Below are 57671 nucleotides of genomic sequence, written 5' to 3' on the forward strand. Positions count from 1 at the left end.
TGAGTTACGCAAAAGTACAATTTAAAGTCATTTTACACAATTTATCACTAAATAAAACTAAAAAAATTTGTTTTACAACACAGAATCTTTTCTTTGGACGCCGGAGCGGAAAGAAAAGAAGCCCGCAACACAGTATAAGGGATAGGGAATCCCTTGTGAAAGCTTCATGCATCGCTTAGGGTAAAACGGCGCTCTGTGCCTTTTTGGCATCAGGGATGCACCGCCAAAACGCAAAAAGGCACCCGACCGGAGGAAGGGAGCCCTTTTTGCCGCCCGCATCTGCGGGTCATCACACCTTAAGTGGATTGGACTGGAAGTTCTTGAGGTTCAGGAAGAATCCCCTGTTTTCGGTCATCCCGAAACGGAACAGATTCCAAAGGAGAGAGCATCCCAACTGCGCAAGGGAGGAATTGATGAACAGATCCTGCTTTTCAAGGCTTTCGGCAAGCGAACAGCTTGGTGTGCCGTCAAGCGCTTCGGAGATTTTGAGCAGTTCCCCGAATTCGTCGGTCACAAAGGGCAGGACAGGGACGGTCTGATAGATTTGGGAATCGGGCTGTCTGATTTCCGAAATGGTGGAAAGCACTACCTGACCTGTATGCTGGCTGTTGCCGAAATCCAACCAGTATTTTGGAGTGTCCCTCTGCGGAATGTTTCGTTGAAGCGAGGCGAGGATTTCCGCAACCTTGAAGCGGGACTGCACGCTGTCCGTGCAGGTAATGTACAAATTTGCCCGCGCATTTTTTGGCAGCCTTCCAAGCGCATCCTTTTCAAATTTAACGCTTTCGGCTTTCCAGTCCGTACCCATGAAGCGGTTGGCACGGTTGATAAGGGCAGCGGATTTATACAGTCCTGTTTCGCAGGGTGCGAAGCGCTGTCTCCCGATATTGGCGTCGCTTATCAGGTCGTCATCCCAAAGACGGACACAAAGACCTGCATGACCGAGCGACACTAGGCTGTGGTTCATTTCCATAAGGGCGGTGAGCACTTTCGAGCCTGTACCACCTGCGCCTATAAGGTTTACGGTCAGCGGGTTTGTGGGGCTGATGAGATAGGGGTCGGCAAAATGCATTTTTGTTTTAACGGTTTTCATGACAATAGGCTTTTAAGTGTTCTGCTGTTTTTTTTCAGTACTTCGGTGGGGAAAGGTCTTCCTGATTCAATCAGGTCTTTCCACAGGCTTACGCAGCTGCCTTTTACGGGACTGCTGCTGCCTATAAGGTGGCTGAAGTAGCTGTTGAAGAAATAATCCTCCCAAGCGCCTGTAAATTCTTCAAGCGAGGCGGATGTTTTGATGCTGACGCTGACCGACCCCATGCACACCCTGCCGTCCTCGTAGATGTTCAGCAGAGGTGCATGGCATAGCGGTGTCTTCTCTGTAGGTCTTCTGTTTCCGACAACCGCAAAGACCCTGAGGCTGTTTCTTGTCGCCTTCCATATCATGGCGGGCAGGCAAGCCCTGCCGTCTGCAATGCCGAGGCTTTCTATGAAATGCAGGGTTCTTTGTTGGGGTTTGGTGTACCAAAGCACAGAGCCCCTGTCAAGGCTTGGAATGATGTGCAGTATGTTTGCGGGCAGGATGCCTTCGGATTTAAGAAAGGCGGTCTGATTCTGCTTTTCAGATACCAGTGCCTTGGCTAACGCCTGCGCCTCACGCTCGGTCAGCGGGTGTGCATTGACTGGCGTTCCGTCCCCGTCCATATCGTAATGCTCCACATATACCGCCCTTTCCGCAGATTGGCTCTGATAGAATACAAGTGCGGAGGTGGGATGGTAAAGCACGCCCAACTGGCTGGTAATGTCTTTTGTCTTATTCATCGTCGTCTGATTTATAGTCATACAGCAGTTCGCACAGGTCGTCCAAAAGGGAAAAGAACCTGCGTTCGAAATCCAGGCTTTGGTGCATGTCGGCATTATCGTCGAATCTTTTGAAGATGGTCGGCTCGTGCATCTGGCTGTATTCGTTGAACTCATTGTTGATGCTCTGTTCAAGGGTTTCATAGAGCCATCCTTTGGTGTGCGAAATAAAGGAAATGTATTTGTGCATCGGGATGCTTTCGCTTTCTTCGTCGTTCTGCCCGTCCTCAGAGCAGGCGGGTGCGTTTCGGAAAATTCGTTCGTTTGGATAGTCGCTGAACAGCCTGTGCGCTTTTTGTGCAGCCGAAAGGCATTCCTTGTCGAATGCATCACGGCATTTGAAGGCGAGCAGGCGGTGTTCAAAAAACGTCAGGTTGAGGGGATTGTATATCTTTTTTTCTATATAGTCCCCTATAAGCTCCGCCTTGTCAAATTCAGAAACTAGACGTTCGGTCTGCTCGCCTTCGTCGTCCTGCTCCGTCCATTCCCTATGCATTTCATACATCCAGTACAGGTAGCTGTCCTGCTGTCTGTAGTAGGGGACGTCGGTGATATGGTAGAGGTAGGAAAACACGCTATAAAGCAGTTTTGCATTTTTTGTGTACCACGCATCGTGGCTCATCCAATACAGCGGTTCGACGGGTATGTAATACAGGGTCGTGCCTGTATCGTGGGTCTCCTCACTGACAAGATAGGTTTTCGTACCGTCCTGCATCAGACTGATTTGGGGGCAATCCGCGTACTGCTTTTTCAGCATTCGCTCCGCATCCCACATGGACAGCGCTAAGTTGTAAGGGTATCCAAAGCAGTCGGCCTGCATGGGAGTGATGCCGTAGTGAGCCGTCAGAAGCGAAAGGGATTTGTAGAACTGCGGCTGCATTTTGCTGAGTTTCCTGCGGGGCTGTACAGTTTTGGTTTGCTCCAGTTTGGGCAGGAATGTAACTCTCAGAAAATTATCGGAAGCATTCCGACAGGGACTGATTTTGCTCTGTCTTTCTGAATTTCCCCTGCGTCTTTGGGTCTGTGCATCCAAGCCATGAAATTTCCCAGCTGGTCGTGCAGCTGTCTTTGTCTTTTCCGTGGAAGGCTTATTGTACCTGCTATCGTTTTTTTCTGCATGGTTCATTGCTTTTAAATTTGGTTATCCTTTTGTTCCCATTACGGTTTCGAATCTGTATTCCACCGCATCGTCCCTGATGACTGGCGCTGAAATTGTGGAGGTCGTCAGGATGGGGTAGGTCGGGGCGTAGAAATTCAGCACCGCCTCGACGCTCCATCTAGGTTCGGGGTCGCTCAGCCTTATCTGCTGACCCTTTTCAATGATTATGAAAACCCGTTGTAGGTGTGTTGCTAGTAACATATCGCTGTATTTTAATATTCATATTCCTCTTGGTCTTCTTCTTCCTCTTCATATTCCTGCTCCTCAAAGGACATTTCCTCATCGGGCTGAATCTCGGCATGTTCGGGATAGAGCGCCTCTTTGGGCGATTCGGGCTTTTCCTGCTCTGAACCGAAAAGGCTGGGAGCGGAGAACCTGTCCGACAGGGAGGTTCTCTTTCTGCGTATCTCGTCGGCTTTGTCGGGAAACTCCGCCACTTCGGGAACTTTCATCCATGCCTCACGGAATCTGCCCTGTTTTTCCAGTTCCTCCGCCTTTGCCATTGCGTCGCTGAATCTTTTGTCCTTGGCTTCATGCTGTTTCCTCTGCGTGTCGGCTTTTTCTTTTTCCTTTGCCGACTGCATTTTTGCTATCTCCAACTGCTTCATGAAAGTTTCCATGTCTGCCATCAGTCCCGATGCGCTCTGCATCGGGGCGGTAATGGTCTGAAAGAATCCGTTGTCGAGTTCCTCTGCAGTTCCCCTCAGGTTGAGCGGGGGTATGATGTTTTTGGCATTGTCCCCGCAGGCTTCATTTTTAAGCATGACCGATACGACAAGGATGCCCTCGGTCGATTTTGCGATGGTCAGGTGCAGATCCCCTGCAATGTCCATCTGTGTTATCTGATTGAAAAAATTGCTGTTCATAGCTGTAGATTTTAATGTCTGTCTTTTATCGGCTGGACATACTGAGAAGCTGTAAGTCGCCCGCTTTGCAGGCAGTCGCCCGTCTTTTTTTAATTCAGCATCAGCGCCTTATTGCCGTCCACGGCAAAAGAGGTGCATAGTTCGAAGGCTTTCTGCGATTTCAGCTGTGCCGTTCCTCCCATCACGATGGACTGAAGTTTGGCTTCATCGTCCTTGTAGGTGCGCACGTTCTGATAATATCCCGTCACGGCATTGTAAGCGCCGTAGAGCGTGCCTTTTGTGGTTTCCATCTGCTGGGTGTCGCTTGCCATGGCATAGGCAAAAGCATCTTCCACCGTGTTTCTGAAAATGGCAGACACGGCATCATGTGCGCCAGTTTTAAGCATTTCCAGAGTTTCCCTGTTTGGGCATAATGCCAACTGAATCAATTTCTTGACCTCGGCATCCGTAACTTTTACTTTAGCCCAATTGTTGAAGATGTCCTCCAACTGACTGCTCAGCGTGTTTGCCAGTCCCATGACCTTGTGCGCATCATCAAGGCGCTGTTTTGCTCCCGAAGTATGTCGGATGCGCACCACGTTGCTCATGTTGCGGAGCGAGGCGTTAAGGGTGTTTTGGCATACGATTCGGATGGGAGTGAAGGCTGCTGTAATGCTTCCGCTTCCATCGTGGGAGGTGGTCAGGAAAATATACTTTTCAGTCACATCATCTCCGCTGCCGACCCTGATGTAGTCGGGAAGCTTGGCTGTAATGAAGATACGTTCCCCGTTTCCCAAAGCCCCTGCGGTTTCATACAGGATGCCTTCGCTGCCGCCGACTATGGCGTCAAAAAAGCTGAACGCCTCACGGTTCTGTACTATATGGTAGTCTTTGCCGACTACACCCAAAACCGTATTGCTGTCGGTCCGGATGGTGGAGAAATAATCGGGAACATGCAGTTCTGCACCTGACACCGCAGTACCGTCCTGCATTTCGTCTTTTGGCAAGGCTTTGGCGTATAAAGGGGTTTTGGCGACCTCGTAATCCAATTGCGCATGCCTGATAGCTTCTGCACTTGTAGGATAGTCCTGCACCGTCTGCCCGAGATTGTGCCACGCTTTCTCCTTTACGCTGAAAAATGAATAATTTCCTGTGATGCTGTTGTAATTGATATTGTGTGCCATGATTAATATGTTTAAATGTTTATAGCTAAATAATAATGCCTTTGCAAGCCTTAAAACGGCAGGTCTTCCTCAGGCTCCTGCACAACAGGTATACTGCTTTTGGTTTTCGTTGCTGTAACTTCGCCCTGTGCCTTTTTTACGCCTCCGTGCAGTTTAATCTGCGAGGTATTGAAGTTCAGCCCTGCGTGCAGTTCTCCGTCGCTTCCTTTCCACGCTCTTGCGCTTACCCTGCCAGAGAGTTCCACAAGCGTGCCTTTGGTCAGGATGTCCGCAACCTTCGGGCTAATCCAGTAGGCACAGTCAAAGTAGGTGGTCTGTTCCACTCTTTCGCCCTCCTTGCTTCTGTAGCTCTCGTTGGTTGCTATTGAAAAATTCACGACCTGTCTGTTTCCTGACAAGGTGCGCACCTCTGCGTCTTTTGTTACTCTTCCGATGATGTTCATGATTTCTAATTTTTAAGGATTATTTTTTTTAAATTTTATTTATTCGGCAATGACGAGGTGGAGCTGTTTTGTTTCATTTTCCGCTTTCAATATTTTATTTCTCATTGCTGACATTTTTTTTATTCGTTTAAAGAGCCGGTGTATGCTATGTTTTGTTTCATGAGCAAAAAAAGGTTAGTGTTTAGCAGGAGCAAGGCTTTGATGGAAAATACTACCCGAATGGGTGGAGATTTTATAGCAAATCCGCAGGACTCGGCCTTGCTGCTGGGTTAAGAACACGTAGGTACCTTTGCTCCTGAAATAAGACAGAAGCATACGGGCTTTTTGATAAAACTTGATCGGGAAGCCATGAGGATTAATTGTTGCAGGGGGAACTTAAGGCGGTTTAATGTTATAATTAAATTATGTGCGGTATCGTTTTGTAAAACAGGTATTTATACTTGGTGTAAAAGGTCAATTATTTCTAAATTTATATCCATTAATAAAGGCAGGGAAAAAAGTTTTTGATGCGGCTTTTATTGGCCTGCTCCGTGATGAAAAACATGGTGATCTTTACGCAACGGTGATTCTGAAGGAACTAAGCATTGAACTGTTTTGTACTGATGGTTACCTTTTTTATGTACAGATTCGGTTTTTATTTGAAAGTATAGTTCTTTTTTAAACCATATTTATAATCTTCAGCTATGATCGTAAAAATACCTTGTAAGTTATGGACCTTGATTCTCTCCACGCTTATCTGCGCAGGAGTTTGTGCACAAGACAAGTTTGAAAAACTGTCTGATACGCAATTTAAAGCAATTGTCAACCAGGAATTTGGAACCTTGATGGCTTCACAGTCCAGAAGCGATATTGGGAATTTTGCAGGTCTGGATATAAAGGAGGCCGAAGCATCTTTTGCGGGAAGTATAGTTTTTAAAAATGCTGCTATTCTGGGGATTAAACTTGATGGAGGATCTGCCGATGGGATTCTTCCCATTTTTACAAGTACCGAACTCAATTCAAAAATCGGTCTGCAATTACAGTACAGCTTTCTGGTTAGGAGGAAAGAACTTAAATACGAAAGTTTATCCTTTGAAGATGTCGAAATGAAAAAGAAGGAACTTCTGAGGCAGTTTAAGTTGGATTCGCTTTTAGCGGAACGCAAAGTCGAACTGGTGGAACAGCAGGTTGCGGAGGCAAAGAAGAAAATATTAGCAGCTGATAGTTTGATAAATCTCTATCGTAGTGAACATTATATTAACCTTCAGAATGCACTACTGCGGCAAGCTACGGGAAAACGTGATTCATTAAGTGGCGAGTTGGAAAATGCCAGGTCTGAAAAAGAGAAAAATCAACTGATGCAAATGTTGTATAAACAGGATGCTGTAATAGCCGGCATAAAAACGGATATCAAAACAAAAAGTGAAATAATTAAAATGGAATATGACCGTGATAAAGTGAAAATGGAAATGTCATTTCTTTTAAGTGACTTGCAAGAACTAAAAAAAACGGATAATGATGTTTTTATAAGATTAGGGACCCTGAAAGAACGATATGACATAGAGGCACGACAGCTTGAGAATAATGAAGGAGATAAGAAAATAATTGTGGCAGGTTACAAACTGCAGTGGTTAAGTTTAGGGTACAATGTGAAAAATACGTCTTTCAAATTGTTTAATCCTTTGAATAGCTTTGATGATCAAATATTGAAGGATCATTTTGTTTCGCATGGGCTAGGTCTGACATATTCATTCTATAATCTTTCAGATAAGGAATGGAAGTCCCGTTTTATCTCATTCAGTATTGAGGGAGCTCTAGAGGATAATTTTTCTAGCCTTACTAAAGTAACTATAAATGAAAAAGATAGCTTTAATAACGCCGATGACACGCGATATGGAACTGAGCAGTATATAGCATATACTGGAAGTTATAGGGACAATCTTGAAACGGTGCGGTTGAATTTCGATTATTATCAATTTTTCTTAAAGAATAATTTTGGTGCTATTCACTTATTTCCACAATATGCCATTAAAGAAAAGCTTAAGCCACAGATGAATTTTGGACTCGGTATAGTCTTTAGTTTTAAAGATAAAGATAATACTTCGAGCACCGTCAATGCCGAACTCTATTATAAAAGTACCGATTTGGCAAATGTCTCTGGCTCCGATAAGGAATTCTTTAAGAGAGGAGATCTCGGCATAAGGCTTTCTTTTCCGATAAAGTTTAACACAAAATAATATAGATATGGCTGATCAAGAGGGGTATATTGCAGTTTGTAATGACTGTAGATTTAAGGGAGAAATTACAAGTAAATACAAGGCTTATAAAGACAGACAAGATCACATGAATAAAAAGCCATCGCACCTTGTTCGCGTGAAGATAGTTGAAAACAGGCCTTAAGTTTCCTGCAGATGAATCTGGCTTGAATTTTCTTCTGGTTTGCAATTCTGAATGCACAATGTTTTAAAGTCGATCGTATCTGATATGCAATACAAGCAGCACTAATGATTACTGAATTTTATCAAGGTCTGTTTCGTTTTAGTTTTTCTTCTAATAAAAAGTAAAATCGAATTGATAAGAGGTCTCTGTTCTTGTCAATTGTATTAGGCATTGTTTTTTTTCGGCTTGATCAATTATGTAAGCAAAATATGCAATAGGCAAGTTGGCTTTGTGTTTGTCAATTTCGATTTTTTTAGAATCTGGAGCTGTAACTAAATATTTGTCGAATTGAATCTGGTAATTCGAAAGTTCTGCCATTACATTTAAATTGTTGATAGTCGTTGCAGATAAATTTATATAAAAGTTATTTTTGTACTGGATGTCTACCAAAAAAAGCGTCCATAAGCCAAATTGTTTTTCCGTTAGAAATCCGTCCTGTTGTCCACTCATTTTTTTTCTGCAAAAATAGGAAATAGACGATTCATAAAAAAGTCAAGAAATGGGCGCTAATTTTCAATTGCACGATAAGGAGTGTAGTTTTAATCAGAATAAGTGAATAATTAGATGTAATATTAGGCTATATCCTACGTAGCATCGTTGTGGATTGAATTATTATTTAACTACCGTCAGAATACTTAATGTAAGCTTCAACTTCTTGATGTAGCCGAATTATGTCTGCAATGAATTTGGATGCTGTTGAATTCCGCTTTCCAATCAGGGATCTGGCTATTGAACCCTTCTCACCGCCTGATGCTCCTTGTCCGCTGTAAAGCAGATTCTGTTTTATCTTATTTTTCAAGGGCATTAGTTCATCAGGAACAGGAGCGCGCAATGCGGATCTTATCTCAAGTTCGGATTCAATCAATCTTTCCTTTGCGTTGCCTTTTCCGATGCATAGTTTATAGATTGCTGCGGAACTTTTACCGATAAAATAATGAAAACTTGAATTCATAATTATGTGAAATTATCATAAGACGAAGTTTGAATCCTTATTGAAAAAATCCTCGCACCTTTTTTTTACCATTTTATGGCTGCTGTCACCAAAATAGTATTTTTTTAAGCATTCTATCATAGTACGGTATCCGCTTTTGTCATAAGCAGCAATGGATCTGGCCACAGTTAGATCTATATTTTCGGTTCTGAAAGCAGGACTTCCTCCTCTGTGTAGGGGTGTAGTTTTAAGCACCAGTTCAAAATAACCGAATTTGCCAGTAGGCGCATGAATCAGGTATTCCACTTCGTATTCTTCAGAGTTTTGTTTTGGGATTTTTATGTTCTTTATCCTTTTAAATATGTACTGTGCTTCCTGCTTAAGCGGCGGATTTTTGAAAACATTATCCTCATATGCCCAAATGAAATAATCTAAATCTGAGAAGACAATCTGCGGCAGCGTCTTGCCTGAATGCTTTTTTAAGTTAACTGCTGTAAATACCATAGCTATTTCATTTTTTAAATTAAATTGCTGATTATTGGCGGAATTCTAATGTAAATATACTTTTTAAAAATAACTAAACAGCTATCTCTAATTGATAGACATGTGCTTCCACTTTATGCCAGTGAAAGCCGATTTATATATCATCACATTTAATTAAAATAAATTTCTATCTAGTTTAATTATAATCTAAAATGGATAAGGAGATGGAAAACGAGACAGGTTACAATGAGTCGAAGATTACAACTGAAAAAGCGCTGCAGATGCTTAAATCTGAAGGCTTGGAGGTGACTTTTGAACAGGCGGAGGAAATCTTGTATTTCTTGAGAAAAATTGCTAATATCGCGGTGTTGAAACATTTAAATAAAACAGAATGAGTAAGATAGCAGATTTGTATATCAGGGTAAGCACTGATGAGCAGGCTGAGAAAGGCTTTTCCCAGCGCAATCAGGAAGAGATGCTGAGAAAGTACTGTGGCATCAACAGAATTCAGATACGCAATGTGATTTACGAAGACCATTCCGCAAAAACTTTCAACAGGCCGCAATGGAAAAAATTTCTTGCCGACATCAAAAAGCACAAAAACAAAATAAGTCTGGTTCTTTTTATGAAGTGGGACAGGTTCAGCCGAAACGCGGGCGATGCCTATCAGATGATAAATCAATTAAGGGTTTTGGGAGTCGAACCGCAGGCAATTGAACAGCCGTTAGATTTAAGCGTTCCGGAGAACAAAATGATGCTCGCATTTTATCTCGCTGCGCCCGAGGTCGAAAATGACCGCAGGGCCCTAAATACGTTTCAGGGCCTCAGAAGGGGCAAAAAAGAGGGCAGGCATATGGGAATGGCTCCGTATGGCTATGCTAACAAAGTTACCGAAGATGGAAAAAAGTATATTGCAATTGTACCGGATAAGGCTGCAAACGTTGTTTGGGTATATGAACAGATTGCAAAAAATATTTTCAGTACCGAATCAATATATCAGACAGCCAAAGAAAAGGGCATGGGGATTTCCAAGAACAACATGTGGCTGATTATAAGAAATCCATTATACTGCGGAATGATAGTAGTTCCAAAGTATCGAGATGAGGAAGAAAGGCTTGTAAAGGGGCAGCATGATCCAATAATCAGCCAAGATCTTTTCTATAAAGTTCAGGATATACTGAACAGTAAAGCAAGGACCTACAGACCAAAAATCAAAACAATTGAGAATTTTCCCCTCAGGGGCTTTTTTGTCTGTCCTGAATGCGGACAGAAATTGGGAGGCAGCAAGTGCAGGGGCAGAAGCAGAGACTACTACTATTACCACTGCGATAAAGTATGCAAGTGGAGGGTAAATTCCGAAATGGCCAATAGCGTATTTAGAGGGCATTTAAATAAGTTCAAGCCTTTGGCTGAAGTAAGAAAATTATACAGTGCAGTTCTGCTTGAAGCATACAGGGAACATACAGGATTGGTTATAAATGAGAAAAAGAAATCCCTGGAACAGATTGGGGTTTACGAAAAAAAACTGGCTGTTGCCAGAAACCTCCTGGTTACCGAGAAGATAGATGCCGATGACTATCATTTAATGAAGACAGAATACAATGCTGAGATCAGCAGGCTTGAAAATGAGATTGGAAATGTGGATGAAGACCGAGCCAATATTGAATCTTTAATGAACACAGGACTGCAAAACCTAATAAAGCTCGGCGAGGCCTTTGGTGACGGGTCTTTAGTCGACTCCAGAGAGATAATCGGTTTAATTTTTCCCGAAAATTTCACATTTCAAAACAATAAAATCCAAACCGCTAGGGTCAACGAAATGTTCAAGTGCATCTATCTGGTAAACAATAGATTACGGGCAAAAAAAAACGGGACAAAAGATGATATTTTTCTTTTGTCCCGAGTAGTGACCTCGACAGGATTCAAACCTGTAACCTTCTGAGCCGTAATCAGATGCGCTATTCAGTTGCGCCACGAGGCCTTTTTGTTTCATTAAGCTAATTTTCGTAGCTTTGTTGAACGCTGTTTGCGGGTGCAAATATAGAGATAAATACGAGATAAACAAGCGAAAAATTACAGAAAAATAAAAAAAAATGAAGATTGAAAATTATATACGTGATATTCAGGGTTTTCCTAAAGAAGGAATTTTATTTAAAGATATCACGCCGCTCTTAAATAACGTTGAAGCAAGACAAGAATGCCTGTCTATTTTGGTAAATTCTTTAAAAGGGCAAAAAATTGACAAGGTGGTAGGAGCAGAAAGCCGCGGTTTTTTCTTCGGAATGTTATTGGCACAAGAATTAAAAGCAGGATTTATTCCGGTTAGAAAACCCAAAAAACTACCATACGAAACTATTTCAGCTTCATACGAATTAGAATATGGTACAGACAGGCTTGAAATGCATACAGATGCAATCCAAAAAGGAGACCGCATTTTAATTCATGACGATGTTCTTGCAACGGGTGGAACTGCAAAAGCCGTTTGCGAATTGGTCGAAAAACTAGGAGGCGAAATTGTACAATGCAATTTTTTAATGGAACTTTCTTTTTTAAACGGAAGAGAAAAAATCAAAGAATTTCCGGTTTTTGCTGCGCTGACTTATTAAACAAATACGATTTTATGTTTAACAGCGTACAAAACTAAACCTATTCTCGTTTTTATCTCTAATTTATCAAACAAACTTTCTCTGTAACCATCAATGGTTTTGGGACTTAGGCACATTTCTGATGCGATTTCCTTATAAGTCATTTCTGTACAGGCATGTTTTATAAAAACCAGTTCTTTTTCTTTTAAGTTTATTTTTTTATTGTCGCTGTTAACTTTATTTACAAGCATTCCGGATACTAATTCAGTAAAATAAAATCCTTTTTCCACTACTGATTCTATAGCATCTTTAAAAATCTCCGGAGAAGTATCTTTTAATAAATAACCTTTTGCTCCGTTTGTAATCATTTTAATAATTATTTCTTCGTCGTCATTTACAGAAAGAGCAATTACTTTCAAGTTAGGTCTGTTCTCATTAAGCCATTTCATAGTGCTTAAGCCATCTAAAACGGGCATATTAACATCCAGTAATACTAAATCAATATGGGTATCGGGATTTTCCTGAAGATATGATATAAATACTTTTCCGTTTTCAAATCGCTGGATCACTTCATAATCTCCAAAACTTTTAATTAGAAGTTCTAATGATTGAGAAAAAAGCTGGTGATCGTCGACAATAATAAGTTTACTTTTAATATTCGGTTTCATTGGTTGTTGTTAAAGGGTATTCTAAAGTTACAGTTGTTCCTGATGAATCTGATTCCATAATTAATTGTGCTCCAATTAATTTGGCACGCGATTTCATGTTGGTTAATCCTAATCCGGAATTTGCTTGTTGTGAATTATAGCCAATTCCAAAATCTTTTAATTTCAACTGAAAAAGATCTTCGGTTGTTACAATATCAACTTCATATAAATCGCTGTGTGAGTGTTTTAAACTATTGTGCAAAGCTTCCTGAAAAATGCGGTAAATGAACAAATCGTGCTCCATACTGATTTTTGGAATTTCTCCTTTCAAATTATAGCGATACTGAATTTTTTTAAGCTTTTTTACGCGTTCTAAATCTTGTTTTATAGCTTCTATAAAGTTGCTTTGCAGTAAATTATCTTTGTTAATGATACGCGATAAAATTCTGAGTTCGTCTAGTGCTTTTGCCAGCACATCTTTAAGATCTTTTAATTCTTTTACTTCAATACTTTTGCTGCTTATAGACATATTGAGCTGCATAATTCCAACCGAAATAATCTGACCAATATTATCGTGAAGTTCTTTACTGATTTCAGAAAGTGTCTGGTCTTTAATTTCGATTCGGGTTTTTACTAATTCGGATTGAAAATACATCTCAGATTCCATTTTTTCGACCAGATAATTATTCTTCTTTTTTAAAAAATAAAAGAAAAGAACAAGTACAATGACCAGTAAAGTAAAAAATACAATACCTAATGAAATAACTAATAATTGTATTTCTTTTCGCTCCATAAAAAACCAGTTATATAACAGCCATGTGCTAAAAAATTTAAGATAAACAATACTAAACTAAATACTGATTCGTCTTGTTTGATAAGAAACCAGTTGATAGCCAGCATAAATGGGGTAAAAGGAACATGAAAAACCAATATTCCTAAAACATACCAGAAAAAAACAGATCGTTTAAAATTTAAAATTTTGTCTGAATTAAAAATCTCTACCAAATATAAACAGGATAATATTAAAACCAACACAACTCCTATAGCGAAACTATACGTAAACGAACGATTTGTGTCTTCCTTAAAATAAATGCTGTTTAAAATAAAGGAAATCACAAATAATACTAAAAAGAAAACTGCAGTCATTCTATAATTAATTTTTAGCAGAAGACTTCGCAGCAGCAATATAAAGGCGGAGAAACTAACGAACATATAAAAATTATAGACATAATAATTTAATAAGCCCGTCCAATAAGTGAAATAATATCCGATAAATTCTATTAGAACAGAAAACCAGATTAAAATTACTAAAAATTTAGCTTTCTTACCAGGTAATTTATGCATTGAAATTAATCCGATGCTTCCTGATAATAAAGCTAAATAAATGATATACGATCTTAAAAATTCAAACATAATTTATTAGTATACTAAACTTGGCGGTCTACCGATATTTCCGTAATTCATTGGATCAAGGCTTTGAATATCAGCCGGCATTGATTCCTGAACTAATGCAAAACTTTGAACTTTCGCAGTATTATTTTCGATTTTTGTTCCGGTAGGCACCAAGAATAAAGTTGTTAATCCGGCTTTTTCACCATGTTTTTCGTCATCTGGATAGACACCAAAATAAAAACGTATGCCATCTACGTTGTATCCATCTTGTGCTCCATGGGTTTTAATATAGTGTATATAACTTTCTAATGCTTCTAGCGAATACCAAATAGCATTTGCATCTTCTTTTTTTGCTTTTTTTCCAGTTAATGAAGCAGCTTTTTTAGTATTGTAATTAATATTTAACTGCTTTGCAAACTCTTTAGTTATTAACTGACTTGGTTTTGCGGGTGGATTTTTCATGATTTTGTAAAATTTAATTGGTTAATGGTTTAGTTACATTTTGATTCTTGCAGATTCCAAAATTATTTGAAACATAAAATCGTGTCAAGGGGAAAAATACCCTTTTTTATACAGGTAAAATTATTTAAAAAAACGGGTTAAAGTACTGTTTCATAATAAATTATAATTAAATAATTTTACATCATCAATTTAAGCACTAAATCTGGAATCTGAATATGTTATATAAACTATGTGAAAATCAAGAGCTTGATAAATAATAAAACTTAAATTTTACAGCTCTTAATCTAAAAGCCTCAACGAATTTTAGCAAAAAATAATTCTAAATAGAAAGGCATGAGAACTATTAAATTAGGAGTTAAATCCAATGAAGTTTATTATTTAAACGAACTTCTGGTAAAATTAGGGTACAATGTAGTGGTTTCAGATAATTTTGGAACAGCGACAGACAAGGCAGTCAAAGATTTTCAGTTAAAAAACAATTTGGTTGTAGATGGTGTAGTAGGTTTAAAAAGCTGGACGACACTTTTAGAAAAAACAAAAAATATTGCGTCATCAAATTCAAAACTGCTTTCAGAGCAAAACCTTATAGATTTTGCAAAACAGTTTAATCTTGAACTTGCGGTGGTAAAAGCAGTAAACGAAGTCGAGAGTAACGGAAAAGGATTTTTGGTTGACGGAAGGCCAAAGATTTTATTTGAAGGCCATATTTTTTGGAAAGAATTAAAGAAAAGAAATATTGATCCGAAAAAATATGCGAATAGTTCCAATCAGAATGTTTTGTTTGAAAACTATAATAAAAAATATTATGTAGGTGGAGCAGAGGAATACAATCGTTTAGAAAAAGCGGCTAGTTTAAGTAATGATAAAAATTTTCGTGATGCTGCAAATTCATCGGCATCATGGGGGCTTTTTCAAATTATGGGTTTTAATGCCGTGTCAATTGGTTATACAAACATTGATGAATTTGTAACTAAAATGGGGGAGAATGAAGGCGAACACTTAAAAGCTTTTGGATTATTTCTTAAAAAGAACAATTTAATTCAAACGCTGCGCGACAAAAACTGGGTGAAATTTGCCTTAGGATATAACGGAACAGCTTATAAAACAAATAAATACGACGAAAAATTAAAACGTGCGTATCTAAAATATTCTAAATAATGATTACTACTTAAAATAATCATTATTTATCGGCTAGGTTTTGCGTTAGTATTTTTTGAAATTTTAATTAACCGCAAAATCCGCAAAGGATTACGTAAAGAAAAAAACTTTGATGATGTGGGTCTCAAAGTTTAGAAAGCTTTGTGAAATTCTTTGCGAGTTTTACGGGGAAAAATTAAGTTTTAAAAAAAAGAAACTTAAAAAAATAAACCCGACAGGTTTTAGACTTGTCGGGTTTGTTATTTAATGACTTTAATATTTATCTCAAGCTTGCGCCAAGTTCAGTTTCAAAAGTCTGCTGTAGTTTCGACATGATTTTATCGATTTGAGCATCAGTAAGTGTTTTTGTATTATCCTGGATTGTAAAGCTTAAAGCATAAGATTTTTTACCTGCAGGAAGTTTATCACCCTGATAAACATCAAATAAATTAATGTCTTTTAAAAGTGCTTTTTCAGTTTGTCTTGCCAGATTAAAAATACTTTCATAAGTAGTTTTCTCGTCAATTAGCAAAGCCAAATCTCTACGAACTTCCGGATATTTAGGTATTTCAGTATATTTAATTTTTCCGGTAATGATTTTTAAAATCAAATCCCAGTTAAAATCAGCATAATAAACATCTTGTTTAATTCCGAAATGTTTTAAAATAGATTTTTTTACTACTCCCATTTCTACTAATGTATCATTGTTGTAGCAAATAGAAGTCCCTTCTGAGAAAACATCAGACTGTACAGGAGCATTCGAAATTTTCTCAATTCCTAAACGTGCCAAAACACCTTTTGCATAACCTTTTAATAAAAAGAAATCAGTTCCTTTTTGTGGTGTTGTCCAGCTTTCTTTATTTCTGTTTCCTGAGATTGACAGAGTTAAATGTTTGTGCTCTTCGTAACCGTTAAGATATTTATGATATGATTTACCAAACTCAAATAATTTTAAATCTGAATTTTTTCTGTTAATGTTATACGAAATCGCTTCTAAAGCAGAAAACAACAATGATTGACGCATTGTCGCTAAATCACTGCTTAAAGGATTTAGCATTGTAACATTGTGTTCTTCTTTTAAAACAGTCGATAATTTTGCGTAAGCAGCTGTTGTCAAAGAATTTGCCATCATTTCATGAAAACCTTGCGAGTTTAATTGAGATGCGATAACATTTTGAACTTTATAATCTTCTGTTCTTGGAGAATTGGCTACCGTTGCATTGAATTTTTTAGAAAACTCAATATTGTTATAGCCGTAAACTCTTAGAATTTCTTCAATAACGTCGATTTCGCGCTGTACATCAACACGGTATGCAGGAATTGTTAATCCTAAACCTGTATCAGAAACACTGTTTACTTTAATGTCTAAAGAAACTAATATTTTTTTGATAGTATCTTTTGGGATTTCCTGTCCAATGATTTTCGAAACGTGGCTGAAATTTAATAAAACCGAAAAATCTTCTACTTTTTTAGGATATACTTCCACAACATCAGATGTGATTTTCCCGCCCGCAACTTCCTGAATCAAAATTGCAGCACGTTTTAAAGCATATTCTGTTATAGTTGGATCAATTCCTCTCTCAAATCTAAAAGATGCATCTGTATTTAATTGATGTCTTTTTGCGGTTTTACGAACGCTAACGGCATCAAAATAAGCGCTTTCTAAGAAAATAGAAGTTGTTCCGTCGGTAACTCCGGATTTTTTTCCTCCAAAAACACCTGCAATACATAGAGGTCCTTTTTCGTCGCAAATCATTAAATCCTCAGCATGTAATGTTCTTTCAACATCATCCAGCGTTGTAAATTTAGTACCTTCCGGTAAGGTTTTGACGATTACTTTTCCGGTAATTTTTGCAGCATCAAAGGCATGCAGCGGTTGTCCTAATTCGTGCAAAACGTAATTAGTAACATCGACAATATTATTTTTTGGAGTTAAACCAATTGCTTTCAAACGGTCTTGTAACCATTTTGGAGATTCGTGAACTGTAATTCCGGAAATCGTTACACCACAATATCTTGGTGCTAAAGCTGGTTCTTCAACATTAACATCAATTTTAAGCGTACGCATATCTACTCTAAAGTTGCTTACAGAAGGCGTAATCAATTCTACGTTAACACCTCTTTGAAGCATTCCCGCTCTTAAATCACGCGCAGTACCAAAGTGGCTCATTGCATCGGCACGATTTGGTGTTAAACCAATTTCAAAAACTTCATCATCAGCTATTTGAAAAACTTCCGAAGCTTTAGTTCCCGGAACCAGATTTTCATCCAGAACCATGATTCCGTCATGACTTGATCCAAGACCTAATTCATCTTCGGCGCAAATCATTCCGTGGCTTTCCTGTCCGCGAATTTTACCTTTTTTAATAGTAAACTCAGCGCCTTCTTTATCATATAAAACAGTTCCAATTGTAGCAACCGGAACTTTTTGCCCTGCAGCAACATTTGCAGCTCCGCATACAATTTGTACAGGAGCTTCTAAACCAATATTTACAGTTGTAACTTTTAATCTGTCAGCATCAGGATGTTTTTCGCAGGTAAGTACGTGTCCTACAACAACACCCTCTAATCCGCCTTTAATTGACTGGTATTTCTCAACAACTTCAACCTCAAGGCCTAAGTCTGTCAATAGTTCAGAAGTTTGCTCAGAAGTCCAATCAGTTTTAATGAATTGTTTTAACCAGTTGTAAGATATTTTCATGTTAGTTTTATTCTTTTATCAGGATACAAATATAAGGATTGAGAATTGTAGTAAGAAAGAAATTATTTTGTTTTTTCTCACTAGAAACGTTTCTACGGCTTAAAATACTACGGTTGTAGCTTTTGGGTTTAGTTTCTTAAATCAATTCTTCGATATGTTTTTTAATATTTTCAGAAATCTTTTTGGTAGGAAGATCATTTTCATCATCTCCAAACGGATCTTCGATTTCTTCGGCAATAAGTTCTAAACTGGCCAAAACGTAAAATATAAAAACAACAACTGGTGCAACCAAATATCCTAAACTTACAGAGTAACCAAAAGGAAGCGTCATTGTATAAAAGAAAATAAATTTCTTGATAAATGCACTGTAAGAGTAGGGAATAGGCGTGTTTTTAATGCGTTCGCAGGCACCACAAATATCTGTAAAAGCGGTTAGTTCTTCATTTATGGTAATGAGCTGTTCGCCGGATATTTTTTTAGCATCATATAAATCATTGATTTTATGATACATTATTCGTTTTAACTGATTGGGTTTGTGTTTATGATGATCGATTTCTAAATCAACATCTTCAAAAAGCTGTTTACTTGTATCGGCATCTTTTAAATGTTTGTGCAGAATATCAGCATAGAGCGGAATGTATTTTCTAAAAAAACTTCTGTCGTTTTCGTCTTTTAAAATAGCAGAAAGTTTTATTGCTAAATTTCGGCTGCTATTTACCAGACTTCCCCAAAGTTTACGGCCTTCCCACCATCTATCGTATGCCGTATTGGTTCTAAAAACAAGTAATAATGAAATTACAAAACCAAGCATCCCGTGCATAATTGGAATGTTGTGAATGTAATCATTTTTACTAATTTTAAAATATTCAACTTCAAGATAGCCTACAGTTGCTGAATAGATACCTATAGCAATCATTATAGGAAATAATTTTCTAACAGTATCTGATTTATGAAAATGGAATATAAATGTAAACCAGTCTTTGGTATTATACGAGATCATCTAGGTTTGTTTTAAAACAAATTTAGTTTAAAAATTAATATTTCCAGCTAATTCTTTTAAGGCAATTTCAGATAATTTTGCTTCGTACTGCGCATTGCTGTAACGAACTTTTGCATTTACATAATTCAACTGAGCTGTTCTAAAATCAAGAGTTGTAATAGTTCCAATTCTGAATTTATCTAAGGTAATATCTAAATTTTGTTTTGCAATTGCTTCGTTGTTTTCTTCTAAATCAATTAATTCTAAATTGGTTAAATAGGTTTGAAAAGCAGTGCTCAGCTGCGTATTTAAAATTGAGCTTTGCTGTTCAATCGCAATTTGAGAATTTTCGATTTGAAGTTTGGCTACTTTTTCATTTCTATGCTGATTAAAACCGTCAAAAATGTTCATAGAGGCATTAAAACCATAACTTAAACCTCTTGAAGATGTTTCGCTTGTAAAACCTAAACTTGACTGGCTTTCGGCAAAATTATATCCTGATGTTAATCGTAAAGTTGGGTAACGATCTGCTTTTACCTGTTTAAGTTGTAATTCGGCGATTCGTTTATTGATGATCTGCGATTCTAAAGCAGGATTTTGTTTTTGAGCCAATTCTAATAAATCTGCCAAAACTAATTTATCATCAACCGTAACGACATCGGTTACAGTAAAATCAATTTTAGGATCGCGTGCTAAATATTGATTCAATAAAATTTTAGCATTGGCATAGGATTCTTTTTGTCTTAATAAAGCAACCTGATCTGTATTTAGATCGACCTGTGCATTTAAAACTTCTAATTTGGAAGCTTTACCAATACTGAAACGGTTTTGTGCCAATTCTACTCTTTGTTTAGAAATTACAATTGTAGTATCTAAAGCTGCTAATTGATGCTGCTGTTGAACTAAATCATAATAAGCTGAATTTACCTGGCCAATTTTGACCAAAATAGTTCTTTTTAATTCAGAATCTCCTAATTTTTGAAGCTCTTTTAGCTGATCTAATCTGGCAAACATTTTCATTCCGTCAAAGACAGTCCAGCCTAAACTCACACCATAATTTAAACTGTTGTTTTTGGCATTATTTAATGTAGTAGAAGTTCCATCCTGACGCACCTGAGTTGAATTTGTAACACTGTTATTATCAGTGATAGAAGCTGTTGCAGTTGGCAGCATTCCCGCATTTCCTATAGTAACGTTGGTTTCGCTTATTGCAGAATTATTTTTAGCAATTTTAATCTCAAAATTATTTTCTAAAGCGATTTTCATTGCCTGTTCAATAGTCAAAACTTCCTGTGCATTTGTTTTGATAATGCAGAAGAACAAAACTATTAAAGTGAAGTATATATTTTTAATATTCATCTTATTTATCTTTTGCCGTGAATTCAAGAATTGTTTAATAAAATTCGTGAATTCGTGGCTAATATTATTTACTTTCTTTTTCGTATTCGTCGATACGGTCAAATTCCGGATAATGTTTTCTGGCTTTAGACCACATAAAATAAATTGCCGGAATAACAAAAAGTGTCAAAGCAAGTGAGAAAATAGTTCCTCCAACAATTACAACTCCCATACCAATTCTACTGGTTGACGCAGCACCAAGTGACAATGCAATAGGAAGTGCTCCTAAAGCAATCGCTAAACTGGTCATTAAAATTGGACGTAAACGTGCTTCTGATGCTTCAAGAATGGCTTCCATTTTTGGCTTGCCTTGTTCTCGTAACTGATTGGCAAATTCCACAATCAAGATACCATTTTTCGTAACCAGTCCAATAAGCATTACAGTTCCAATCTGGCTGAAAATGTTCCAGGTTTGATTGAACAGCCAAAGTGAAAATAAAGCTCCGGCAACCGCCATCGGAACAGTTAAAATAATAATAAACGGATCTATAAAACTTTCAAATTGCGCGGCAAGAATCAGGAAGATTAATAATAATGCCAATCCAAAAGCGAAAGAAGTATTAGAACTGCTTTCTACGAAATCTCGTGATTCTCCGCTTAAATCGGTTGTAAAACTTTCGTTTAAAACTTTTGCTTTAATCCTGTCCATTTCCTGAATACCGTCGCTGATACTTTTTCCCGGAGCTAAACCTGCAGAAACTGTAGCCGACATATAACGGTTGTTATGATACAATTGCGGCGGATTACTTTGCTCGGCAACATTTACAACGTTGTCCATTTGAATTAATTGCCCGCTTTTGTTTTTCACAAACATTGAAGTTAAATCTAAAGGTTTCGATCTGTCTTTTTGATCAAACTGACCAATTACCTGATATTGTTTTCCGTTTTTAATGAAATATCCAAAACGCTGTCCGCTTAACGAAAGCTGTAAAGTTTGTGCAATATCGATAATAGAGATTCCTAAACTTTCTGCTTTTGCACGGTCAATACTTACATTGATTTCAGGTTTATTGAATTTAAGGTTAACATCTGTAGTTGAGAAAACATCACTTTTTCCCACTTCATCCATAAAAAAAGGGATTTTTTCTTTTAATTTCTCAAAATTTGGAGCCTGAATAATATATTGAATCGGCAGACCTCCACGTCTGTTTACAGCAATTGTTGGCTGTTGTGTTACAGATGTTTTTGCATTCGGATATTGTTTTGTCCATTTGGTTAATTCGTCTGCAATATCTTTTTGGGATTTTTCTCTTTCATCTACTTCTTTTAATGTAAGTCTTACCAATCCGCTGTTTACAGAGTTTGAGCTGAATCCCGGCGAGGTAATAACCAAACTTACTTTTTTCTCCGGAATCGAATCATCAATTAATTTTGAGATTTCCTGCATAAAACGATCTGTATATTCGTATGAAGATCCTTCTGGAGTTGTCATACGCATGGTTACAGCACTTCTGTCATCATAAGGAGCAGTTTCTTTTGGCAGGATTGTAAAGAATAAATAAATCAATCCAAAACAAACAATCAAAATAGGGAAACTAATCCATTTTCTCTCCATGAATTTCGTTAAAGCTTCTGCATAACTGCTGTTCATTTTTTCGAAAAAAGGCTCGGTTTTAATGTAGAATTTAGATTTTTTCTGTTCGCCGCCTTTCATTAAATAAGCGTTTAGCATTGGCGTTAAAGTCAACGATACAAAAGCAGAAATTAATACGGCGGCACCAATTACAACTCCAAATTCTCTAAAGAGCCTACCTACGAAACCTTCTAAGAAAATTACCGGTAAAAATACCGCAGCCAATGTTACCGAAATCGAAATCACGGCATAGAAAATTTCGTTAGAACCTTTAATTGCAGCTTCAATTGGCGACATTCCTTCTTCGACTTTTTTGAAGATATTTTCGGTAACCACAATTCCGTCATCAACAACTAAACCTGTAGCCAAAACAATCGCCAATAAAGTCAATACGTTGATAGAGAATCCAAAAAGCCACATAATGAAGAAAGTGGCAATAAGCGAAACCGGAATATCAATTAAAGGTCTGAACGCAATTGCCCAGTCTCTAAAGAATAAATAAATAATAATGATTACCAGAATGATCGAAATCCCTAATGTTTCTGCAACTTCAAGAACTGATTTCTTTACGAAAACTGTATTATCAAGGGCAATATTCAGTTTAATATCTTTTGGAAGATCTTTTTTTAGGGCTTCGTATTTTTTGTAGAATTCTTTCGAAATATCTAAATAATTAGCTCCCGGCATTGGCACAATTGCTAAACCAATTAGTGGAAGTCCGGACTGACTTAATTTGGTTTCCAGATTTTCAGGGCCTAATTCTGCACCACCGACATCACTTAAACGAACGATTTTATCTCCATCGGTACGAATAATAATATTGTTAAATTCTTCTGGTTTAGATAAATTACCAATTGTTTTTACGGTCAATTCGGTATTATTTCCCGTTAATTTTCCCGATGGCAATTCGACATTTTGTGCGTTTAAAGCATCTCGAACTTCGGCAACTGTACAGCCATAAGCTGTTAATTTTACAGGGTCAATCCATAAACGCATTGCGTACCGTTTTTGCCCCCAAATCTGAACGGTACTTACGCCGGGAATTGTTTCTAATCGTTGTGAAATAACATTTTCGGCATAATCACTTAATTCTAAAGAACTTCTGGTGTCGCTTTGAACTGTCATCGAAATAATCGCGTCACTATCGGCATCAGCTTTTGAAACAACAGGAGCTGCATCGATATCCTGTGGTAAACTTCTAATAGCTTGCGAAACCTTGTCACGAACGTCGTTTGCGGCTTCTTCTAAATCTTTGTCAAGGTTAAACTCTATGGTAATATTACTGCTTCCCTGATTACTTGAAGAGGTAATGTTTCTAATTCCGTCAATAGCATTTACGGCTTTTTCAAGAGGTTCTGTAATCTGCGATTCAATAATGTCTGCATTGGCTCCGGTATAACTGGTTCTTATGGAAACCTGCGCCGGATCGATAGAAGGGAATTCTCGAACACCTAAAAATGTATAACCAATAAAACCGAATAATATGATTAATAAATTCAGTACAATGGTTAAAACAGGTCTTCTTATACTTGTGGTTGATAAACTCATTTGTGATTTTAGATTTTAGATTGTTGATTTTAGATTTCAGATTTATTACTAAATCTTACGGCTATCTTTAAATCTATATTAAAGCCATTTTAGATCTTAGATTGTTGATTTTAGATTTGTTGTAAATCTTACTGTTATCTTTAAATCTATATTCAAGTCTTTGTGACTTTAGACTTTCGGCTTTATGACTATTTTACTTTAACTTTTATAGGTGCTTCGTTTTTTAATGACATAACACCACTTGTTATTAAAGTATCTCCGGCTTTTAATCCTGATAAAATCAAAATCGAAGCATCTGTTCTTGTTGTTGCATCAACCATAACTTCTTTGGCTTTGCCCATATCTGCAATAAAAACTTTTTTACCATCTTGTACAGGTATGATAGCCTGAGAAGGTACAACTATGGCATCTTTAATTATATTTAAAGGTAGTTTTACATCGGCAAAAGTTCCCGGGAAAAGTTTTCCATCTGTATTATCTGCAATAGCACGAATTTGTAAAGTACGTGTTGCCACTGCTATTTCTGGCTCGATTGCATAAATTTTGGCATTATAAGTTTTGTCAGATCCTGAAACTGTAAAATCAATGGTAGATCCTGATTTTACCTGCGCTGCATATTTTTCAGGAATTGAAAATGTAATTTTTAGTTTTCCGGTATTAACTAATTTAGCGACTACAACTGTTGGTGTAATATATGTTCCCGGTGAAATAGAGCGTAAACCAACTTTTCCTGAAAATGGTGCTTTTACTGAAGTTTTAGAGATTTGTGCTCGAATTAACTGGCTTTGTGCCTGTGCCGAAGCGTAATCTGCTTTTGCAACATCAGCTTCTTCCTGACTTATAGCTTCTTTCTGGAGTAAAAGTTTCGCTCTTCTTTCGTTTTCTGCAGCTAAATTTTCTTTAGTAACAGCCTGCCTTAATTGTGCTTTTAATTCAATATCATTTACTTTAAAAAGTATCTGACCTTTATTCACATAACTTCCTTCATTAAAATAAATTCCTTCTACGATTCCGGAAACTTCACTATGTATTTCAATTTGTTCATTTGCTTCGATAGAACCAGATAAAGATAAATTATTATCAAAAGTCGAAGTTTTTACTACAAGTCCGGTTACTGTTGTTGGTTTGTCTTTGTCGCCAAATTTTTTAGAATCGTCGTTTTTGCTTTTATTGGATATTATTCTGTAGGTAATAAATCCGCCTAAAACGATGATTATTAAGGCGTAGATTAGATGTTTTAATTTCATAAAATTTAGGTGAATATGTTTTTTGGTGTATGTTTTTGCAACTAGCAAATTTAACTTTTTGTATCGAAACCAAAAGACGTTAGCTTTTATTTAACACTTGGTTTATGATAATTTCAAATCAAATTTTTGAAGCTGTAGCCGCAAAAAGTTTGCGGTTAGATATTGGTTTTGAAAAAAGGTTTAAAACGAAACACATTTTTTTTTTTAAACAACAAGTTTTAGTTTTATTTTATTGATAATCATTGCATTGTTGTTGTTGAATTGAATGAAAATAATTCTATATGCATTTTTGATATTTCTGTTTCAACCTCAATGATTGCTAAGTTTATGGATTTTTTTTTCTCTTTTGTCCGATTTTTTTTGCACTTTATCTAATTTATTTGTAACATTACTATGTTAAACAAAAAGTCAATTATACTAGTGTTTATTATGAAATACTGTAAGATTAATTGTTAAAAATATCGGGTTAGTTTTAATTTTTTAGGTTTTTTGCAGAAATTAATTAATAATTATATTAACAAGTGTTTATTTTTTTTGTTCTTAATTATTAAAAAAATATTATATGAAGAAAAAAATACTCTTATCCGTTTGGTTTACATTATTACTTTTTTCAATAGGATTTCTTTTTTGGCAGAATGAGTTCAAATATAGCCTGCCAACACCAATTCCGAAAAATTATCATGTTATAGCAATGGGGGCAAAAATTGATTTGTCTCAATGTTGTGCATATGATAATAAGCCTGTTTTTTTTCATTTTTTTAATCCGGATTGTCCGTGTTCAAGGTTCAACATTCCGCATGTGAGTAGTTTAATAAAACAATATGGAGACAGAGTCAATTTTAAGATTGTTGTATTAAACAAAAAAAAGACTTTTTCTATAGAGGAAATTCAGGAAAAATTTGGAGCAAAAGTTCCGGTTTATTTTGATGAAGGAATTGCTGAAAAATGCGGTGTAATTTCGACCCCGCAGGCTGTTCTTTTAGATGCTGATCATAATTTATATTATCGTGGTAATTATAATAAAACAAGATATTGTACAGATACTAAAAGTAATTACGCCCAAATGGCAATTGATTCGCTGTTGAAACAAAATTTTTCGCCCTCATTTAATGCTTTAGCTCTTCGAGCTTATGGATGTTCGTTACCAAATTGCACTAAATAAAATCTATCTCTAACTTAAATTTTATAACCTATGAAAACAAAAGCCAGTTTAAATGAGCAAGATTATCTGCATAGTTTTATGTCGACTATGACTCAAAAATCAGATACAATTATTAATTACGTTCTTGTGGTTTATTTTCTTCTCGGAATCGGATTATCGTTTAAATATGATACTTTCGAAATAGGAGTAGGAGTAGGAACCTTAAACCTTTTGGCCTATTATTCTGCTAAGTTTTTTATTAAAAATTCAAAATTTTATCAATACGTTTTATCTGTGATACTGGCTATATTTATGGCGCAGTATATTTACCAGATGCATGGTTTATTCGAAATGCATTTTACTGTTTTTATTGCCAGTACAATTTTAATTATTTACCAAAACTGGAAACTGCAGATTCCGCTAACGCTTTTAGTTATTCTGCATCACGCTGGGCTGGCTTATCTTCAAAATTTTGTTTATAATGATGCAAACGGACTTCAGGTTTATTTTTCTCAGGTAAATTTTGATTTAGAAACGCTTATTATCCACACGGTTTTGGCGGCAGTTGTATTCTTTATGAACGGCTATTGGGCGTATTATTTTAAAGAACACAGCCACAACCATATCTCTAAAATTTCTGATGAATATGAGCTGGAAAATATGAAACTGGCTTCTGCCAAATACAGCTCAATGTCGGCAACAAAAGAATACAATGACTTTGTACACAGAACGACTTTAGATTTAAAACTTCCGGTAAATTCTGTTTTAAAATTAATTGATGTTTCAAAAGGACATACGGATAATGATAAGCTTTTGACTTATCTGGACATGATGCGCGAAAGTGCTAAAAAAATAGACGATCTGGTGAATGATATTCATGTAAAATCTACTAACTCCAGACACTAAAAGAGAATACTGCCAACTTCCAAAAACAAATTTACCCGCACATTTACCATTGTTTAATTATTTGTAGAAATATATGGATACGAGATTTACCCGCCCAACACCTTCAGACCGCGAAGTCGATTGGAATAAAAATAAAGTATTACTCAGTAAAACAGATAAAAACGGAACAATTCTGTATGCCAATGAAGATTTTATAGATGTCTCAGGATATGATGAATTTGAACTTGTAGGCCAGCCTCACAATATTGTAAGGCATCCTGATATGCCAAAAGTGATTTTTAAATTCTTATGGGACAGTATTAAATCAAGTGAAAATATCCACGTGATTATAAAAAACATGGCAAAAACCGGCCGTTATTACTGGGTTGTAACCGATTTTAAAATTATTGCCGATGAAAATGGCGATATTGTGGGGTACTTTGGAACCAGGAAATCTGTTCCGGAGCCTATTATTACAAAATTCATAGAGCCGTTATACAGAAAACTTTTGCAGATAGAAGAAACCAGCGGCATAATTGCTTCTGAAGAATATTTAGTCGGATTTTTAGAAGAGCGAAAAAAATCATACATGGAATATGTAGATCATTTAATCGCAACGGGAAAAGACGATAAAAATAAAATAAGCAAAGGATTATTCAGCGGTTTATTTGATAAAAGCCCTCCAAAAAAATAATTAAGAAAAAAAATATGTACTTCATTGCATCACTATATTCGATAAAAACATTTGCCCCCCAACAAATCTAGTCACCTGAATATTCATAACTTTTTAAGAGTTAGATGCAGTGGAGTATATTTTTTTTAAAAGATTCTAAGGTTCTGAGGTTCTAAGATGCTAAGGTTTTATGCTATGTGAACCTTGGCTTCGCTCAGGATAATAGTTCAAACAAACTTTGCTCCTATGGGCTTGTCGATTTGAACCCAAAAGAAAAAAGCTTAGCATCTTAGAACCTTAGCATCTTAGCAACTTTTAAGAAATATAATTCCAAATATTCTTTTTCTTAGTCAGTTCGATAAAAACAGCTTTTAGAATTGCGTGTTCGGGTTTTTGAAGAGGAGCGTCTTCTTTAAGGACTTTCATAGCGTAGTTTCGTGCCAGAGACAAAATATCACGATCGCGAACAATATCAGCAATTTGAAGATTCAAAACACCGCTTTGCTGGGTTCCCATTAAATCTCCCGGACCACGGAGTTTTAGGTCGACTTCGGCGATTTCAAAACCATCGTTGGTCTGTACCATTGTTTCCATTCTCGTTTTACTGTCAGAACTCAATTTGTGTCCTGTCATTAAAATGCAATAACTCTGTTCGGCGCCTCGGCCTACACGTCCGCGTAACTGATGCAGTTGAGACAAACCAAAACGTTCGGCACTTTCGATAATCATAACGCTGGCATTGGGTACATTTACCCCAACTTCAATTACAGTTGTTGCTACCATGATATTGGTCTTTCCTTCAGAAAAGCGTTTCATTTCTGCATCTTTATCAGCCGGTTTCATTTTTCCGTGAACAATTGAAATTGAATATTGCGGAAGTGGAAAATCTCTCGAAATACTTTCGTAACCGTCCATCAAATCTTTATAATCCATTTTTTCAGATTCCTGAATTAACGGATATACGATATAAATTTGTCTTCCTTTAGCGATTTCATCACGCAGAAACTTCCAGACTTTTAAGCGGTTGGTGTCGAATCGATGTACGGTTTGAATAGGCTTTCGTCCCGGCGGCAATTCATCAATAACCGAAACATCCAAATCACCATACAAACTCATCGCCAGAGTTCGCGGAATTGGCGTTGCCGTCATAACCAAGACGTGCGGCGGAATATCATTTTTTTTCCACAATTTTGATCTTTGTTCAACTCCAAAACGATGCTGTTCATCAATAATTGCTAAGCCTAGATTTTGGAATTTTACTTTATCTTCGAGCAATGCATGTGTTCCTATTAAAATCTGCAGATTCCCGTTTTCAAGATCTTCATGAATAATTTTTCTTTCAGAAGTTTTAGTAGAACCGGTTAATATTTTTATACTTATATTTAAAGTCTTGGCAAATTCAGATAAACCAAGAAAATGCTGATTAGCCAAAATTTCCGTCGGCGCCATTAAACAAGCCTGAAAACCATTGTCTATGGCCAAAAGCATACTCATAAAACCCACAATGGTTTTTCCCGAACCTACATCTCCTTGTAATAATCGGTTCATTTGGGCATTGCTTCCCATATCTGAACGAATTTCTTTTATTACCCTTTTTTGGGCATTTGTCAAATCAAAAGGAAGATGATTTTGATAAAATTCATTAAAAAGTTTTCCAACTTTGGTAAAAGGATGACCTTTTATTTTATGTTTCCGAATTAAGTTTTTTGTAATTAACTGAAGCTGAATAAAGAATAATTCTTCAAATTTTAATCGGAATTGGGCTTTCGCCAAAGCGTCGCTGCTTTTCGGAAAATGTATGTTGAATAAAGCCGCTCTTTTAGAAATCAGTTTTAATTCTTCGATTAAATAAGGCGGAAAAGTTTCTGTAAACAAAGCCTGAGTTTCTATAAACAATTGTTCCATCATTTTGTTGATGGTTCTGTTTGAAATTCCGCGGTTTGTCAACGTTTCTGTAGAAGGATAAACAGGCTGCATCGCCGAACGAAGACTTCTTTCGTGCTCGCTCAATAATTCAATTTCGGGGTGCGCCATGCTAAACTGGCTTCCATACAGAGAACATTTTCCAAAAATAACCAACTGTTCATTAAGCTTTAAACTCTCCCGAATCCATTTATGACCCTGAAACCAGTTCAGTTCAATCATTCCGGTTTCATCAACAAAACTGGCGACTAAACGCTTTTTGTTCTTAGCAAATTCAACTGTTTTTATGTTGATGATTTTGCCGATAATCTGAACCTCGGTTCCGGTATTTTGTAATTCGTTGATTTTATAATAACGTGTCCTGTCAATATATCGATTTGGGTAAAAATTGACTAAATCTCCATATTTATGAATTCCTAATTCCTTACGAAGTAATTGACCACGACTCGGGCCAACACCTTTTAAGTATTCGATAGGAGTTTCAAGAAGATTATTAGACATGAAGGGAGTTGGGATTTTAGATTTTAGATTGTTGATTTTAGATTTTTAGAGAAAAGAGTAAAGAAGAAGAAAAATAGACTATGATTATCTCTATTCTCTTTATTCTTTAATCTATTTTCTTTCTTCTTTACTCTTTGTTCTATTAAAAAAGCGAAGATAAATTTTAATTGGGAAATTTGAAAGCGCGATAGTCCTGAAAATTTTTATTACTCAGATAAGCAACCTTTTAAGAAAAAACTTATCTATTTAATTAGATAAACCTTAAAATAAACCAAAATGAAAAAAATTACCGCAGTTTTTATATTAATGTTTAGTATTCTTTCCTGTTCAAACGATGATTCCGATTCCAGAAATTATTCTGCTTATTACGGAAAATGGAAATTAACGAGTATTACAGGTTCTTTTATTCAGGCTATTTATATCGTTGGCGAACCGCAATATCAAGAGTTTTATGATTTTAAAAGAGATAATACTTTTGTAAAAACCAGAACGCAAAATGGTGTAACGACTACAGCATCAGGAACTTTTTCGATTGTAGAAATTCAGAAGAAACCTCATTTTCAGTTAACGTATGCCAGTACAAGTACCATTATTGGCAGCTGTACCGGAAATTTGAGTGAAGAATTATTTATCAACGACGCCGGTGATCTAACCAGTACATGGCGAAACTGCGACGGTCCTGACTTGGTTTATGAAAAAACGAAATAATTTTTTGAATTCGCTAAACTATAAATACTTTAAAAACTCTGTTGAATTTTCGGCAGAGTTTTTTTAGTTATTTACAGTCAGAAATATTTTAATAAATAAACATAATTATTAGATTTGTTGAAATATATGCCACTAAAAAAATGAGTAAAATAGAAAAAGTTCCTTTTGAAACCCTTGAGTTTTCAGGTATTATCTTTAAAGTTATAAATCGTCACGCCGCTCACGAAATAATTGGTGAACTTACCAATTTTGACAATCAAAAAATCTACAATGTTTTTGAAGATACCTGGCGTTTTCCGGATTATGAAGAAAATCCAATTTTTCTTTTAGCAGAAGATGATGTTGAAATGGATTTATTTGAGATGGATTTCAGTACAGAAGAACATCAGGATATTTTCATTCTCGGATTTATTTTTAAAGGAAATCTTCATGTAAAAAAACTAATAAGTTCTTACGATACAGATAATTCTCCTGCTTTAATAGTTTTAGGAGAAACATCCGCAATCAACATACATTTGTTTGGAAGTGTACATTACTTAGGCGGCGGTTTAAAATGCGATACTATTGTTGGTGAATACAATCACGGAGAACTTTTCGTAAAAGGCGATGTTGTTTCGAGATTAATTTACAGCGATGATATGCCGATGCATTTTGAACGTTTTACAGATATTCAGGCGATCATTAATGTAAACAGACCAGATGTGATGATTTGCAGTAACGTTAGTGATGCCGACGGAAATCTTTTAACTTTTGAAAATTACTTTCCTTCAACCAATAATTTATCTGATATTGTTGATGATTCGTTTATTGAATATACAAAGTATGGCACTGAAATATTAGGAAATGATTATCTGGATGCTTTCAAAAAAGGACTTTCTATTCTTGATCACGATAAAAAAGATAAATATATGTATGCTGATTTTCGAAATCAGTTTATAAATATGATTGAAGAATTGTCTAAAAATGAAGAATTTTTAAGCGAAGGAAAAATCATCAGAAATATTGGAAATACATTATACCAATTTCTTCCTTTTGAATATGAAGGCAAAAAATACAGTCAGATTTCAGAAGAAATAGGAAATGGTTTCAATATCAGAATGCGTGCTTTATGGTGTCATGATGATGAAGAAATCACACTTGTTCTGGAATACCTTTATGATGACGGAAATCCAAAATTTCAGTGGGCAAATAATGAAACCGCACCAGGAATTGAGATGTTCTGCGTAAAATGTACAGCAGTAAATGCCTTTGAAATGCTTACGGCAGAAGTTGTTGAAGAAGACGAAGAAGAAGATGAAAGAGAGTATCAGGAATATAGCAACACTTTTTCTTTAGAAGAATATTCGGTTCAGTTTGGCGGTTATGCTTTACCGGAAGATTTGGTGAAATTATATGAATTTGATCAAAAATACGGATCAGATACATATTCAGAATGTTTTGGATTATTGGTGTGGAATGATAAAACAGGTATAAAAACCTGGTCTGAAAAAGAAGAGTTTTATAATAGTTTTATTGAATTTGCCGGAGCAAATGGTTCAGGAAGTTCGTATGCTTACTGGCTTATTGATAAAGATTTGAATAACTGCCCGATAGTTGTTTTTGGAGATGAAGGCGGAATTCATGTTGTGGCAGAAAATACCCGAAAACTAATTCATTTATTGACTTTTGATACAGAAATTTCAGTTGATTTCGATAAAGCATATTTCTATAAAGATGAAGAATATTATTCTGAAAGCGAAAATAAAGAAGAGTTTCAGGAATGGGTTAAAAATGAATTCAATTTAAACGCAATAGAATCTGATGAAGAAGCTGACGAAATTGTAGACGAAGCAAAAGCAAAGTATAAAAAACAGCTTAATGATTTCCTGACCAGGTTTGATATTGAAATTGGTGAAGATGATGAATAGTTTTTAAAACTATACTTAGCTATCTTTGAATAAAATTAAAAAAATGGCAACACATTTAGCACTTTTACGCGGAATTAACGTTTCCGGACACAACATGATTAAAATGGAAGCTTTGAAAGCAATGCTGGAAAATCTTGGTTTTAAAAATGTTCGAACCTATCTGCAATCAGGAAATGTTTTTGTAGACAGTGAAGATGATGCTGCTAAAGTTGGTTTTGTAATTAAACAGGAAATTTTTAAGGTTTTTGGACATGAAGTTCCTGCAATTGTTATTTCAAAAAAAGATTTAGAATTAAGCCTTTCCAACAATCCTTTTTTAAAAGAAAAAGATATTGACATTAAAAAACTATATGTAGTTTTTATGGCTATGGCTTTGAAAAAAGAAAGTATTCATGATCTCAAAATCAGTCAGTTTAAACCAGATGAAGCTGTTATAGACGAAAACAGGATTTTTATAAAATATGCTGTTGGTGCAGGAAAAACCAGACTTGAACTTAAATATATCGAGAAAAAACTCAATGCGATTGGAACAATGCGAAACCTGAATACGGTTACAAATTTGTTGAAAATGTATGAAGAATAACTAATCCCGAAGCCATTTTTGCATTGCTGGAAAAGCGGCTTTTCCTTCTTTTTCGGCACGTTCATTTCCAAGACATAAGCCCATCCATTCCAAAAGCGGCAATCCCAAATAATTTTGACTGCTAAAATTCGAAATCAACCATTCTGAATCGTTTTTATAACCATTAGGATGAAATACAAATTCTAGAGGCAGTTCTAAATGATTTGCAGCGGCAAATGACCATAAAATAGCTGCGATTTCTTCTCCCTGAGTAGGCCATTCAGGCGATATTTTATCAGTACCTACTAATTTTCTTTCTGCAGAAGTAGTAACAGCCAGATGCCCAGCTTCATGAAGTATATCACCAGGATAGAGTAATTTATCATAATCGATATAAATACAATTAGAACCCAAGTCTAATCCGGGTAAAAAAGTGTCGCCCAATTCTTTTTCAATAACTGTAATACCTATTTCATCTAAAAAGCGAAGAACTAGTTTTACATCTGTAGTTTCTTTTAATGACATGTTTTTATTTTATAATCAGTAAATTAAACAAGATCACAATACCAAAATCCATAATCAAAAGCATCAGAAGAATTTGTGTCACAAGCAGTATTTGACGAATTTTGATTTGTTGGTTTTTCATATTTGCGATACACAATTTCGCCAATTTCAAAATTTATTGGTTTAGAGAATATCGGCCCGTCAAAAGTAAAAGTATGAAATTCGCCGTTTTCACCGCAGACATCTACATTTTCAGGCAAATCATCTATAAAATTTTGATCGATAATTCGCCCTACAAAACTTTTATCCAAATATCTTTCGTTTACACAAACCACTATGGTTTTAAAACCAAGTGAAATAAATTCCTGAATTAAATCCAGAGATGGAATTTTCCAAATTGGAAAAACACCTTCAAAACCTATTTTTGCCAATTGTTCTTCGCGATATTTACGCAAATCTTCCAGAAAAATATCTCCAAAAACAGAATATTTAATTCCTTGTTCTTTCAGTTCAGTCAAGGTCTCCATCATTACATTTTCATAAACTTCCATGGTTGGCATTTCCGGAACCTGCATAATTTTTAAAGGAATTCCAATGTTTTCTGCTTGTGCCTTAAGTAATTCAACACGAACACCATGCATAGAAATTCTTTGATATTGCTGGTTTACGCTTGTAAGCAGGCATTCAATTTTATAATCTGGATTTTGTAGTATTTTGTATAAGGTTAAAGCAGAATCTTTTCCGCTGCTCCAGTTAAATAAGGCTTTTTTTGGTGTAGACACGTTTATTTATTTTTGTGTGGTAAACTTACAAATTTCATTCGATTTGTTGTTGAAACCTTTGTAACTTTGGATTCTTATACGCCAGATAATGACTTTATATAAAGATAAATTTAAAATAGATTCAAGCCGATTGAAAAATTGGGATTATTCCAGCGAAGGGGTTTATTTTATAACAATAGTTACAAAAAACAGAGAATGTATTTTTGGAACCATAGAAGACGAAAAAATGATTTTAAATGAAAATGGAAAGATTGTTGAGAATGAACTTTTAAAATCGATAAATATTCGGAAAAATTGGTTTTTTCATAATTGGATTGTTATGCCAAATCATATTCATTTATTAATTGAAATTCAAGAAGATAATATTAAAGAAGTTAACACAAAGCATATCGTAGAGACGCACCGCTGTGCGTCTACGTCTAGTATATCCACAACGAACAACAAATCGCAATGCATGTCGATAAACGTTGTGGAGACGCACAACAGTGCGCCTCTACAAAACCAATCGTTGTCGAGAAAACCAAATTCGATTTCATCATTTGTAGCAATATTTAAATCTATAACAACCAGACAAATAAATGGTTCCGAATCAATTTGGCAGCAAAATTATCACGACCATATTGTTAGAAATTACAAAAGATTTGAAACGATTTATAATTACATAAAAAATAATCCGCTAACTTGGGAGACAGATTCTATAAACTCTAATTTTCAATGAAATATATTCTTCTTTTTGCATCAACTTTTATTTTTGCTCAGCAAACTCAATATGTTGATTTTAAATCTGTTTCAGGACAATTAAACATCGTTGATTCTCAAAAAATAGTTTACGGAAAGGTGGATTACGATTTTGAAGTTTTGCAGCCTATTGATACCATAAAAATTGACGCAAAAAACATGCAGTTTTCAGACGTTAGAATAGACGGAAAAGAGGCTGTTTTTGTGAATACAGGAAAAGAACTTCAAATAATCAATCACTTTCAAAAAGGGAATAATCATTTGACATTCAGCTACAATGCAAAACCCAAACAAGCGTTGTATTTTGTAAACATAGAAAATGATGATATTCAAATCTGGACACAGGGGCAGGGAAGATATACAAGTAACTGGTTTCCGAGTTTTGATGATGTTAATGAAAAAGTAATTTTTAATCTCGGAGTCACTTATAAAAAAGAGTATCAGGTTGTTTCAAATGGAATTTTGAAAAAGAAAACCGAAAATGGAGATCAGGTTCATTGGCAATATGAAATGGAAAACCCAATGAGTTCTTATTTATTAGTTCTTTCGATAGGAAAATTTGATAAAAAAGACTTTAAATCGAAATCAAAAATTCCGCTGGAGTATTATATTGAAAATAAAGATTTAGCCAGTTTTGAACCAACTTATCGTTATTCAAAGCGAATATTTGATTTTCTTGAAAAAGAAATTGGAGTTAAATATCCGTGGAAAATTTTCAGACAAATTCCAGTTCGTGATTTTTTATACGGCGGAATGGAAAATACTACAACAACACTTTTTACAACCCGTTATGTTGTTGATAATATTGGTTTTCCCGATCGAAATTATACCAACGTAGATGCTCACGAATTGGCGCATCATTGGTTTGGAGATTTAATTACTGCCGAAAGCAGTACACATCATTGGCTTCAGGAAGGTTTTGCAACATATTATGCATTACTAGCCGAAAGAGAAATTTTTGGTGATGATTATTTTTATGCCAAATTATACAATACAGCACAGCAGATAAAATTTGCTTCAAGAACCGACACAATTCCGGTTTTAAATGCAAAAGCAAGTTCGCTTACATTTTATGAAAAAGGGGCTTGGGCACTTTTTGTTTTACATGAATCCATTGGCGATAAAGCTTTTAAAAAGGCAATTAAAAGTTATTTAAATAAATATGCTTTTAAAAACGTAAACACACAGAATTTTTTTGATGAAATAAAAAAAGTTTCTGATTTTGATTTGGTTCAGTTTCAAAAAACCTGGCTTGAGTCAACCGCTTTTGATACACCTGCTGCAAATGCTATTTTAAGTAAAAATAAAGCAATCAAAGTGCGTTTAGAAATTGATAAATTAAAAAAAACACCTTTAAACGAAAAGCTGGATTTTTTTACCAAAACTATGGATTCAGATATTCATTATTCCGTAAAAGAGGCTATTGTTTCTCAATTGGAAACAGAAAAATATGAAAATAAAAAAGAATTACTTCTGAAAGCGATGCATCAAAATAATGTGCAGCTTCGTCAGACTTTAGCCGAAACATTATCCAAAATTCCGGAAGATTTTAGAACTGAATATGAAACTTTATTAGACGATAGATCTTATCAAACGCAGGAAATTGCTTTGTTTTATTTATGGAAAAATTTCCCTGAGCACAGGACAGAATATCTGGATAAATCAAAATCATGGATAGGTTTTAACGATTATAACCTGAGAACTTTATGGCTGTCTTTGGCATTATCAACCCCCAATTACAGCAGTAATCCCGAAGAACTTGTTAATGAATTGGTTTCTTTTTCTACAACAAAATACGAAGCAACAACACGTCAGAATGCTTTAGAAAAACTTATTGTATTTAAATTTATAAATGATGATGTTTTAACCAGTTTGGTTAACGCTACAACGCACCATATGTGGCAGTTTTCAAAATTTGGAAGAGACTCTATTAGAAGTTTACTGAAAAATTCAGAAATACGTGCCTCATTTAATAGAATTTTACCTAATTTGAACCCCGATGAACAATTTCAATTGAATCGTTTGTTGAAAGAGTAGAATATAGAAAATAGAGTAAAGAAAATAGAGTAAAGAAAATAGAGTAAAGAAAATAGAGTAAAGAAAATAGAGTAAAGAAAATAGAGTAAAGAAAATAGAGTAAAGAAAATAGAGTAAAGAAAATAGAGTAAAGAAAATAGAGTAAAGAAAATAGAGTAAAGATAATAGAGTAAAGAAAATAGAGTGATAGAAGTCTTTATTCTATTTTCTATATTCTTTTATCTCAAATTGAAATCCAAAAAAAACAAAACCTACTATACTATTTATGAGAGCATTAGTTATTTCTGGCGGCGGAAGTAAAGGCGCATTTGCCGGTGGTGTGGCGCAGTATTTAATAGAAGAAAAAAAGCATGAATATGATTTATTTCTAGGAACTTCGACAGGAAGTTTACTTATTCCGCATTTAGCTCTCGGACATATCAAAAAAATACATTCAGTTTATACAAATGTTACAATGTCAAGTATTTTTAATATTTGCCCGTTTGTGGTAAAAGTTAAAGAAGGAATTGATATTGTAACCATTAATCACTTTAATGTTATGCGCCAGTTTTTTAAAGGAAAAAGAACTTTTGGCGAAAGTAAAGGGTTAAAGAAATACATTCAGAATAACTTCTCTCTTTCTGATTTCAATAAACTGAAAAAAATGAATAATGATGTAATTATTACAGTTACAAATTTCACTAAGAATGAATCAGAATATAAATCTGTAAAAGATTGTACTTACGAAGAGTTTTGCGAATGGTCATGGATTTCCAGTAATTATGTTCCGTTTATGAGTTTGGTAACCAAAAATAATTATGAATATGGCGATGGCGGATTTTCGAGTTTGGTTCCAATTCGCGAAGCCATCACTCGCGGTGCAACAGAAATCGATGTTATTATTCTGGAAACAGAAGTCAATACAAGCAAAATGGTAATTGGTAAAAATCCGTTTTCATTAATGATAGATTTGTTCCGAATCGCATTAGATCAAGTTGAAAAACACGATATTGCCATAGGAAAACTTATGGCAAACAGTAAAAATGTAAAACTTAATTTATATTACACTCCAACAAAATTAACAGATAACGCCTTGATTTTTAATAAAGAAATTATGAAAGAATGGTGGAAACAAGGTTATGAATACGCTCAGAATAAATCTGAAGTTATGAGTGATAACAGGATTATTTAATAAAGAAATTTATAAGAATGAATCAATTTAGATACAGTATTTGTGAACCTGCAAATCCAGACATTATTGAAAAAGGAAAAATAGACTCTTCAGAAATAATTAAAAATATTTGAAAATTTTCCATGGAAATCTTATTTACAGGAAATGGAAAATTTAAAGGATGTTTTTTATTCACCTTCATTGGAGTTTGAAAATTTAGATAATAAAACTGGATTGTCAGTTTCAGCTGTGGGAAATCCTGATAAATATGAGTTTTATGTTTTTTTCAAAAGACCAAAAATGCAGAAAAGATGGTTTGGTTTAAGTGAAAAACTCAATAATAATTTTACTACCGATTTGTTAGATCAAAATAAAGATAAAACAATCGAATTACTAAAAGCTTTTGTAGATAATAATTTAAACTTTTTAGAGCTTAAATTTTAAGAATATAGATTTTAGATTGTTTGTTCATAATCTGAACTCAACAATCTAAAATCTAAAATTTTCATTTTACCAAAGCTCAGCAACTTCGTTTTTAATATAACTTAAAGCAACACTGCTAGGAGATTGTTTCTCTAATAAATCATTTAAAATAACTTCTCGAAGTTTATCTGCACTATCAACACGATCGCTCATTGCAGTTTTACGAATCATCTGAATTGTTGAATTTTTTGCAGTTGTAATTATAGTCCAGCATTCTTCAGACATATAAATCTGCTGCGTTAAATTATGCTCAAATTCCTGTTCGATTTGGTCAATTAAGAAATTTTCGTAATCGTGTTTATGGTTAGAAATAGGAGCAATTCTAATCAGCAATTTTGTCAAATTGATACGCTCTAAAAACAAAGTCATACGTTCGTAAGCTTGTAAACGAATTGGAAGCGATTCCTTATGTGCTTGTCTGTTTAACAAAAAAGCACGTTTTTTATCATTATTTTTAATGTGCAGTTCAAAAAAACTGTAAGCTACAAATCCGGTAACAATTGCAGGTAAAGTATAACTGGCTAATTCTATAATTCTTGTAAAATCCATTTGGGTAATTTTTTTAGCAAAAATATACTTTTTGATGAGAAATCCATTTTAAATTTATTCGAATAACCAAATTAGAAACTTTAATTTTACAATTTGTTTTTATAACTACCAGTAATATTCTTTTAATGGATTCATACATTATACTTTTTCTTTGTCTTGCTGCCTTTGCAGCAGGATTTATTGATGCAATTGTTGGCGGCGGCGGATTAATACAAACACCAATGGGATTAATTTTATTACCAAATCTTCCAGTTTCAACAGTGATTGGAACTTTAAAAATTCCAGCTTTCAGCGGAACTGCTTTTGCCGCTTTTCAATATCTTAAAAAAGTGGTAATTCAATGGAAACTGCTTTTAATAATGATGTGCCTGGCGGTTCCGTCGGCATTTTTAGGATCTACTATTTTGACTTTGGTAAGCAACGATTTTATGAAACCGCTGTTGCTTGTCATTTTATCATTATTGTTTATATATACATACGCAAAGAAAAACTTCGGACAGCATGCTGCTAAAGATCATTCAGAAGCAACTCAAATTATTTATGCTGTTATAATTAGTGTAATTGTTGGTTTTTATGACGGATTTATTGGTCCGGGAACTGGAAGCTTTTTTGTTGTTGCTTTTATTGCTCTTTTGGGCTTTGATTTTTTGCACGCTTCCGCAAATGCTAAAATGGTAAATCTGGCCACTAATTTTGGTTCGATTTGTCTGTTTATGATAAAAGGAAAAATTATCTGGACAATTGCAATTCCTATGGCCATAAGTAACGGACTTGGCGGCTGGCTTGGTGCAAAACTGGCCATTAATAAAGGAAATGGTTTTATTCGAATTTTCTTTTTGGTTGTGGTAGTTGGTACCTTGATTAGATTTGCATACGACGTATTTTACAAATAACCTTTTAATGCTATCATAAATAAAAATGTAAAATTTGTGCCGTTAGGCACTAAATATCGGTAGCTAAATAGATTTAATTTCATTGGCATGCCAGCAGGCACGTAATAACAATGATATTGCGTACCTACGGCACGCTAAATCTATTCTCAATATATTAATTTCTACCGATATTAAGTGCCTAACGGCACAAAATATTTATAGAAGTGCAATTGCCTGAATTTAGCCCCGATAGAAGTGGAGACATAAAGCTAAAAGCAGGAAGCCATGTCTGAAATATTGCCTTTTGCCTGGCTCAAAAAAAGAAAAAACTTAGCCGCTTAGAACCTCAGAATCTTAGTAGCTATTTAGAGTATTAATTCTTATTTTTGCATAAAAGGAGAAAATTTACATGCAGAAATATATTGACCAGCTCAACGAAGCACAAAGACAACCTGTTTTGCAAAAAGACGGGCCAATGATTATTATTGCTGGTGCAGGTTCGGGAAAAACACGTGTTTTAACTATTAGAATTGCTTATTTGATGGCTCAGGGTGTTGATGCATTCAACATTTTGTCGCTGACTTTTACCAATAAAGCTGCCCGTGAAATGAAGCATAGAATCTCAGATATTGTGGGAGCATCTGAAGCAAAAAATCTTTGGATGGGAACTTTTCACTCTATTTTTGCTCGTATACTTCGTTCTGAAGCAGATCATTTAGGATATCCTTCAAATTTTACGATCTATGATTCTCAGGATTCTGCCAGATTAATTTCTGCCATTATTAAGGAAATGCAGCTAGATCGGGATATTTACAAACCAAAACAAATTTTAGGTCGTATATCTAGTTATAAAAACAGTTTGATTACTGTAAAAGCATATTTTAATAATCCCGAATTAATCGAAGCTGATGCTATGGCAAAAAGGCCAAGACTGGGCGAGATTTACCAGCAGTATGTTGAGCGCTGTTTTAAAGCGGGAGCAATGGATTTTGATGATTTGTTATTGAAAACCAACGAATTATTAACTCGTTTTCCGGAAGTTTTGGCAAAGTATCAGGATCGTTTTCGTTATATTCTAGTTGATGAGTACCAAGATACAAATCATTCTCAATATCTGATTGTTAGGGCTTTATCAGACAGATTCCAGAATATTTGCGTAGTGGGAGATGATGCGCAGAGTATTTATGCATTTAGAGGAGCAAACATTAATAATATTTTGAATTTTCAAAAAGATTATGAAGGTGTAAAAATGTTTCGTTTAGAGCAGAATTACCGTTCGACCAGAAACATAGTTGAGGCGGCCAATACTGTTATGGAGCATAACAAAACCAAACTTGATAAAGTAGTCTGGACAGCGAATGAATTTGGGCCAAAAATTAAAGTCCACAGAAGTTTGACAGATGCTGAAGAAGGACGTTTTGTAGCCAGTACCATTTTTGAACAGAAAATGCAGAATCAGCTTCACAACGGTGCTTTTGCAATTTTATATCGTACGAATGCCCAGTCGCGTGCAATGGAAGATGCGTTGAGAAAAAGAGATATTCCCTATAGAATTTATGGAGGGCTGTCATTTTATCAACGTAAAGAAATTAAAGATGTTTTGTGTTATTTACGTTTAGTAATTAATCCAAAAGACGAAGAGGCCTTGATTCGCGTAATTAATTATCCGGCGCGTGGAATTGGAGATACAACGGTAGAAAAACTAACTATTGCAGCAAATCATTATAAGCGTTCGATTTGGGAAGTAATGGTTAACATTGATAAAATCGATTTAAAATTAACCTCTGGTACAAAAAATAAACTGAAAGATTTTGTTACCATGATTCAGAGTTTTCAGGTTATTGATCAAAATCAGGATGCTTTTTATGTAACAGATCATGTGGCCAAAAAAACAGGTTTAGTTCAGGAATTGAAAAAAGATGCAACTCCGGAAGGAATGGCAAAAATTCAAAACATTGAAGAACTTTTAAACGGGATTAAAGATTTTACAGAAGGACAAAAAGAAATTGACGGTGCAAGAGGTGCATTATCTGAATTTATGGAAGATGTAGCCCTGGCAACGGATTTAGATAAAGATACAACAGATGAAGATCGTGTGGCCTTGATGACCATTCACTTGGCAAAAGGATTAGAGTTTCCTCATGTTTTTGTGGTTGGTATGGAAGAAGATTTGTTTCCGAGTGCTATGAGTATGAGTACCCGAAGTGAATTGGAAGAAGAACGTCGTTTATTTTATGTAGCATTAACCCGTGCAGAACATCAGGCTTATTTGACCTATGCACAATCCCGTTACCGCTGGGGAAAATTAACGGATAGTGAGCCTTCGCGTTTTATTGAAGAAATTGACGGACAATATTTAGAATATCTAACTCCGGCTGAAAGTAATTATCGTTATAAATCACCAATTGACGGCGATATTTTTGGAGATATTGATAAATCTAAACTGCGTTTATCAAAACCCGTAGGAGGAACACCTCCAAAACATATTACAGATAACAGTCCGAAACCGGATTTAAATATTCGTAAATTAAAACCAGTTTCAGGAAATGCTCCGGCAAGTTCAAACACAAATTTGTTCGATAATAAATTAACTGTCGGAAATGTTGTCATGCACGAACGTTTTGGAAAAGGAGAAGTGATTAATTTAGAAGGAGTTGGAGCTGATAAAAAAGCCGAAATTAAATTTGAAGTAGGAGGAATTAAAAAACTTCTCTTAAGATTTGCTAAATTAGATGTTGTAGGATAGAAAAATGTTTCAAGTTTTAAGTTTCAGGTTTCAAGTTACTGTACAACGACTTGAAACTTGAAACCTGAAACAAATAAAAACTTTAAACAAAAAACAAAATGGCCGAATTCATAAAAATATACCCGGACAAACCTAGTGAAGCTGCTATTGCAAAAGTTGTAAAAGTGCTTCAGAATGGTGGTTTAGTAATTTATCCAACTGATACCGTTTATGGCTTGGGCTGTGATATTACCAATTCTAGAGCTTTAGAAAAAATAGCTAAAATTAAAGGAGTGAAATTAGAGAAAGCAAATTTCTCATTTATCTGCCACGATTTAAGTAATTTATCAGATTACGTTCGCCAGATTGATACATCGACTTTTAAAATTTTAAAAAGAGCATTACCAGGACCTTATACTTTTATTTTACCTGGAAATAACAATTTACCAAAGGAGTTTAAAAAGAAAACCACAGTTGGTATTCGTGTTCCTGATAATAATATAATTTTAGAAATTGTACGTCAGTTAGGAAATCCTGTGGTTTCGACTTCAATTCGCGACGAAGATGATGTTATTGAATATACAACAGATCCGGAATTAATTTTTGAAAAATGGCAAAACCTTGTTGATGTAGTGATTGACGGTGGTTATGGAGATAATATAGGATCAACCATAATCGATTTATCCGAACATGAACCAATAGTCGTAAGAGAAGGAAAAGGGGATATTGATATTTTGTAAATAAATACTTAAATTGTATAAAAGTTCAAAAAATTATAACTAACTTTAGTATAGTTAAAATTTAGTTAGTTAATAAAAATAATGTTATTCTTGATTAATTGGTCATTTAAGAATTAAGAATACAAAAAAAGCAGGTCAACCGACCTGCTTTTTCTTTATAATAAAGTAACTACTTTAAATTATTTAGCCTGTTTTTTCATTTCTTTTTCGATCATATCGTAGAATTGATCAATTTTAGGCATAACAACGATACGAGTTCTTCTGTTACGTGCTTTATTTTCTGGAGAATCATTTGCAACTAAAGGCACATATGAACTTCTACCAGCAGCAATTAATTTTGCAGGGTTAACACTTAAGTCATTTGTTAAGACACGTACGATAGAAGTAGAACGTTTAACACTTAAATCCCAGTTGTCTAACAAAACTCCGTTGCTTTTGTATGGAACATCATCAGTATGACCTTCAACCATACATTCAAAATCAGGTTTGTCATTTACAACTTTAGCAACTTTTGCTAACACAGATTTAGCTTTGTCGCTAACTTCGTAGCTTCCGCTTTTAAATAATAATTTATCAGCGATAGAAATAAATACAACTCCTTTTTCAACATTCACTTCGATATCCGGATCGTTGATTCCAACAGCTCCTTTTAAACTTGTAACTAATGCTAAAGTTACACTGTCTTTTTTAGTAAGAGCGTCTTGAAGTCTAGAAATTTTCAAATCTTTTTCTTTTAAACTTTCCAGAGATTTTTCAAGATTTTCAGCTCCTTTAGTAGTTAAAACTGTTAAATCTTTAGAGCTGTTAATTAAGTCTTGATTGTGTTGTTTATAGCTTTCAGCTGTTGCTGCTAATCCTGCTTTTTCTTCCAGACAAGAATTTAATTTAACTGTGCAAGAGTTTAATAAATCTTGTGTCTCTTTTTGCTTAGCTTCTAATGCAGCATATTGCTTTTTCGATACACACGAAGTTAAGGCCATTAATACTGATAGTGCGATAACTATTTTTCTCATAGGTATTATATTTAATTAAACGTTGATTACAAATTTAGTTTTTAATATTTTGATTACTGTTAAAGATTTCTTTAAAAACCAGTAATTTCTTTATGTAATACAGGAAAACGATACTTTTTACAGTATAGTATTGCTGTATTTGAAAATCTTTTCTTTTTTTATGATACTTTAAAGATAGAGAATAAAATGAAAAATGTGCTTTTAAAATGGCAAAAGTATGTCCAAATTTTCCCTGCGTAAGAAAACGTATACCTGCAATTCCATCCAAAATCATTCTGAAGAAAATCACAAAAAACAATCCTTTTTCAGGAAGATTTTTAACAAGCATCAATAATGAATTTCTAAAGTTTAAATACGTCTTTTTAGGATTTCCTTGCTGCAAAGTTGCACCTCCAACATGATAAACAATTGATTGTGAATTGTATTTTATTACGTGTCCTTCATTTTTAGCTCGCCAGCATAAATCAATTTCTTCCTGATGTGCAAAGAAACCTTCATCAAAACCCTTTAATTGATGATAGACTTCTTTTCTGATAAAGAAACAAGCTCCTGAAGCCCAGAATAATTCGCAGTTATCATTATATTGTCCGTTATCTTTTTCAATGGTATCAAATATTCGGCCTCTGCAAAACGGAAAACCGTATTTATCAATAAAACCTCCGGCACCTCCCGCATATTCGAAAAATTCTTTGTTTTTAAAATCAAGAATTTTTGGCTGAATAATAGCAGTTTGTTTTTCTTTATCAAAAGTTTCGATTATTGGTTTAAGCCAGTTTTCTGTTACTTCAATATCAGAATTAACCAAGGCGTAAATTTCTGCATTTACATGTGAAAGTGCATCATTATAGCCTTTTGCAAAACCATGATTTCCGGTATTTTGAATGATTTTTACAGAAGGAAAATTTTCTTTTACGAAATTTACAGAATTATCAGTTGATGCATTGTCTGCAACGTAAATCACAGCTTCTTCTGAATATTGTAAAACAGACGGCAAAAATTGCTCTAATAATTTAACTCCGTTCCAATTTAAAATGACAACTGCTATTTTATCCAAAAGTGCTTAATTTATTTAATATTATTATAATCGGGTAAGTTTTGTAAAAACTGATATTTTTCATTTTCAAAATCCATTTGGCAATAAAAATGATTTAGCCCGTTTGTGACATTCAAAAACCGTGCCTGCATTGTCATATTGTAACGGGCAATTTGGTCAAAAGTTGCCTGGGAAATTTTTACATCAGGCGCTTTGCATTCTACTAATATATGTATAGAACCATCAGAATTAAAAACCACAACGTCGTACCTTTTTCGTAATCCATTGACAGTTAAAACTTTCTCTACATTGATTAACGATTTGGGATATTTTTTTTCATGAATTAAATAATGAACTACATGCTGGCGAACCCATTCTTCTGGAGTAAGAATGATAAATTTTTTCCTGATTTCATCAAAAATAGACACTTTATTTTCGCTATTTTTGAATCGGAAAGTATAAGTAGGGAAATTTAGTTTTAACATATAACAAAAATATAAAATAGTTTGAGGTTTCAGGTTTAAAGTTTCAAGTTTTGGAACTCAAACCTGAAACCTCAAACTTGAAACAAAATATTTGAATGGACGAAGTTGTAAAGATTGTTAACGATATCAAAGCAGGAAATATAAAACCTATCTATTTTTTAATGGGAGAAGAACCTTATTATATAGATAAACTTTCTGAATATATAGAACAAAATGTACTGGCTGAAGAAGAGAAAGGATTTAACCAAACTGTTCTTTATGGAAGAGATGTTTCTATTGATGATATTGTCTCAACTGCGAAGCGTTATCCAATGATGGCTGATCGCCAGGTCGTTATTGTAAAAGAAGCACAGGATTTATCCAGAACCATTGATAAAATTGAATCTTATGTCGAAAATCCGCTTGATACAACTGTTTTAGTTTTTTGCTATAAATATAAAACGCTGGATAAGCGTAAAAAAGTAACAAAACTTCTGGCACAAAAAGGGGTTGTATATGAAAGTAAAAAATTATACGAAAATCAGGTTGGAGACTGGATTAAACGTGTATTGTCAGGAAAAAAATATACAATCGATCCCAAAGCAAATGCGATGCTTGTGGAATTTCTTGGGACAGATTTGAGTAAAATTAATAATGAATTAGAAAAACTGCAAATTATTTTACCTCAGGGAACTATGATTACAGCAGAACATATTGAAGAAAATATTGGTTTTAGTAAAGATTACAATGTATTCGAACTTAGAAAAGCAATTGGAGAACGTAATCAATTGAAAGCCTATAAAATAGCTGAGAATTTTGCTCATAATCCAAAAGAATATCCACTGGTAATGACAACCGGTTTGGTTTTCGGTTTTTTTGTTCAGCTTTTAAAATACCACGGATTAAAAGATAAAAACCCGAAAAATGTGGCTTCAGCAATTGGAGTAAATCCCTATTTTTTAAAGGAATATGATTTAGCAGTAAAAAATTATCCAATGCGAAAAGTAAGTCAGATTGTGGCAGCTTTGCGCGATATTGATATAAAAAGTAAAGGTGTAGGTGCCAATGCTTTATCACAATCAGATTTACTAAAAGAAATGCTGTATAAAATATTTAATTAAGCCATTAAAATTCACGATATTTGCCTTTCTAAAAAAATTACTACTTAAAAAATAATAATTACACAATTATGGGAATGAATAAAAATACCGTTTTAGGATGGGCTACTTTTATAATGGTACTTATGGGATTGTTGCTTATAGGTCTTGGTGCTTTTAGATACAGAGATGTTTCGGGCTGGGGATTTGCTGCGGCAGGTGTTGGTTTTTTTGCTAATGCCTGGGTTTTTAATGCTTTAAAAGGTAGAGTTTAAGTTTTATAATTTGTGGTTTGTTGTTTGTTGTTATGGCGAGGATAGATAAATTTGAAGATTTAGAAATTTGGAAAAAAGCAAGAGAATTATGTCAATATGTAGAGTTATTAATTCAAACAACAACTTTAAAAACAAATTATTCATTAAAAGACCAAATTGACAGAAGTTCAGGCTCTGTGATGGATAATATTGCAGAAGGTTTTGAAAGAAATGGAAATAGAGAATTTATACAATTTTTGAGTGTTGCAAAAGGTTCAGTAGGAGAAGTAAAATCACAATCTTACAGAGCTTTTGATAAAAAACTAATTTCAGAAGAACAGCATTTAAAATTAAATGAAATGGCTGAAATTGAAAAAAATAGAATAGGAGCAATGATGAATTATTTAAGGAATTGCGAAATCAAAGGACTTAAATTTAAGTAATTCAACAATATTACAATAAGAATAAACAATAAACTAAAAACAATAAACATAATATGTCAGACGATAAGAAAGTAATTTTCTCAATGCAAAAATTGAGTAAAACCTATCAGGGAGCAGACAAGCCGGTTCTTAAAAATATTTATTTAAGTTTCTTTTACGGAGCAAAAATTGGTATTTTAGGTCTTAACGGTTCTGGAAAATCTTCACTTTTAAAAATTATTGCAGGAGTTGATAAAAATTATCAGGGAGATGTTGTTTTTCAGCCAGGTTATACTGTAGGATATTTAGAGCAGGAGCCAATTCTTGATGATTCTAAAACTGTAATCGAAGTTGTTCGTGAAGGTGCTGCAGAAACGATGGCAGTTCTTGAAGAATATAATCAAATCAATGATTTGTTTGGTCTTCCGGAATATTACGAAGATCAGGATAAAATGGATAAATTGATGGATCGTCAGGCGGCATTACAAGATAAAATTGATGCACTTGGAGCTTGGGAAATTGATACCAAATTAGAAATCGCAATGGATGCGCTTCGTACTCCGGATGGAGATACACCTATCAAAAACCTTTCAGGAGGAGAGCGTCGTCGTGTAGCTTTATGTCGTTTATTATTACAACAGCCAGATGTATTACTTCTGGATGAGCCTACCAACCACCTTGATGCTGAGTCAGTTCTTTGGTTAGAGCAGCACTTGGCACAATATGCAGGAACAGTTATTGCTGTAACGCACGACCGTTATTTCCTTGATAATGTGGCTGGCTGGATTCTGGAGTTGGATAGAGGAGAAGGTATTCCATGGAAAGGAAACTATTCTTCTTGGTTAGATCAAAAATCAAACCGTATGGCTCAGGAAGAAAAAGTGGCTTCTAAACGTAGAAAAACTTTAGAGCGTGAGTTAGAATGGGTTCGTCAGGGAGCAAAAGGTCGTCAGACAAAACAAAAAGCTCGTTTACAGAATTACGACAAATTATTAAATGAAGACCAAAAACAACTAGATGAAAATCTGGAAATTTATATTCCGAATGGTCCGCGTTTAGGAACAAATGTTATCGAAGCAAAAAATGTTGCCAAAGCTTTTGGAGACAAATTATTATATGATAATTTAAACTTTACGCTGCCACAAGCCGGTATTGTTGGAATTATCGGGCCAAATGGTGCCGGTAAATCTACTATTTTCAAAATGATTATGGGAGAACAGGCTACTGACAGCGGGGAATTTACTGTTGGAGAAACTGTAAAAATCGCTTACGTAGATCAGTCGCATTCAAATATCGACCCAAATAAATCTATCTGGGAAAACTTTGCTGATGGTCAGGAATTGATTATGATGGGAGGAAAGCAGGTGAACTCAAGAGCTTATTTATCTCGTTTCAACTTTGGTGGTGGTGAGCAAAATAAAAAAGTATCCATGTTGTCTGGTGGTGAGCGTAACCGTTTGCACTTAGCAATGACTTTAAAAGAAGAAGGAAACGTACTTTTACTGGATGAGCCTACGAACGACCTGGATGTTAATACACTTCGTGCACTTGAAGAAGGTTTGGAGAATTTTGCTGGTTGTGCCGTAATTATTTCTCACGACAGATGGTTCTTAGACAGAATTTGTACACACATCTTAGCTTTTGAAGGAGACTCTGAAGTTTATTTCTTCGAAGGAAGTTTCTCTGATTATGAAGAAAACAAAAAGAAACGTCTTGGTGGTGATTTAACTCCAAAACGTATTAAGTATAGAAAATTGATTAGATAATAAGATCTGATAATTTTCAATAAAAAAATCCCAAATTCCAATTTATGTGAATTTGGGATTTTTGTTTTATTGGATTTTCTCTTTGTTTGTCATTTCGGCGAAGGAGAATCTCCGTGAAAAGCTCGACAAAGATTGGGTTTTCGTTATGGAGTTACTTGCAAAGATTTCTCCTTCGTCTAAATGACAATATTGTCGAAAAAATTGGAATTTAAAGAAATTTAGCCTTTAATTCTGGAGTAGGAATCATGCAGCTTTCCTTTTTGCCATACCATTTGTAACGGTTTTTGGCGATATAATCGTAAACGTAATTTCGAAGTTTTTCAGGAAAAATTTTAAAAATAGAAAGTAAACTGTAAATTCCTCCAAGGTCACTGGCAATTTCAATTACTGCAGAAGATTTGTAATAATAGGCAACTCCCGAATTAAACAAAATTATACTGTCAATTTTTGTTTGATCAACTCCTATGTAATTACAAATCTCTTTTCCTAAATCCGACTGCAAAGCCACAAAACGAAAAACATCTTTTTTATCATGTTTGATAATAAAATGGACAGCACCGTTGCATAAATTGCAGGCACCATCAAAGAGAATTATTTTTTTATTATTTGGAAGATGTTGCATGTCAGTTATTTACGAGGTAAAACTATGTCAAAGTTTTAAACTTTGACATAGTTGAGTGATACTATTAATAGTTTTGTTATTATTAATAACTATTATAAAACAAAAATCAATAATTTTTACAAATCAAAATTGGCTTTAATAAATTGTTTTTAAACGATTTTTGATTTTTTTACATCTTTGCAGTTGTAATTTTAAAAATTACCTCTTAAATCGCTTTATTTTAATTTAAGCTAAAAAACACTGTTTTTTAAGACTGAAAACTGCGACTGAGACTGAAAACTTATTTCTTAACTGCTTCTACCAATTCCAATTCGTCCAAACTTACTTTCGAAGTAAAAATTCCGTAATTAACAGTTGCTTTATTTTTTTCAATTAAATCAATACTACCAACAGATCTTCCGTCGAGCATTCTTACGCGGTCTCCAACTTTTAAGATTGGTTTCGGTTTTTCAACAACAGGTTTGAGTTTTTTTTCTTTTTTCTCTTTTCGTATTTCTTCTACTTTTACCTTTACTTCAGCAATAATCTCTTTTTGTTTTTCAACTTTTGCTTTTACTTCTTTTGGAGTTGCTTTTTTGCGTTTGGAATTTTCAATTTCAACAATTTTCAAAAATTCGCCAATAAGCTCTTTTTTGTTTTTGTTGTTAAAATATTTCTCGGCAATATCATCGATTTTTTGACCTATATATATGATTTTCTGGTTGCTATCGTATAATTCCTGATAACTTTCCAGTTTTTGCTGAATCTTAGTATTGATGGTTTCCATCTTTTTGCTTTCTTCACGCGCACGAGTTTCTTCTTCTTTTAAATTCAAAGAAGTTTTTTCAAGTTTAGATCTTTCTTTTTGAAGATTAGCAATAGTTTTATCAAAGCGTACTTTTCCAACTTCAATTTTCTTTTTTGCACGATTAATTAAACCAAAAGGAATTCCATTTTTTTGGGCAACTTCAAATGTAAACGAACTTCCTGCCTGACCCAATGCTAATTTATACATAGGTTCAAGGGTTTTTTCGTCAAACATCATATTGGCATTTGTTGCGTAAGGCAGCTCATTTGCCAGGATTTTTAAGTTAGCATAATGCGTTGTTATAATTCCAAAAGCTTCACGATGGTAAAATTCTTCTAAGAAAATTTCTGCCAAAGCTCCGCCCAATTCAGGATCAGAACCAGTACCAAACTCATCAATTAAAAACATAGTTTTCTTGTTGCATTTCTTCAGGAAATAATTCATGTTTTTTAATCGATAACTATATGTACTCAAATGATTTTCAATAGATTGATTGTCTCCAATATCTGTTAAAATTCTATCAAACAAAAAAGTTTCACTTCGCTCATGAACAGGAATTAAAATTCCGGACTGCAGCATTAATTGTAATAAACCAACTGTTTTTAACGAAATGGTTTTACCTCCGGCATTTGGTCCGGAAATTACAATAATTCTGTTTTCTTGTTTTAACTCAATGGTCTGAGGATGTGTAACTTCTTGTTTCTGTTTATTATTCAAATACAAAATTGGATGATACGCTTCTCTGAAAAATAATCTTCTTTCTTCGGTAATTGCCGGTAAAATTCCGTTTATGCGATTTGCGTATTTTGCTTTTCCGGCTACGACATCAATATCACTTAAAAAATCCTGATATTCAATTAACAAAGGCAGAAATGGCCGGATTGCATTTGATAATTGCTTTAAAATTCTCATGATTTCTTCCTTTTCTTCGTATTCAAGATTTGCTAATTCTCTCGAATATTTTAAAGTTGCCTCAGGTTCGATGTAAGCAATACTTCCGGTTTTTGAGCTTCCTAAAATAGAGCCTTTTACTTTACGACGGTACATTGCCAGAACTGCCAGAACACGGCGGTTTTGAACGAAGCTTTCTTTAATATCATCTAAATAGCCTAGGCTATTGTACTGTGTAAGAGCAACTCCAAAACTTTGATTAACTTTTCCGCGCACCAAATTCATGTTTTGGCGAATGCTCAAAAGAGCTGGTGAGGCATTGTCTTTAATCTCACCATATTTGTCTACGATGGCATCAATTAATGTCACAATTTCTTTTGTGTATTCTACTCTTGAAGCTCTTGCATTTAGATTAGGATAATAATCATCAAATTTTTTAAGGAAGGTCAATAAGACATTTGTTGTAGAAGAAAGTGTTGCTATTTTTCTAAAACTTCCTACTTCAAGAAAACTGTCTTCAATCGCCAAAAACTTGATTTCATGCGAAATAGCATCAAATCCGTGATTGGGAATTGCGTTATTATTTTGGAAAGACGAAACATATTCTGATGTCTGCATCAAAGCGGACATTAATTCTTCTTTTTCTCTAAATGGTTTTATTTGTAAAGCCTTTTCTTTTCCAATATCGGTGTTGCATCCATCTGAGATGGTTTCTAGAACGGTTGGAAATTGTAAGTCTTGTAATGTTTTTTCTGTAATACTAATCATTTAATTTCGTTAAGAAAGTACAGGCAAAAATACGAAAATTGTAGTATTGAATACTGTAAACTTTTTGTGTTATTTTATTGTTTGTTTAAATATGATTTTACTTAAAAAATCCTGAAATTCGCATAAAAAAATTATGGACGTAAAAATGCATTCTTCTTGGAAACCAGTTTTGAACGAAGAATTTGAAAAACCATATTTCAACGAGTTAATTAATTTCGTAAAATCTGAATACGCAACAAAAGTCTGTTATCCAAAAGGAAGCCAGATTTTTTCTGCTTTTGATCATTGTCATTTCGATCAGGTAAAAGTTGTTATCATTGGACAGGATCCCTACCACGGGCCAAATCAGGCAAATGGCTTGTGTTTTTCTGTAAATGACGGAATTCCGTTTCCTCCATCTTTATATAATATTTTTAGAGAAATTGAAACTGATCTTGGTAAACCAATGCCAAAAACAGGAAATCTGGAACGCTGGGCAGATCAGGGAGTTTTTCTTTTAAACGCAACTTTAACGGTTAGACAATCAGAAGCTGGAAGCCACCAAGGTAAAGGCTGGGAAAAATTTACCGATGCTGTTATCAAGCAAATATCTGCCGAAAAAGAAAACGTTGTGTTTTTACTTTGGGGCGGTTTTGCTCAAAAGAAAGCTGCTTTGATCGACGCTTCAAAACATCATATTCTAAAATCAGGTCATCCTTCTCCTTTAAGTGCCAATAGAGGTTTTTGGTTTGGAAATAGACATTTTAGCCAAACGAATGCTTTTTTTAAAACAAAAGAACTTCAGGAAATTGAATGGTAAAATAAAGTTGGGGTTCTGATTTTTAATAATTTAGAACCTCAAATTTTTCACCAGATACTTTAAAGATAGTTGTATCTACTGTACAATCTTGCAGGATTTTCCAGTTTTCTTCTTCACTAAGGCCATAACAAAAATGTATTCCGTCAAACTTTACTTTGCTGATGCTGGCTTCAAAAGAATGTTTGAATTCGTAATCACCATAACACGTTCGGGCAATTTTGCCAGTCCAGGAAATTTCAAAAGTATTATCAGCATTTCTGGTTAAAACAATTTTATGATCACAGCAGCTGTCATGTCCTAATAAATAGATATAAAAAGATAAATCCTCAAAATCAAAATTATCTTCTAAAGGTAATTTATCGGCAGTAAAGATTTCATGACTGAATTTAGAAAAATCAAATTTACTTTCAGGAGTTCAAACTACAATTCCCCCAGAATGCCATTCAGTTGAAGATAAGATACAATTATGATAATTTTCCCAACCTGTTTTAGATTTCCAGTCAGATTCTACATCTTCGTCCTCAGAGTTATCTTCTTAATAATAAAAATCTGTAACTAAGTGAAAGTCAAATAGTAATCCTCTTTCTGGATCGACTCTTGCACTCCAAACAAATTCTGCTAAAGTATGACCCAAAGGATATGGATTATCATAGAAGAAAATCCTATTGGTTTTGTTCATGAATCAAAAAAAATAAATAGCAGCTATTTTTTAATAATTTCTTCTAAAACGGCTCTGTTTTCGTAATTAACTATTTTTAGTATAATTTCTTGATTTTTAACTGTTTTTCCTTCTATTATATACAGCTTTCCTTTTTTATAAGGAACGTTGCTTTGATCAAAATCAACATCGCCATACGTTAGTGTATTGATTATGTCTTGTTTATTTACCCAGTTTTCAGTTAATGTTTTTTTTACCTTATCAGAATATTCAAAGGAAGCTTTTGTTTTAATATTGTTTAGAACTCTTGCATTTGGAAAATAGTTGCAGCGTGTATCTTTACCACTAAATACAAGGGCTACAAAAAAGCATCCCATAACTAATCCAATCAAATAATATGCAAAACGGTGTACGAACTTCATGAAATAAAATTTTTGCAAAGGTACATTAAAGTTCCTTTAAAATACAAGTAAATTAATATCGTTGTCTGGCAGGTCGAACCAGTCGCCAATAGCTTTATTTGTTAGAATTCCATGATATAAATAAATTCCGTTTTTAAGTCCTTTATTGCAGCGAATTGCACTTTCTAAACCACCATCTTCGGCTATCTGATGCAGATAAGGTGTTAAGATGTTACTTATTGATAATGAGGCAGTTTTAGAGTATCTTGATGGGATATTGGGTACACAATAGTGTAAAACATTGTTTTTAATGAAAGTCGGTTTTTCATGAGTAGTAACTTCAGAACTTTCAAAACATCCGCCTGTATCAATACTTACGTCAACAATTACAGCCCCTTTTTTCATGTGTTCAACCATAGTTTCAGTAACTACAATTGGGCAGCGTTCTTTTCCGCGCATTGCACCAATCGCGACATCGCAACGACGCAAAGCTTTTAATAAGGCTTTTTGCTGAATGGTTGAAGTAAAAATTCTTTGGCTTAAATTATTCTGCAAACGACGTAATTTGGTAATCGAATTATCAAAAACTTTTACGTTTGCACCCAGACCAATTGCAGTTTTAGCGGCAAATTCGCCAACTGTTCCGGCTCCAAGAATTACAACTTCTGTTGGGGGAACTCCGGTAATGTTTCCAAATAAAAGTCCTTTTCCAAATTCATCAGTGATCATTAATTCTGCTGCAATAAGTATAGAAGCTGTTCCGGCAATTTCGCTTAAAGATTTTACGGCAGGGTAAGAACCGTCTTCATCTTTTATATATTCAAAAGCTAAAGCTGTAATTTTTTTTTGCGCCAAAGCTTCGAAGTATTCTTTCTTTTTGGTTTTTAGCTGAATAGCAGAAATAATAACCGTTTCTGGATTTATCATTTCAATTTCGGCTAATGTCGGCGGTTCTACTTTCAATAAAAACGGACAGCCAAAAACTCTTTTTGTGTCTTTTGTAATTTCTGCACCTGCATCTGCATATTCCTTATCTGTATAACTCGAACTTTCTCCGGCTCCAGATTCGATCATTACACGATGACCTTCATATGTTAAAGAATTTACAGCATCGGGAGTTAGACAGATACGACGTTCCTGGTAGCTTGTTTCTTTAGGAATCCCTATGAAAAGTTCGCTTTTAAAACGACCAACCTCAAGTTTTTCTTCCTGCGGTATTAATTGTTGTTTTGTAAATGGAGTTAAGGTAATTGACATGGATTGTGCAAAAAATTAAGAGTACAAATTACGTAAAAAGTTTTAAAATTAGTGCAAAAATTCTGCTAATACTAATCTCTATGGTAAAGTTATTTTTTGCCGAAAGGCTGGCCAAGTTTTACGTTAACGTTAATTCTCTTTTTCCGTCTGCTAATAATACGATTGTAATGTTTGAAGTTTCTTCTGGAAGCAGACTTGCAATTTTTTCAGACCATTCGATAAAACACCAGTTTCCAGAATACAAATAATCGTCAACACCCATATCGAGAGCTTCGGTTTCTTTGTTTAACCTGTAAAAATCAAAATGATAAACAGTTTGATTGTTTGAAGTATGATATTCATTTACCAAAGAAAAAGTCGGGCTGCTTGTTGCATCTTCGACCCCTAAACTTTTGCATAACTGCTTGATTAAAGTAGTTTTTCCAACGCCCATTTCGCCGTTAAAAAGAATAATTTTTTTAGGATTTGAATCTAAAATCTGCTGGGCAGTTTGCTGAATTTGATCTAATGAAAAAACGATATTCATTTTATGTTTATTTATGTATAAGTTTCAGTCTCAGTTTACAGTCTCAGTCTGAAAACTGTAAACTGAAACTGTAAACTTTATTTAGGGTTAAATACCAAGAACGGAATAATCATTTCTTCTAACGAGATTCCGCCATGCTGATATGTGTTTTTGTAATAACTTACATAATGATTATAGTTGTTTACGTAAGCCAGAAAAAAATCATTTTTGGCAAAAATAAACGAACTGCTCATATTTATTGCCGGCAAACCTATTGTTTTAGGTTCTTTAACTACATAAACATCTTTTTGTTCGTATGTTAAACTACGTCCGGTTTTATAACGCAAATTTAGACTTGTATTTTTATCTCCCACAACTTTCGACGGATTTTTTACATTAATTGTTCCGTGATCTGTGGTTAAAATCAATTTGAACCCCAATAGCTGTGCTTGTTGAATGATTTCTAATAAAGGTGAATTTTTAAACCAGCTTAAAGTAAGCGAACGATATGCTTTATCATCAGAAGCTAGTTCTTTTACGACTTCCATTTCGGTTTTGGCGTGCGAAAGCATGTCAACAAAATTGTAAACTACTGTTACTAAATCATTGCCTTTTAATGCTTTAAAATTTTCTGCAAGTTTTTTACCACCGGCATAATTGGTGATTTTAAAATAGTCTTCTTTAATATTAAGTCCCAATCTTTTGATTTGTGCCGATAGAAATTCTGCTTCATAAAGATTTTTTCCTCCATCTTCAACATCGTTTTTCCAGTATTGCGGAAACTGTTTTTCCATTTCTAAAGGCATTAAGCCTGAGAATATTGAGTTTCTCGCATATTGTGTAGCCGTTGGAAGGATTGAGAAGTATGGAACTTCTTTTTCAAGTTTATAATAATTCGCGATTACGGTTTCAAAAGATTTCCATTGGTCGTAACGAAGATTGTCAATTACAACAAATAAAATGGGTTTGTCTTTCTTTTTAATTTCCGGAACCACTAATTCTTTAAAAAGTGTGTTAGACTGAATTGGTTTATCTGCTTTAGGAGCAAACCAGTCTTCGTAATTT

General features: G+C 34.6%; 56 protein-coding genes and 1 tRNA gene (1 of these 57 running past the window's edge). 23 read left to right on the top strand and 34 right to left on the bottom strand.

Annotated features, from left to right (window positions below):
* Positions 1 to 289: 289 nt before the first annotated feature.
* From BUC29_RS16220 to BUC29_RS16255, 7 genes are all read right to left on the bottom strand, one after another.
* Positions 290 to 1093, bottom strand: coding sequence for a PRTRC system ThiF family protein (locus BUC29_RS16220; RefSeq protein ID WP_073417231.1), 804 nt, complete (start codon positions 1091 to 1093; stop codon positions 290 to 292).
* Positions 1090 to 1818: a PRTRC system protein B gene (locus tag BUC29_RS16225; protein WP_073417454.1), complete on the bottom strand. Its 729-nt coding sequence runs from the start codon at positions 1816 to 1818 to the stop codon at positions 1090 to 1092. The genes BUC29_RS16220 and BUC29_RS16225 overlap by 4 nt, the downstream gene beginning before the upstream one ends.
* Complete coding sequence (locus tag BUC29_RS16230; protein ID WP_073417232.1) at positions 1811 to 2983, bottom strand: hypothetical protein; 1173 nt, start codon at positions 2981 to 2983, stop codon at positions 1811 to 1813. The genes BUC29_RS16225 and BUC29_RS16230 overlap by 8 nt, the downstream gene beginning before the upstream one ends.
* A 15-nt stretch (positions 2984 to 2998) precedes the next feature.
* Complete coding sequence (locus BUC29_RS16235) at positions 2999 to 3217, bottom strand: PRTRC system protein C (RefSeq protein ID WP_073417233.1); 219 nt, start codon at positions 3215 to 3217, stop codon at positions 2999 to 3001.
* An 11-nt stretch (positions 3218 to 3228) separates the two neighbouring features.
* Positions 3229 to 3882: a PRTRC system protein E gene (locus BUC29_RS21190; protein WP_084538666.1), complete on the bottom strand. Its 654-nt coding sequence runs from the start codon at positions 3880 to 3882 to the stop codon at positions 3229 to 3231.
* Positions 3883 to 3971: 89 nt separating this feature from the next.
* Complete coding sequence (locus BUC29_RS16250; protein ID WP_073417235.1) at positions 3972 to 5045, bottom strand: DUF932 domain-containing protein; 1074 nt, start codon at positions 5043 to 5045, stop codon at positions 3972 to 3974.
* Positions 5046 to 5095: 50 nt separating this feature from the next.
* On the bottom strand, positions 5096 to 5488 hold the full coding sequence (locus tag BUC29_RS16255) for a single-stranded DNA-binding protein (protein ID WP_073417236.1): 393 nt from the start codon (positions 5486 to 5488) through the stop codon (positions 5096 to 5098).
* 683 nt (positions 5489 to 6171) lie between these two features.
* Here BUC29_RS16255 and BUC29_RS16265 point away from each other — a divergent pair.
* Positions 6172 to 7704 (top strand): synaptonemal complex protein 1, encoded by a 1533-nt coding sequence (locus BUC29_RS16265; RefSeq protein ID WP_073417238.1) that lies wholly within the window; start codon positions 6172 to 6174, stop codon positions 7702 to 7704.
* Positions 7705 to 8017: 313 nt separating this feature from the next.
* Here BUC29_RS16265 and BUC29_RS16270 read toward each other — a convergent pair whose 3' ends face one another.
* The 3 genes from BUC29_RS16270 to BUC29_RS16280 all read right to left on the bottom strand — a co-directional run bounded on the left by BUC29_RS16270 (position 8018) and on the right by BUC29_RS16280 (position 9341).
* The gene (locus BUC29_RS16270; RefSeq protein ID WP_073417239.1) at positions 8018 to 8356 is read right to left on the bottom strand and encodes a hypothetical protein; all 339 of its coding nucleotides are present in this window, start codon (positions 8354 to 8356) and stop codon (positions 8018 to 8020) included.
* A gap of 166 nt (positions 8357 to 8522) precedes the next feature.
* Positions 8523 to 8858, bottom strand: a complete 336-nt coding sequence (locus tag BUC29_RS16275; protein ID WP_073417240.1) for a hypothetical protein — start codon at positions 8856 to 8858, stop codon at positions 8523 to 8525.
* 15 nt (positions 8859 to 8873) lie between these two features.
* Complete coding sequence (locus BUC29_RS16280) at positions 8874 to 9341, bottom strand: hypothetical protein (RefSeq protein WP_073417241.1); 468 nt, start codon at positions 9339 to 9341, stop codon at positions 8874 to 8876.
* A gap of 203 nt (positions 9342 to 9544) precedes the next feature.
* Between BUC29_RS16280 and BUC29_RS21570 the strand changes: the two genes are divergently transcribed.
* A complete protein-coding gene (locus BUC29_RS21570; protein WP_165765108.1) occupies positions 9545 to 9715 on the top strand; it encodes a hypothetical protein in 171 nt (56 codons plus the stop codon).
* Complete coding sequence (locus tag BUC29_RS16290; RefSeq protein WP_073417243.1) at positions 9712 to 11262, top strand: recombinase family protein; 1551 nt, start codon at positions 9712 to 9714, stop codon at positions 11260 to 11262. The genes BUC29_RS21570 and BUC29_RS16290 overlap by 4 nt, the downstream gene beginning before the upstream one ends.
* On the opposite strand, the gene BUC29_RS16295 is transcribed toward BUC29_RS16290, so the two are convergent.
* Positions 11228 to 11301: transfer RNA gene (locus tag BUC29_RS16295), tRNA-Arg, on the bottom strand. The genes BUC29_RS16290 and BUC29_RS16295 overlap by 35 nt on opposite strands.
* Positions 11302 to 11413: 112 nt before the next feature.
* Here BUC29_RS16295 and BUC29_RS16300 point away from each other — a divergent pair.
* Entirely contained in the window at positions 11414 to 11926 is a 513-nt protein-coding gene (locus BUC29_RS16300) for an adenine phosphoribosyltransferase (RefSeq protein WP_073417244.1), read from the top strand.
* On the opposite strand, the gene BUC29_RS16305 is transcribed toward BUC29_RS16300, so the two are convergent.
* The 4 genes from BUC29_RS16305 to BUC29_RS16320 all read right to left on the bottom strand — a co-directional run bounded on the left by BUC29_RS16305 (position 11923) and on the right by BUC29_RS16320 (position 14406).
* On the bottom strand, positions 11923 to 12573 hold the full coding sequence (locus tag BUC29_RS16305; RefSeq protein ID WP_073417245.1) for a response regulator transcription factor: 651 nt from the start codon (positions 12571 to 12573) through the stop codon (positions 11923 to 11925). The two genes, BUC29_RS16300 and BUC29_RS16305, sit on opposite strands and share 4 nt — an antisense overlap.
* On the bottom strand, positions 12557 to 13345 hold the full coding sequence (locus BUC29_RS16310; protein ID WP_073417246.1) for a sensor histidine kinase: 789 nt from the start codon (positions 13343 to 13345) through the stop codon (positions 12557 to 12559). The genes BUC29_RS16305 and BUC29_RS16310 overlap by 17 nt, the downstream gene beginning before the upstream one ends.
* Positions 13318 to 13698, bottom strand: a complete 381-nt coding sequence (locus BUC29_RS21725) for a hypothetical protein (protein ID WP_244160839.1) — start codon at positions 13696 to 13698, stop codon at positions 13318 to 13320. Before BUC29_RS21725 ends, BUC29_RS16310 begins: the two co-directional genes overlap by 28 nt.
* Positions 13699 to 13971: 273 nt before the next feature.
* The gene (locus BUC29_RS16320) at positions 13972 to 14406 is read right to left on the bottom strand and encodes a hypothetical protein (protein ID WP_073417248.1); all 435 of its coding nucleotides are present in this window, start codon (positions 14404 to 14406) and stop codon (positions 13972 to 13974) included.
* A 333-nt stretch (positions 14407 to 14739) separates the two neighbouring features.
* Between BUC29_RS16320 and BUC29_RS16325 the strand changes: the two genes are divergently transcribed.
* Positions 14740 to 15564 carry an N-acetylmuramidase domain-containing protein gene (locus BUC29_RS16325; RefSeq protein ID WP_073417249.1) on the top strand — a complete coding sequence of 275 codons (825 nt, stop codon included), beginning with the start codon at positions 14740 to 14742 and terminating at the stop codon, positions 15562 to 15564.
* Positions 15565 to 15823: 259 nt separating this feature from the next.
* On the opposite strand, the gene pheT is transcribed toward BUC29_RS16325, so the two are convergent.
* From pheT to BUC29_RS16350, 5 genes are all read right to left on the bottom strand, one after another.
* Positions 15824 to 18244 carry a phenylalanine--tRNA ligase subunit beta gene (gene pheT, locus BUC29_RS16330; protein ID WP_073417250.1) on the bottom strand — a complete coding sequence of 807 codons (2421 nt, stop codon included), beginning with the start codon at positions 18242 to 18244 and terminating at the stop codon, positions 15824 to 15826.
* Between the two features lie 136 nt (positions 18245 to 18380).
* The gene (locus BUC29_RS16335) at positions 18381 to 19244 is read right to left on the bottom strand and encodes a bestrophin family protein (protein ID WP_073417251.1); all 864 of its coding nucleotides are present in this window, start codon (positions 19242 to 19244) and stop codon (positions 18381 to 18383) included.
* A gap of 27 nt (positions 19245 to 19271) precedes the next feature.
* On the bottom strand, positions 19272 to 20582 hold the full coding sequence (locus BUC29_RS16340) for a TolC family protein (protein WP_073417252.1): 1311 nt from the start codon (positions 20580 to 20582) through the stop codon (positions 19272 to 19274).
* Between the two features lie 64 nt (positions 20583 to 20646).
* Complete coding sequence (locus BUC29_RS16345; RefSeq protein WP_073417253.1) at positions 20647 to 23742, bottom strand: efflux RND transporter permease subunit; 3096 nt, start codon at positions 23740 to 23742, stop codon at positions 20647 to 20649.
* 188 nt (positions 23743 to 23930) lie between these two features.
* Positions 23931 to 24989: an efflux RND transporter periplasmic adaptor subunit gene (locus tag BUC29_RS16350; protein ID WP_073417455.1), complete on the bottom strand. Its 1059-nt coding sequence runs from the start codon at positions 24987 to 24989 to the stop codon at positions 23931 to 23933.
* A 562-nt stretch (positions 24990 to 25551) separates the two neighbouring features.
* On the opposite strand from BUC29_RS16350, the gene BUC29_RS16355 reads away from it, so the two are divergent.
* From BUC29_RS16355 to BUC29_RS16365, 3 genes are all read left to right on the top strand, one after another.
* The gene (locus BUC29_RS16355; protein WP_073417254.1) at positions 25552 to 26151 is read left to right on the top strand and encodes a TlpA family protein disulfide reductase; all 600 of its coding nucleotides are present in this window, start codon (positions 25552 to 25554) and stop codon (positions 26149 to 26151) included.
* A gap of 30 nt (positions 26152 to 26181) precedes the next feature.
* The gene (locus BUC29_RS16360) at positions 26182 to 27036 is read left to right on the top strand and encodes a hypothetical protein (RefSeq protein ID WP_073417255.1); all 855 of its coding nucleotides are present in this window, start codon (positions 26182 to 26184) and stop codon (positions 27034 to 27036) included.
* Between the two features lie 73 nt (positions 27037 to 27109).
* Entirely contained in the window at positions 27110 to 27709 is a 600-nt protein-coding gene (locus tag BUC29_RS16365; protein ID WP_073417256.1) for a PAS domain-containing protein, read from the top strand.
* A 294-nt stretch (positions 27710 to 28003) separates the two neighbouring features.
* Here the strand turns inward: BUC29_RS16365 and recG are convergent, their stop codons facing one another.
* Complete coding sequence (gene recG / locus BUC29_RS16370) at positions 28004 to 30112, bottom strand: ATP-dependent DNA helicase RecG (protein ID WP_073417257.1); 2109 nt, start codon at positions 30110 to 30112, stop codon at positions 28004 to 28006.
* A 276-nt stretch (positions 30113 to 30388) separates the two neighbouring features.
* Here recG and BUC29_RS16375 point away from each other — a divergent pair, with 276 nt between their 5' ends.
* The 3 genes from BUC29_RS16375 to BUC29_RS16385 all read left to right on the top strand — a co-directional run bounded on the left by BUC29_RS16375 (position 30389) and on the right by BUC29_RS16385 (position 33310).
* Positions 30389 to 30820 (top strand): hypothetical protein, encoded by a 432-nt coding sequence (locus BUC29_RS16375; RefSeq protein WP_073417258.1) that lies wholly within the window; start codon positions 30389 to 30391, stop codon positions 30818 to 30820.
* Positions 30821 to 30960: 140 nt separating this feature from the next.
* Positions 30961 to 32727 (top strand): hypothetical protein, encoded by a 1767-nt coding sequence (locus BUC29_RS16380; protein WP_139260540.1) that lies wholly within the window; start codon positions 30961 to 30963, stop codon positions 32725 to 32727.
* A gap of 43 nt (positions 32728 to 32770) precedes the next feature.
* The gene (locus BUC29_RS16385) at positions 32771 to 33310 is read left to right on the top strand and encodes a DUF1697 domain-containing protein (protein WP_073417260.1); all 540 of its coding nucleotides are present in this window, start codon (positions 32771 to 32773) and stop codon (positions 33308 to 33310) included.
* Here the strand turns inward: BUC29_RS16385 and BUC29_RS16390 are convergent, their stop codons facing one another.
* Positions 33311 to 33814, bottom strand: coding sequence for a hypothetical protein (locus BUC29_RS16390; RefSeq protein ID WP_073417261.1), 504 nt, complete (start codon positions 33812 to 33814; stop codon positions 33311 to 33313). It abuts the gene before it with no gap.
* A gap of 23 nt (positions 33815 to 33837) precedes the next feature.
* Positions 33838 to 34575 carry a Dph6-related ATP pyrophosphatase gene (locus BUC29_RS16395; protein WP_073417262.1) on the bottom strand — a complete coding sequence of 246 codons (738 nt, stop codon included), beginning with the start codon at positions 34573 to 34575 and terminating at the stop codon, positions 33838 to 33840.
* An 88-nt stretch (positions 34576 to 34663) separates the two neighbouring features.
* Here BUC29_RS16395 and BUC29_RS16400 point away from each other — a divergent pair, with 88 nt between their 5' ends.
* From BUC29_RS16400 to BUC29_RS16420, 4 genes are all read left to right on the top strand, one after another.
* Positions 34664 to 35293, top strand: a complete 630-nt coding sequence (locus tag BUC29_RS16400) for a transposase (protein ID WP_073417263.1) — start codon at positions 34664 to 34666, stop codon at positions 35291 to 35293.
* A complete protein-coding gene (locus tag BUC29_RS16405) occupies positions 35290 to 37350 on the top strand; it encodes a M1 family metallopeptidase (RefSeq protein ID WP_073417264.1) in 2061 nt (686 codons plus the stop codon). The genes BUC29_RS16400 and BUC29_RS16405 overlap by 4 nt, the downstream gene beginning before the upstream one ends.
* Positions 37351 to 37615: 265 nt before the next feature.
* A complete protein-coding gene (locus tag BUC29_RS16415; protein ID WP_073417265.1) occupies positions 37616 to 38521 on the top strand; it encodes a patatin-like phospholipase family protein in 906 nt (301 codons plus the stop codon).
* Between the two features lie 144 nt (positions 38522 to 38665).
* A complete protein-coding gene (locus BUC29_RS16420) occupies positions 38666 to 38944 on the top strand; it encodes a hypothetical protein (protein ID WP_073417266.1) in 279 nt (92 codons plus the stop codon).
* Positions 38945 to 39010: 66 nt separating this feature from the next.
* On the opposite strand, the gene BUC29_RS16425 is transcribed toward BUC29_RS16420, so the two are convergent.
* Complete coding sequence (locus tag BUC29_RS16425) at positions 39011 to 39532, bottom strand: DUF7935 family protein (protein ID WP_073417267.1); 522 nt, start codon at positions 39530 to 39532, stop codon at positions 39011 to 39013.
* Positions 39533 to 39657: 125 nt separating this feature from the next.
* Here BUC29_RS16425 and BUC29_RS16430 point away from each other — a divergent pair, with 125 nt between their 5' ends.
* From BUC29_RS16430 to BUC29_RS16440, 3 genes are all read left to right on the top strand, one after another.
* Positions 39658 to 40425, top strand: coding sequence for a sulfite exporter TauE/SafE family protein (locus BUC29_RS16430; protein ID WP_073417268.1), 768 nt, complete (start codon positions 39658 to 39660; stop codon positions 40423 to 40425).
* A gap of 388 nt (positions 40426 to 40813) precedes the next feature.
* Positions 40814 to 43150: an ATP-dependent helicase gene (locus tag BUC29_RS16435; protein WP_073417269.1), complete on the top strand. Its 2337-nt coding sequence runs from the start codon at positions 40814 to 40816 to the stop codon at positions 43148 to 43150.
* Positions 43151 to 43248: 98 nt separating this feature from the next.
* Positions 43249 to 43869, top strand: a complete 621-nt coding sequence (locus BUC29_RS16440; RefSeq protein ID WP_073417270.1) for an L-threonylcarbamoyladenylate synthase — start codon at positions 43249 to 43251, stop codon at positions 43867 to 43869.
* Between the two features lie 179 nt (positions 43870 to 44048).
* Here BUC29_RS16440 and BUC29_RS16445 read toward each other — a convergent pair whose 3' ends face one another.
* The 3 genes from BUC29_RS16445 to BUC29_RS16455 are packed head-to-tail and all read right to left on the bottom strand — an operon-like array spanning position 44049 to position 46400.
* The gene (locus BUC29_RS16445) at positions 44049 to 44882 is read right to left on the bottom strand and encodes an OmpA/MotB family protein (protein WP_073417271.1); all 834 of its coding nucleotides are present in this window, start codon (positions 44880 to 44882) and stop codon (positions 44049 to 44051) included.
* A gap of 34 nt (positions 44883 to 44916) precedes the next feature.
* Positions 44917 to 45936 carry a glycosyltransferase family 2 protein gene (locus BUC29_RS16450; RefSeq protein ID WP_073417272.1) on the bottom strand — a complete coding sequence of 340 codons (1020 nt, stop codon included), beginning with the start codon at positions 45934 to 45936 and terminating at the stop codon, positions 44917 to 44919.
* Between the two features lie 11 nt (positions 45937 to 45947).
* On the bottom strand, positions 45948 to 46400 hold the full coding sequence (locus tag BUC29_RS16455) for a type I restriction enzyme HsdR N-terminal domain-containing protein (protein WP_073417273.1): 453 nt from the start codon (positions 46398 to 46400) through the stop codon (positions 45948 to 45950).
* Positions 46401 to 46495: 95 nt separating this feature from the next.
* Here BUC29_RS16455 and holA point away from each other — a divergent pair, with 95 nt between their 5' ends.
* The 4 genes from holA to ettA all read left to right on the top strand — a co-directional run bounded on the left by holA (position 46496) and on the right by ettA (position 49918).
* On the top strand, positions 46496 to 47500 hold the full coding sequence (gene holA / locus BUC29_RS16460; protein ID WP_073417274.1) for a DNA polymerase III subunit delta: 1005 nt from the start codon (positions 46496 to 46498) through the stop codon (positions 47498 to 47500).
* Positions 47501 to 47568: 68 nt separating this feature from the next.
* Positions 47569 to 47751 (top strand): CAL67264 family membrane protein, encoded by a 183-nt coding sequence (locus BUC29_RS16465; protein WP_071637907.1) that lies wholly within the window; start codon positions 47569 to 47571, stop codon positions 47749 to 47751.
* 32 nt (positions 47752 to 47783) lie between these two features.
* Positions 47784 to 48173 carry a four helix bundle protein gene (locus BUC29_RS16470; RefSeq protein ID WP_073417275.1) on the top strand — a complete coding sequence of 130 codons (390 nt, stop codon included), beginning with the start codon at positions 47784 to 47786 and terminating at the stop codon, positions 48171 to 48173.
* A 53-nt stretch (positions 48174 to 48226) separates the two neighbouring features.
* Positions 48227 to 49918, top strand: a complete 1692-nt coding sequence (ettA, locus tag BUC29_RS16475; RefSeq protein WP_073417276.1) for an energy-dependent translational throttle protein EttA — start codon at positions 48227 to 48229, stop codon at positions 49916 to 49918.
* Positions 49919 to 50126: 208 nt separating this feature from the next.
* Here the strand turns inward: ettA and BUC29_RS16480 are convergent, their stop codons facing one another.
* Together BUC29_RS16480 and BUC29_RS16485 are read right to left on the bottom strand one after the other, a co-directional pair.
* The gene (locus BUC29_RS16480) at positions 50127 to 50540 is read right to left on the bottom strand and encodes a thiol-disulfide oxidoreductase DCC family protein (protein ID WP_073417277.1); all 414 of its coding nucleotides are present in this window, start codon (positions 50538 to 50540) and stop codon (positions 50127 to 50129) included.
* Positions 50541 to 50820: 280 nt separating this feature from the next.
* Positions 50821 to 52986 (bottom strand): endonuclease MutS2, encoded by a 2166-nt coding sequence (locus BUC29_RS16485; RefSeq protein ID WP_073417278.1) that lies wholly within the window; start codon positions 52984 to 52986, stop codon positions 50821 to 50823.
* Between the two features lie 133 nt (positions 52987 to 53119).
* On the opposite strand from BUC29_RS16485, the gene BUC29_RS16490 reads away from it, so the two are divergent.
* On the top strand, positions 53120 to 53785 hold the full coding sequence (locus BUC29_RS16490) for a uracil-DNA glycosylase (RefSeq protein WP_073417279.1): 666 nt from the start codon (positions 53120 to 53122) through the stop codon (positions 53783 to 53785).
* Positions 53786 to 54320: 535 nt separating this feature from the next.
* Here BUC29_RS16490 and BUC29_RS21575 read toward each other — a convergent pair.
* The 5 genes from BUC29_RS21575 to porX form a co-directional block, all read right to left on the bottom strand.
* Positions 54321 to 54464, bottom strand: a complete 144-nt coding sequence (locus BUC29_RS21575) for a hypothetical protein (RefSeq protein WP_167369544.1) — start codon at positions 54462 to 54464, stop codon at positions 54321 to 54323.
* Between the two features lie 23 nt (positions 54465 to 54487).
* Positions 54488 to 54865, bottom strand: a complete 378-nt coding sequence (locus BUC29_RS16495; RefSeq protein ID WP_073417280.1) for a DUF4258 domain-containing protein — start codon at positions 54863 to 54865, stop codon at positions 54488 to 54490.
* A gap of 36 nt (positions 54866 to 54901) precedes the next feature.
* A complete protein-coding gene (locus BUC29_RS16500; protein WP_073417281.1) occupies positions 54902 to 56101 on the bottom strand; it encodes an alanine dehydrogenase in 1200 nt (399 codons plus the stop codon).
* 118 nt (positions 56102 to 56219) lie between these two features.
* On the bottom strand, positions 56220 to 56627 hold the full coding sequence (gene tsaE, locus BUC29_RS16505) for a tRNA (adenosine(37)-N6)-threonylcarbamoyltransferase complex ATPase subunit type 1 TsaE (protein WP_073417282.1): 408 nt from the start codon (positions 56625 to 56627) through the stop codon (positions 56220 to 56222).
* A 77-nt stretch (positions 56628 to 56704) separates the two neighbouring features.
* On the bottom strand, positions 56705 to 57671 hold the 3' portion of the coding sequence (gene porX, locus BUC29_RS16510; protein WP_073417283.1) for a T9SS response regulator signal transducer PorX. It continues 587 nt past the right edge of the window; 967 of the gene's 1554 nt are visible here — the last part of the coding sequence; its start codon lies off the right edge, out of view; it ends in the stop codon at positions 56705 to 56707.

Origin of the sequence: Flavobacterium defluvii, assembly GCF_900129555.1 — a bacterium.
In the GTDB taxonomy this organism is placed as follows: Bacteria; Bacteroidota; Bacteroidia; order Flavobacteriales; family Flavobacteriaceae; genus Flavobacterium; species Flavobacterium defluvii.

Excerpts from the sequence above, each read along its gene's own strand:
- BUC29_RS16220 (WP_073417231.1), bottom strand. The coding sequence starts at position 1,093 with ATGAAAACCGTTAAAACAAAAATGCATTTTGCCGACCCCTATCTCATC.
- BUC29_RS16225 (WP_073417454.1), bottom strand. The coding sequence starts at position 1,818 with ATGAATAAGACAAAAGACATTACCAGCCAGTTGGGCGTGCTTTACCAT.
- BUC29_RS16230 (WP_073417232.1), bottom strand. The coding sequence starts at position 2,983 with ATGAACCATGCAGAAAAAAACGATAGCAGGTACAATAAGCCTTCCACG.
- BUC29_RS16235 (WP_073417233.1), bottom strand. The coding sequence starts at position 3,217 with ATGTTACTAGCAACACACCTACAACGGGTTTTCATAATCATTGAAAAG.
- BUC29_RS21190 (WP_084538666.1), bottom strand. The coding sequence starts at position 3,882 with ATGAACAGCAATTTTTTCAATCAGATAACACAGATGGACATTGCAGGG.
- BUC29_RS16250 (WP_073417235.1), bottom strand. The coding sequence starts at position 5,045 with ATGGCACACAATATCAATTACAACAGCATCACAGGAAATTATTCATTT.
- BUC29_RS16255 (WP_073417236.1), bottom strand. The coding sequence starts at position 5,488 with ATGAACATCATCGGAAGAGTAACAAAAGACGCAGAGGTGCGCACCTTG.
- BUC29_RS16265 (WP_073417238.1), top strand. The coding sequence starts at position 6,172 with ATGATCGTAAAAATACCTTGTAAGTTATGGACCTTGATTCTCTCCACG.
- BUC29_RS16270 (WP_073417239.1), bottom strand. The coding sequence starts at position 8,356 with ATGAGTGGACAACAGGACGGATTTCTAACGGAAAAACAATTTGGCTTA.
- BUC29_RS16275 (WP_073417240.1), bottom strand. The coding sequence starts at position 8,858 with ATGAATTCAAGTTTTCATTATTTTATCGGTAAAAGTTCCGCAGCAATC.
- BUC29_RS16280 (WP_073417241.1), bottom strand. The coding sequence starts at position 9,341 with ATGGTATTTACAGCAGTTAACTTAAAAAAGCATTCAGGCAAGACGCTG.
- BUC29_RS21570 (WP_165765108.1), top strand. The coding sequence starts at position 9,545 with ATGGAAAACGAGACAGGTTACAATGAGTCGAAGATTACAACTGAAAAA.
- BUC29_RS16290 (WP_073417243.1), top strand. The coding sequence starts at position 9,712 with ATGAGTAAGATAGCAGATTTGTATATCAGGGTAAGCACTGATGAGCAG.
- BUC29_RS16300 (WP_073417244.1), top strand. The coding sequence starts at position 11,414 with ATGAAGATTGAAAATTATATACGTGATATTCAGGGTTTTCCTAAAGAA.
- BUC29_RS16305 (WP_073417245.1), bottom strand. The coding sequence starts at position 12,573 with ATGAAACCGAATATTAAAAGTAAACTTATTATTGTCGACGATCACCAG.
- BUC29_RS16310 (WP_073417246.1), bottom strand. The coding sequence starts at position 13,345 with ATGGAGCGAAAAGAAATACAATTATTAGTTATTTCATTAGGTATTGTA.
- BUC29_RS21725 (WP_244160839.1), bottom strand. The coding sequence starts at position 13,698 with ATGACTGCAGTTTTCTTTTTAGTATTATTTGTGATTTCCTTTATTTTA.
- BUC29_RS16320 (WP_073417248.1), bottom strand. The coding sequence starts at position 14,406 with ATGAAAAATCCACCCGCAAAACCAAGTCAGTTAATAACTAAAGAGTTT.
- BUC29_RS16325 (WP_073417249.1), top strand. The coding sequence starts at position 14,740 with ATGAGAACTATTAAATTAGGAGTTAAATCCAATGAAGTTTATTATTTA.
- pheT (WP_073417250.1), bottom strand. The coding sequence starts at position 18,244 with ATGAAAATATCTTACAACTGGTTAAAACAATTCATTAAAACTGATTGG.
- BUC29_RS16335 (WP_073417251.1), bottom strand. The coding sequence starts at position 19,244 with ATGATCTCGTATAATACCAAAGACTGGTTTACATTTATATTCCATTTT.
- BUC29_RS16340 (WP_073417252.1), bottom strand. The coding sequence starts at position 20,582 with ATGAATATTAAAAATATATACTTCACTTTAATAGTTTTGTTCTTCTGC.
- BUC29_RS16345 (WP_073417253.1), bottom strand. The coding sequence starts at position 23,742 with ATGAGTTTATCAACCACAAGTATAAGAAGACCTGTTTTAACCATTGTA.
- BUC29_RS16350 (WP_073417455.1), bottom strand. The coding sequence starts at position 24,989 with ATGAAATTAAAACATCTAATCTACGCCTTAATAATCATCGTTTTAGGC.
- BUC29_RS16355 (WP_073417254.1), top strand. The coding sequence starts at position 25,552 with ATGAAGAAAAAAATACTCTTATCCGTTTGGTTTACATTATTACTTTTT.
- BUC29_RS16360 (WP_073417255.1), top strand. The coding sequence starts at position 26,182 with ATGAAAACAAAAGCCAGTTTAAATGAGCAAGATTATCTGCATAGTTTT.
- BUC29_RS16365 (WP_073417256.1), top strand. The coding sequence starts at position 27,110 with ATGGATACGAGATTTACCCGCCCAACACCTTCAGACCGCGAAGTCGAT.
- recG (WP_073417257.1), bottom strand. The coding sequence starts at position 30,112 with ATGTCTAATAATCTTCTTGAAACTCCTATCGAATACTTAAAAGGTGTT.
- BUC29_RS16375 (WP_073417258.1), top strand. The coding sequence starts at position 30,389 with ATGAAAAAAATTACCGCAGTTTTTATATTAATGTTTAGTATTCTTTCC.
- BUC29_RS16380 (WP_139260540.1), top strand. The coding sequence starts at position 30,961 with ATGAGTAAAATAGAAAAAGTTCCTTTTGAAACCCTTGAGTTTTCAGGT.
- BUC29_RS16385 (WP_073417260.1), top strand. The coding sequence starts at position 32,771 with ATGGCAACACATTTAGCACTTTTACGCGGAATTAACGTTTCCGGACAC.
- BUC29_RS16390 (WP_073417261.1), bottom strand. The coding sequence starts at position 33,814 with ATGTCATTAAAAGAAACTACAGATGTAAAACTAGTTCTTCGCTTTTTA.
- BUC29_RS16400 (WP_073417263.1), top strand. The coding sequence starts at position 34,664 with ATGACTTTATATAAAGATAAATTTAAAATAGATTCAAGCCGATTGAAA.
- BUC29_RS16405 (WP_073417264.1), top strand. The coding sequence starts at position 35,290 with ATGAAATATATTCTTCTTTTTGCATCAACTTTTATTTTTGCTCAGCAA.
- BUC29_RS16415 (WP_073417265.1), top strand. The coding sequence starts at position 37,616 with ATGAGAGCATTAGTTATTTCTGGCGGCGGAAGTAAAGGCGCATTTGCC.
- BUC29_RS16420 (WP_073417266.1), top strand. The coding sequence starts at position 38,666 with ATGGAAAATTTAAAGGATGTTTTTTATTCACCTTCATTGGAGTTTGAA.
- BUC29_RS16425 (WP_073417267.1), bottom strand. The coding sequence starts at position 39,532 with ATGGATTTTACAAGAATTATAGAATTAGCCAGTTATACTTTACCTGCA.
- BUC29_RS16430 (WP_073417268.1), top strand. The coding sequence starts at position 39,658 with ATGGATTCATACATTATACTTTTTCTTTGTCTTGCTGCCTTTGCAGCA.
- BUC29_RS16435 (WP_073417269.1), top strand. The coding sequence starts at position 40,814 with ATGCAGAAATATATTGACCAGCTCAACGAAGCACAAAGACAACCTGTT.
- BUC29_RS16440 (WP_073417270.1), top strand. The coding sequence starts at position 43,249 with ATGGCCGAATTCATAAAAATATACCCGGACAAACCTAGTGAAGCTGCT.
- BUC29_RS16445 (WP_073417271.1), bottom strand. The coding sequence starts at position 44,882 with ATGAGAAAAATAGTTATCGCACTATCAGTATTAATGGCCTTAACTTCG.
- BUC29_RS16455 (WP_073417273.1), bottom strand. The coding sequence starts at position 46,400 with ATGTTAAAACTAAATTTCCCTACTTATACTTTCCGATTCAAAAATAGC.
- holA (WP_073417274.1), top strand. The coding sequence starts at position 46,496 with ATGGACGAAGTTGTAAAGATTGTTAACGATATCAAAGCAGGAAATATA.
- BUC29_RS16465 (WP_071637907.1), top strand. The coding sequence starts at position 47,569 with ATGGGAATGAATAAAAATACCGTTTTAGGATGGGCTACTTTTATAATG.
- BUC29_RS16470 (WP_073417275.1), top strand. The coding sequence starts at position 47,784 with ATGGCGAGGATAGATAAATTTGAAGATTTAGAAATTTGGAAAAAAGCA.
- ettA (WP_073417276.1), top strand. The coding sequence starts at position 48,227 with ATGTCAGACGATAAGAAAGTAATTTTCTCAATGCAAAAATTGAGTAAA.
- BUC29_RS16480 (WP_073417277.1), bottom strand. The coding sequence starts at position 50,540 with ATGCAACATCTTCCAAATAATAAAAAAATAATTCTCTTTGATGGTGCC.
- BUC29_RS16485 (WP_073417278.1), bottom strand. The coding sequence starts at position 52,986 with ATGATTAGTATTACAGAAAAAACATTACAAGACTTACAATTTCCAACC.
- BUC29_RS16490 (WP_073417279.1), top strand. The coding sequence starts at position 53,120 with ATGGACGTAAAAATGCATTCTTCTTGGAAACCAGTTTTGAACGAAGAA.
- BUC29_RS21575 (WP_167369544.1), bottom strand. The coding sequence starts at position 54,464 with ATGAACAAAACCAATAGGATTTTCTTCTATGATAATCCATATCCTTTG.
- BUC29_RS16495 (WP_073417280.1), bottom strand. The coding sequence starts at position 54,865 with ATGAAGTTCGTACACCGTTTTGCATATTATTTGATTGGATTAGTTATG.
- BUC29_RS16500 (WP_073417281.1), bottom strand. The coding sequence starts at position 56,101 with ATGTCAATTACCTTAACTCCATTTACAAAACAACAATTAATACCGCAG.
- tsaE (WP_073417282.1), bottom strand. The coding sequence starts at position 56,627 with ATGAATATCGTTTTTTCATTAGATCAAATTCAGCAAACTGCCCAGCAG.